The following is a 41,303-nucleotide window of genomic DNA, read 5'->3' on the forward strand; positions in this document are numbered from 1 at the left end:
ACTTTAAAAAGTAATAAATAGAAAAAGGCTGCCATAATCTTTAAGTTTAAGGCAGCCTTTTTTATATAAGCACTTTAGTTTATACTTTTTCCTGTTCTTCCTCAATTGGTTTACGGATAAAGAGTTTCTTCCTTTTTATTATTTCCGCAATACCCTCTGGAAGCACAGATTCCCAGCCATCTTCGCCATTAATTATTTTTTTGAGAACATCCCTAGAGAAAACATGTAAAATTTCTGGATCGTAATCAATTATATCCATCACCTTTCCATTGTATTTAAAGAATTTGTACAATTCTTTCATTCTGGGATGTACCTTAATGGTATTACTGGTCATGATTTGACCAGTTTCCTCATTACGCATGGGGTATAGGTAGACTTTAAGGTCTTTAAAGAATAACTTGCCAAAAGCTTCTAGGATGCCGCCGCTTAAGTGACGGTAATATTTTTCATCAAAAATATCGACCAAATTGTTTACCCCCATGGTAAGACCAATCTTAGACTTGGTATAATTGCTAAAATATTCAACTAGTTTAAAGTACTCTTGGAACTTCGAGATCATTACGGTATGGCCTAAAGAACATAAAAGTTCTGCACGGTCCATAAAATCCTGTTCATCTATTTCACCTGAAGCCCGCAGGTTGGAGAGCGTAATTTCAAAAATAACAATGGTATTTTCTTCCTCAACACTAGGTTCCCTGATGAATATTTCATAGGATTTTTTAAACATATCCATATTCACATTGGTCACTGGTCTAAAGCTTCCACGTAGGGCCAAAATATTCTTTTTGTAAAGTAAGGTCGCCGGTAAAAGATTATTACCATCGGGTCCAAACATTACAGCGTCAGTCATATCATTTTTAACAAGTTGCAGGCTCATTAATCTATTATCGACATCGGCGAAATTGGGTCCAGAAAAATTAACCATATCTAATTCAACAGTATCCCTGTCGATATGGTCATAAAGATATTTTAATAACTTTCTAGGTTTGTCGTATTTATAAAATGCACCATAAATAAGATTTACGCCTACAATTCCCAAAGTTTCCTGTTGTAGTCTCGCCTCATTCTGTTTAAAACGGATATGAAGGATAATTTCATTTAACTCCTTTTGTTTGGGATCCAGTTGATAACGGATTCCTATCCAACCGTGCCCTTTATATCTCTTGGAAAAATCAATGGTAGCAACTGTATTGGCGTAAGAAAAGAATAATCTGTCCGGGTGTTGTTCACGACTGATTCTGTTGTCCATGTTCTCCATTTCATGGGCCAGCATTTTCTTTAACCTGGATTGGGTTACATATCTTCCATCCTCCTCGATACCATAAATGGCATCGCTAAAATCTTTGTCATAGGCGCTCATTGCCTTGGCAATGGTTCCCGAAGCACCTCCAGATTTAAAAAAATGCCCAGATGTCTCTTGTCCGGCACCAATTTCAGAAAAGGTACCATAAATATCGGGATTTAGGTTTATCCTTAAGGTCTTCGCCTTTATTGACGGTACGTTGGTAAAAGCAATTTCTTTCTTAAAAATAGAGGACATAGTGTCTTTTTTACTTGTAGCAAAGTTAAAAAGTTTGAGCTATCAATTAAATAAATTAGTTATAAATTTGGATTAAATAGACATAGGATTGAAAATAACTTTTTTAGGAACAGGAACATCACAGGGAATCCCAGTAATTGGGAGCAAACACCCTGTGTGTTTAAGCAAAAATCAAAAGGATAAAAGGCTTCGGGTATCCGTAATGGTCTCATGGGATTCCTACAATTATGTAATAGATTGCGGCCCCGATTTTAGACAGCAAATGCTGACCAACAATGTTGAAAAAATTGATGGAATATTGTTTACCCATGAACATTCAGATCATACGGCGGGAATAGATGACATAAGACCATTTTTTTTTAGACAGGGAGATATTCCCATTTATGCCCATGAACGTGTTGTTGAATCAATTAAAGAGCGATTTCATTATATATTTGCTGATGAAAATCGATACCCCGGTGCACCGGCCGTAGAGATCAATACCATTAGAAATAATAAGCCATTCAAAATAGGTGACCTAATGGCTATACCTGTAGAAGCACAACACAATAGATTGCAGGTTTTTGGGTTTAGAATACAGGACTTCGTGTATTTAACCGATGTAAAAAGTATGGAAAAGGAAGAAATGGAAAAAATAAAGGGAGTAAAGACATTAGTGATCAACGCCTTAAGGGTAGAACCACACCATTCACATTTTAACCTAGAGGAAGCCTTGGCGTTTATTGCCATTATTAAGCCTACTAGGGCATATATAACCCATATAAGCCATTTAATGGGGTTCCATGATGAAGTTGAGAAGCAGCTTCCACAAAATGTGCATTTGGCCTATGATAACCTAGTGCTGGATGTGTAAACCACTTTTATAGTCCCGGAAATCAGTTTAACTTTTGAATCATAACCAATAAATCGAAAAATCAAGGCATGAAACATAAAATTTACCTGTATCTATTCATATTTGTAGCTTTAATAGCGCTCTACCAATTTGTGAGTGCCAGCAATATGGTGACGGCAAAAAACACTAAAATAGAATCGCAAGCGGATCAACTTGTTCAATTGGAGGATTCTATACAGAAATTGCATTTAAAGGTGTTGGACAACCAATATTTTTCTTTGGAGAATAATGATGATGCCTTGGCCTATTACGATCACTTAAAACTAAAGGACCCTAGTCGCTATATCTCGGATAAGTTATTGGAAACTAATGAGAGTAAGGGAGACAACCCGTTAGTTCCTTATGAGGGTATGGAAAATGATTTTAAAATAAACAAGATTAAGATTCTAAACCATAAATGGATCCTGGCCGATTTCTCGGATGGCAAATATTGGGGCGAAGTGTTGATCAAATATGAACTGAAAGATGATCTTGGAGTAGATTTTTCATTAATAGACCATCTTTTGTATACCCGTAGTAATTAAATTTTATCTTTCAACCAAGTACTAAAGGAATGAAAATTTTGTGGCGCCACACCATGGCCAACAGGAAATTCTTCATAAATATGATCAATCTTTAAATCTTTAAGGATTCCAGGTATTTTCTGTGCCCAAGAAACGGGGATTACCTGATCTACACTGCCATGAGAAGCGTATATCTTTAAATTTTCATAGTTGTTTTTCTTATAATTTTCAACTAGCATGTTTTCATTGACATAACCACTTAAAGCAATTACATTTTTAATCATAAGCGGATAGGAGAGGGCAAGGGCATAACTTAATATAGTACCTTGGCTAAACCCTAAAATAGTTACATTTTTTTCATCCAGCCCATAGGTTTTGCAGGCTTCCTCTATAAACACCTTTATTTTTTCCCTAGACAAAACGGCTTGTTCCTCGTCGTTCCACTTGCCCTTGTCAGCCTCAAAATTAATGGCATACCATGCATTACCGTATGGTTGCATGGGATAAGGCGCTCTTGCCGATATTACACAAAGTTCCTTTGGCAGTTCAGGGGCAAAGGAAAATAGATCTTCCTCGTTGCTTCCATAGCCATGGAACATAAATAGTACGGGCGGTTTCCCGGAGGTAACGGTGGATGGTCTAATAAGGTGTTCCAGTGATAAGGGGGCTGTAGTCATTTTAAGATATAAAAGTAAACCATTTTTGAAAATAGGGGCCTAATACAGGCACTTCTTGTTTTTTATTGTTTAGGGCAGCAAGAAAGCCATAAAACCACAATACCACATAAAAGACATAAAGGCCATACCAGGCATACTCGTTGTACCAGTTGCTTAAAAAAATAGCAAAGCCTAGAAAAGCAAGATGTAGACCAAATGCCTGTCTTATATGAAATCGGGCAAATTCGTTCTTAGTATCGGAATTCATAGAAATGGCAATAAGAGCCCCAACCATAGTTAAATAGGCCACAATTGCAGTAGTCTTTCCTTCCTTAATAACATTATCCATAGCGGCAAAGTTAGATCAAGTTTAATATGTGTACAAAAAAAGAGGCCTAATTAGACCTCTTTAAATGTTTTTATAATAATTTTTATTCTCCAATAGTGCCTATGATGGGCAATTTTTCCGCTTTACCATTATTGGCATTTATTGCGCCCATTATGGCCAAAATCCATGGCGCCCATTGCAAAATTCTCAGGAAACCCATTCCCATTAAAGTTGCAATAATTCCAAGGACAATAGACAGGGCAATTGCCAATATCCAGACCCTTAAGGATTGGCCAATATGGAATTTCACAAATTCATTTTTTTTATCATTGTTCACGATAAAAGCAATCAGTAGACCAATTACGGTTATGTAACTGATTATTGCCATCGTTTTTCCTTCACTTATAGTTTTCTGGTCCATCTTATATATTTTATTACCCTAAATTTAGTTAATTATTTTGTTGTTGGAAATAATACCGTACACCTTTCCCTTAAGTTTGCTTCCCAAAAAGCAGCTATTTTTGGAATTGGAAATTATATCTTGCTCTTCAAAAGTATATTCTGGGTCCGGATCGAATAAAGTAAGACTAGCAACTTCACCAACTTTCAGGCTTGGTGTCTTAATTTTATACCTTTCCCTTCCTTTGGTCAATAAGGCAATGGTGGTTTCTAGGTCAAAAATTTGACTTAACATTCCAAAAGCGCTTTCCAAGCCAATGGTACCATCGGAGGCGTTGTCAAATTCCACTCTTTTGTGTTCAATATCCATGGGTCTATGGTCCGTAGTAACAAAATCTATAGTACCGTCCTTTAAGCCTTTGATCAAAGCCTTGGAGTCCGATTTGGTTCTAAGTGGTGGCATCAATTTAAAATGGGAATCAAATTCCACCAAAGTCTCATCGGTAAAACACAAGTTGTGTATTGCCACACTGCAAGTAATATCCAACCCCTTCTTCTTGGCCTCAGCAATTAGTTTTACCGCATTGGCGGTAGAAATAGTTGGAATATGCATTTTTTCTCCTGTGTATTCCAATATAAAAAGATCTCTCACAATATTGAGTTCTTCGGCCAGATTGGGTATCCCCTTTAGCCCTAACTTTGTAGAAACCTCCCCCTCATTTACAATACCTTTTCCGGCAATCTGCAAATCCATAGGGAAAGAATGTACAAGTCCATCAAAATTATGGGCATATTGTAGTGCAACTTTTAATAGGTTTGAATTTTTTAAGGGTAATTTGTAATCATAAAACCCAACGGCACCGGCACTCTGCATATCAAAAAGTTCCGCCAAACATTCACCTTCAGATTTTACCGTCAATGTTCCCAATGCGTGTAAAGTTGTAGCGCTATGTTTAGATGCATTCTTTAAAAAAACAATATCGGAGCTACTATCCGGGAGGGGGTTGGTATTGGGGTTTAAGACAATATCGGTAAAGCCACTCTTGGCTGCTGTTAAAAGGCCATTTTCAATGGTTTCCCTTTCTTCATAGCCAGGTTCCCCAAAACTTACACTGGAATCAAACCATCCAATGGATATATGTAAATTTTTGAAACTGAGGACTTTCGTTTTGCCTTGAACATCCAAATTCACTGCAATATTTTCAATCACTCCGTTCTTAATAAAAATATCCCGCTTTTTTAAGTGAAGATCCTTGTTGCCTGGATCTACTATTTTGGCAGATTTTAAGAGTATGTTCATTTTAAAAATTTTTGTATAAGAACTTCAGCAAATATAAAAGCCAATGCTAAAATAACAAACCATTTCCAAAGCTCGATTATGCTGTTGTCTTTTTCTATATTTTCGAATAAAGTTGCGACATTGTTATTTAAACTATAACCGTTGCCTTGATTTAGATCCAGATAATTTAACTGACTTTCCGCTCTGGAAAAATTAAAACTCATGTTTCTAATGGTCTTATCTTGGTCTTTAATTTGAAATATCCCTGCTGTTACAGGGTAATTATCAAAAGTTATGGTTGTTTTATTGGTGAAGGATTGTTGGAAAGGGATAAATTCATCATTTTCATTGGACACTTTTAAAATCCGATCTTTTGTAAGATTAATAGCTATATCAACCATGGTTTTATTACCTATTATTTCATAAATTCTGGGAAATTGAAGGCTACCCATTCCCATATTGTAAAATGTGGGGACTATTAAAGGAGAATTGATGAAGTTGGAATTGTCCTGGGAGATAGAGGCCGTAAATATATATATCCCGTCTCCGCCTACTAAAAATGGATTGCCACTCTGATAGGAGAGGATCTTAGGCATGTTCGATTTAATTGTATAGAAGGCCTTTATGGAGGGGTACTGGAAATTAGTAACCTCATTCTCGAACACATTTGAAAATAAAGGATTGGAAAAGGCTATCCCACTAATTTTTCGTTCTTCCACAACGGTAGAAATCAACGAGGTATTGGACAAACTATTTAGAAATGTATTGTAATTAGGGATATCTACTTCTCTACTTGGAATAACAACCAAACTTCCGCCGGCCTTCTTGAAGGCTGTTAAAGCATTTTGCAAGGCCAGGGGCAGAGTATCTAGTTCATTGATTATAATGAGGTTTTGCGAGTCCAATAGACTGTAATTCAAAGAATTTAAACTAAAATTGGAATATCGGAAACCCTCGCCATTGAAAATACGACTCAAGTAATTACTATTGTCATTACCAATGGATAATACCTTGATTTTCTCCTGCGTATTTATGTTAAAGTAAAGTTGATTATCATAATTAAGCCCTGTGTCTGAGATAAGGATTTTCCCGTTAATGACCTCTTTGGCAGGGATAGTAAATATGACCTCACCTTTTTTATTCTCACCGAATGTAGCAGATGTTTTCGCAATCAATCTTTCTCCATTATATAGCGAAACTGGAACGTTATCTATTTTTTTATTAATGGACAGGATACTTTTTAGTTCTACATTTTCCGAAGAAACAGTGCTTATAAATACGGTGTCAATTGAAACGTTTACAAGAGGATCAGCCAAGGTTTGTACAAAATGTTTTTTTATGTTGGGCAATGAATCTTGGGCAGGTGAATAAATATTTTTCTGAAAATCTGAAATCAGGACTAGGTCATTTAGTGCGGTTTCATTGTCCGTGAACAATGTTTTAGCTTTTAAATAGATTTCATCCAACTGTAGTTGATTGTTGGAATAGGGGAGGGTTAGCAAATCGTTTTTTATATCTTTTATGCGTACATCCTTGAAAACTTTGTCATTGGTAAAAAGGCTAAAAGTATTTTCTTCAGGAACCGATTTTAATATCTCCTGAATTGTGTTTTCCAATAAAGTGCCGGTTCCGGTATTTGCCTGCATACTCAGGGAATTATCAAGATAAACCACTATTTGCTGCCTCTTCATGGCTGATTTTCCTGGAATAAATGGTTGGGTAAAGGCAACGATTAACAAACTTAGGATTAAAAGGCGGGTACATAATAGGAGCCATTTTTTCAGGGTATTGCTCTTCCTGGATTCCGCAACTACCTTTTTCAAGATCTTCACATTGGTGAACGGCGTCTTCTTAAATCTACGAAGTTGAAAAAGGTGAATGAAAATAGGAATAAGTAGAAGAAAAAGGGCCCAAAGGAGTTCCGGATGTTTAAACAGCATTCCTAAATTTAATTTTTCAAATATAAGAAAAGAAATTCGAGGCGGTCTTAATTTTATTGACGATCTAAAGGCTAATTAAGCTCTTGGCGAAAGTCTTGATGTTTTATGGCAAGGCGTTAATATTTATGTCAACAAAAAAAGAAATAATCTTGGACCGGTTTCTTTCCTTTTGCCAATAAATACTCACTTATAAATTCTTGAGCCTCCTTATTGGCCACAGTAATTATGATTTGAGGGTGTTGCAGTTTGTTTACTTCTAAATAGTGAGCCATTTTTTTTTCATAGATGTCCAAACCAATTTTATTGGAGTTATTACATACCCAGGTAAAATCTATGTTGTGTTCAATAAGGTTTTTGGCTAATTTTTTCCCCTTGTTTCCTGCTCCCCAAAGTACGAGCGGTCTTTGATCATCATAGTCGAGTTTTAGAAAATAGGAGCGTTTAATATCCAAGAAATAATTTTGAGCGTAGTGTTCACTGGTTCTGGATGTTCTATAACTATAATCGCGCCAGTGGTGCAGTACTTCATTACACGGAATACATTTTAGACCTTGTTCATAAAAGCGAAAAGCAAGGTCATAATCCTCCGGATAACGATCGGATAAAAAAGCTCCAGCCCTTTCCAAATCGCTTTTATATACCATCCAACATGGAGAGGGTATTACGCATTCTTTATAGATTTCCGAATAATTTGTTCCTTGTTCAGTTAAGCCATTTAACCATTTTTCATAGTTAAGATAGCCACCGCCAAGTCCTTCATTGGAAAAGTATTTCACTTTTCCAAGGGCCACATGTCCTAACCCATGGTTTTCCAGTGCCTTAACCATGGTTGCCAGTTTATCTTCAGTCATTAAGTCATCGGAATCCATCCTGGTTATAAAGGAGCCCTTAGAGCGGGAATAAGCCGTTCTTAACGCTTCTATAATACCTTTTCCTTCATTTTGCAGTACTTTAATTCTGGAATCTTTTTTAGCAAAAGAAAGCATAGTATTAAGGCTATCGTCCGAAGATGAATCATTTACCGCTAGAATTTCCCAGTCGTCATAAGTTTGGTCGATGATAGACTGAATACAGTCCGGTAAAAATATTTCGGTGTCCTTAAAAGGGATAAGAATACTGACACTTCTTTCTTTCATGCGCCTAAATTAGAATTTTATTTCTCCATTGATGCATCCAGCGAGCAGCGATTGAATGAAGTATTGAAAATTTGAGGCTTATTTTAAATGATATGTAGCTGTAAAAGCTAATTTGAATTTTGACTGGTGTTCTCCAACTCTTTTATGGTGGCCAACATGGCCCTAAGGCAGGCTTCTTGGTTACCGGGATTTATTTCTTTAGCTTTTTGGGAATGGTAGCTTTTAATAAATTCACTGGCTGATGACCAAACCGTATGCATAGTGCCCAAAAGGTGTTCCTTTATTTCGGGAGTAGCATTTTTTTTAAAATTATACATCATTTTAACCTGTTCCACGGCAACTTCGGGTTTCCTCCAAGGGCAAGCAATAACATCCAGTCCCTTTAAAGCAAACATGGCAGGTGTTGGTAAGGCCCTTTCGTAATGCCAGTCACATACTACCACAGATTTATCAATAAGATCTACTGCCCTGGCGGTATTGTTCATACTGGCTTCCCACATCCCAATACCAGAGGTTGTTGCATCTATTAATCGATCTCCCCAAATCCAAAGCCGTTTGTTTGTTTGCGCTAAATGCCTACTAATTTTATTAACCTCATTGGCGAACAAGGTAGCGGGGTCTTTACCTTGGCAACGAGGACATTTCTCATCGGCTATGTAGAATACCTCATCCATTCCTGCGTGAAAGGCGTTGGCTTCAAAAACACCCACAATTTCATCTACTAGGTCGAATACCACATCATGTACCTCAGGATGCAATGGACAATAACTTTTGCAGTATAGGCCATCGGCATTTGGCCATTCGTATTTTTTTGGAATTACAACATGGGGTGTTTCGTCAAATTGCGGGTAAACTTCCAGAAGTTTATTGGTTTTATCTGCCCAACTCTGATGGCCCAACAAATTTACCTGGGGGATTAAATTTATGTAGTGTTTTTGGGCAACCGTTACCAATTGCTTTATTTGTGCTTTTGATAAGGGATTATCGCCCCTTAATTCAGGCCTAGATTCATAGGCGTAATTAAAATCCACCCTAAGTACTAAGGTGTTGATGCCATTGGGCCCTAATTCCTCATCTATAAACTTAACAAAATCCGCTACCCCATCGGTATTTGGAGCAGCTATACAAAGGCCTTTCACTTCAAAAATGCTTTGTGCATTACCTATTATGGTCGTTAGGGCCAGCAGCAGTGGAAGTAGTTTGCACATAATTTTTAATGTTTAAGACAGAATTTAATTTTGATGTAGGGCTTGGTTTATGGCAGCTTCGACCATGGGTTCCATGACCGCATATCCTGCCGCGGTTGGATGTACTTCGTCTTTGGCATATTTTTTAGGAAGCCCGTTGCGGTCATCGGCCATAGCCGTAAAATAATCTAAATAAATATGGCCGTTAGCTTCTGAATATTCTTTTAATAGGCTGTTTAATGCGGGTATTTTTTCATTAGGTTTTAGTCCTGGTCTCCAGGGATAATCATAAGCGGGGAGTACTGAGGAGATAATAACTTTAATGCCATTGGCCGTTGCCAGTTCGGCCATAGATTTCATATTGTCCACTATCATTTTCAAGGTAGCGGGTCCAGTGTTGCCGGCAATATCATTGGTGCCAGCCAAAATAACCACTACTTTTGGTTTTAAGTCGATTACATCCGGTCTAAATCGCAACAGCATTTGAGGTGTCGTCTGCCCCCCTATGCCCCTGTTAATATAGGGCTTATCTTTAAAGAATTCCGGTCTGGTGTTTATCCAACCTATGGTAATGGAATTGCCCATAAATACAACACGATTTTCGTTTGCAGTTGGCATCCCTACCTTAGTGTTATCTTCTGCAAAGCGTTCTAGATTTGGCCAATCCTGAGAAAAACTATTGTTCATGGTAAAAACGGTCAGTAGAAAGAGGGCAATGGATATTTTCATGGTTTTCATATTGGTAAAAGTGGTTAAAAAAAATATTAATACTTGGACTAGTCTTGAATTTTTATTGATTTTTTTTCATTTGTAATCAATCGCGCTTTTCTCAATTTTATTTTTTGTTGAATATCTGTTGGATAGGCGGAATCGTCTTCAGCCTCAAAGATTCTGATATTTTGTAATTCATCTGGTTTTATTAAATCCTGTTGCCTGCAATTTAAAATGGTAGCCGCTGTCTGAACCCCGGAATAACTAGCACCTGCCACTCCATGTGATTGAATGCTGGCCCCGCACATGTATAGGTTTTCTATTTCGCTCTTTGCCCTAAACGCAAAGGGGCCTATCTGCCTAAAAGTCTTTTCTGTACCATATACACTTCCATTGGTGGAATTTATATAATATTTGTTTGTTATGGGTGTCCCCAATTCTTTATGAACAATATTTTTACTTATTCCTGGTAGGGCCAGTTCCAATGTATTGATCATTTTATGGGTCAATATTTCTTTGAATTTCATGTATTCCTTAGATCGCTTTTCGTTTTCCTTGTTAAATTGGGCGAAAGATTCGGGATTAATGTAAGTAATAACTTCTAGGGAATGATGTTTACCGTCATAGCTTGTGGGGTCCTTTAGCGTGGTACAGCTTATGAATATGCCAGGAAACACTTCGCCACTGGTAATATCCACATCTGTCATCTCCTCATATATCTTATCCATGTCCTTGTTATCCATCATCCATATATTTCCTGAGTCCATTCCTAATTTTCGAACATCTATGTCAACCGTTAGGAAAAGCATTAGGGAACTACAGGAATACTTTGTTTTATTCAGTTTTTTAAGAAGTTTAGCACTTAGGTTTTGTTCTTTCACTAATTTTAAATAGGTAACCCCTGGATCGGCATTGGAAATGATTCTGGAAGCGTAGATTTTCTCACCATTCTCCAGTTCTACTCCAATGGCTTTCTTTCTCTTTTCCCCCTCCAAAAGAATACTCTTAACTGCTGTGCCGGTACGTATTGTTCCACCATTCCTCTGTACGGTCTTTGTCATCGACTTTACAATGGCAGCTCCGCCGCCCATGGGGTAGTACCCCCCGCTAAAATAATGATCCATAACAGCACAGTGCAAGGGGAAACTGGCCCTGTCAGGGGCTAAACCGTGGTCGCCCCATTGAATATTTAGCACTTTCTGCAGTAGTGGGTCTTTTATATGCCAGTTGATGACTCGCTTTAGGCTGAACAATGCAAATTTTCCCATATGCTTTGTTCTAAAGGGGATGGTAATATTGTCCCAAAAACCGCTCATCTTCGGAATCAGCTGAATTTGACGAGAAACATTTCTGACCAACTTTAAATAGTGATTTAAACGTTTTTTTTCCTTAGGAAACCTTTGTCCTAGAGAAGCGTTTAAATCATCGAAATTTCCGGGCAGATCAATTCTTTCCTCTCCAATAAAACAACGCTCATAACCTTCTGGATTCATTCTAAAAAAAACCAAATCGTTAGCTACCCCCAAACCTTCATATAAGGTCCTGGTTGATTCGCCTTCCCCTAGTAAGCCAATATAATGTACTCCTGGAGAAAAACGGTGACCGTTTAGGTAAAAGCTATGGCACCAGCCACCAGGAACATCATGTTGCTCCAATACCAAAACCCGCTGTCCTGCTTTGGATAGGCAAATGGCTGCCGACAATCCACCTGCACCTGAACCGATAATGATGGTATCTATATCTTGAAGCGTTTTTTTTTTGATGTGCATTGAATAGGGATTAAGTATGTCTGGTTGTATTTTATGGGCAATATTATTCTATTCAGGCCCCCCGTTCTCTATTTGGAAATACTGCTGTTCTTCCAGACTGAGACTTAAATGGTCCATTACCTTTTTCTTTGTAGGCCTAAGCTTAAAAAGATAAAGAATTAAAAGTACGGAAATCACCAGATAAAAGATGTTTTTGTGCAGCATGAAAGCAATAGTACTTAAAAATGCAGCACCTTCCAAGATAGCAAAACGTATAACGGAGGCTTTTTGGTACAGCATTAATCTTTCCATTAATGAATTGCTTTTTAGTATGCTGGCCAATTGTTTATTGAATAAGTAATTGCTTCCAAAGTAAGCTATAATAGCAACAATGGGTACTAGGTAAATAAACACATTTTCCCCAGCTTTAAATCCAAGTATAAGGCCATCGCTCATGACAAAAATGACGATTGTAAATAATAAAATACCAAAAGTTAATCCGGCATGGATGATAGAAAGCGAAAAAAGATAGCTTTTGGGGGTTAAGGTTTTGGAATTGGTCATAAAATACTTTTACATATAGTTGTGCTTGGCAATGATATCTAAATGATTTGGTGTTAACCAAAGCATTTGCTTATAAAGGTAAAAAACCTTTCTGTTTTCGTGCAAGGAAGTTATGCCAAAAAGAATTGTAAATCTAGGCAAGGTCTCTCATTGGCAGGTAATTTAAATCTAATGAATATAACCATTTCACCTAATCTGACCACTAATTTTATAAGCAAGTCTTTTTGTTTATTTTTATGTCACATAAAATGGATAAATTATAATTTTAGGACCTCAAAGGTTAAGAAATGACAAACAACGATTTTCATATACTTCTCGCCGATGATGATGAGGACGATTGCATGTTTTTTAAAGATGCCTTGGAGGAGCTTACAATAACGGCATCTTTGATTACGGTAAGCAATGGGGTTGAATTAATGGATTTTCTTAAAGATAATTTGTCCAACCTTCCCCAAGTTCTTTTTTTGGATTTGAATATGCGTTGTAAATCCGGTACGGAGTGCTTATCTGAAATAAAGGAAAGTGAAATATTTAGGGGATTGCCAGTAATAATTTATTCCACCTCTTCTAATCTTGAGGTAATGGATGTACTTTATGGTAAAGGTGCGCAGTATTATATTAGGAAACCAGCAGATTTTACTGATTTGAAATTTGTTATAAACAAGGCTATTTCATTCATAAAAGAAAAGAATGTACAACAACCAGCCAGGGAAAAATTTGTAATACAACCTTAAATGGAACAAAATTGAAGACTACTCATAAAACTAATGACCTTTTGTTCCTTGAAGGCGGAGGCCAAATGAGCGAGCTCATAAGGGCATGGGATTGGGATAATTCACCCCTTGGTAATATAAAAGATTGGCCCGTAAGTTTACGCACTACTCTTGCGATAATCTTGCATTCGGCCCATCCCATGTTTCTCTTTTGGGGTGAGGAACTTATCTGCTTTTATAATGATGCGTATAGGCCAAGTCTAGGGATAGATGGAAAACATCCAGCTATTGGTAAAAAGGGTAAAGAAGTTTGGCCAGAGATATGGGAGTTTATCTGCCCTTTGATAAATCAAGTAGTCACTACGGCTAAACCTGTTTCATATAGTGATCACTTGGTACCATTTTACCGAAACGGCAGAATGGAGGACATATATTGGACATTCTGTTACAGTGCCGCTTATGATGATGATGGCAATGTAAATGGTGTAATTGTTACCTGTTCAGAGACTACGGAAACGGTATTGACAAAAAAAGAACTACAAGAAAGTGAACGCAGGCTTCGGTCAATGATTGCTCAGGCACCAGTTTCCATAGCTATTTTTCAGGGAAAGGAGTATGTTACTGAAATGGCCAATTCATTGGCACTTGATATGTGGGGAAGAAAAGAAGACGAAGTTTTGAACAAACCAATTTTGGATGCAATGCCTGAACTAAAATTACAAGGGATTAAGGGGTTGTTAGACGATGTATATAGCACTGGTAAAACTTTTTCTACTTCAGAATTTCCGTTGCAATTAAAGAGGAACGGAAAATTGGAAACGGCTTATATCAATTTTAGTTACGAGCCGCTTTTAAATGCCAAGGGTGAAATTGATGGAATAATGACTTTGGGCATTGAAGTTACTGATCAGGTAATTGCGCGGAAAAAAATAGAGGAAAGTGAAAAGAAATTCAGACTCCTGGCCGACTCACTCCCTCAGTTTGTTTGGACCGCAGACCCACAGGGTAATTTGAATTATTTTAACGAATCGGTTTTTGAATTTTCCGGATTGTCGCAGGATCAATTACTAAATCAAGGATGGTTACAGATGGTACATCCGGACGACAGGGAAAAGAATTTTAAAACCTGGGAGGATTCCATAGCAATAGGAAAGGATTTTTTATTGGAGCACCGTTTCCGAAGACATGATGGCGAATATCGTTGGCAGTTGAGTAGAGCAAAACCACAACGGAATGATAGTGGGAATATACAAATGTGGGTAGGCAGTAGTACCGATATACAAGAACTAAAAATTTTCCGAAACGAATTGGAAAAACAGGTTAAGGAACGTACTGTTGAGCTAGTTGAATTGAACAATTCGCTAAAAAAGAGCGAACAGCGCTACCATTTAATGGTAGAGGAGGTGCAGGACTACGCTATACTTTATTTGAATAAAGAAGGTATAGTGGAGAACTGGAATACGGGAGCAGAAAAAATAAAAGGATATAAAGCCGAAGAAATAATAGGTAGAAGTTTTTCCAATTTTTATACCGAAGATGATAGGAAAAGTGGACTTCCCCAAAGGTTATTAGGTTTGGCCGCCAGAAACAATAAAGCTGTGCAAGAGGGTTGGCGAGTAAAGAAAGACAACACCTTATTTTGGGCAAATGTGGTAATTACAGCAGTGCATAATGAAAAAAACGAAGTAATAGGATATTCAAAGGTAACACATGATTTAACGGCAAAAAAAGCATCGGACGATGTGCTAAGAGAAAAAAAGATGGAACTTGAGCAAAAAAATATTGAGCTTCAGAAAATGAACAAGGAGCTGCAATCATTTGCCTACATTTCAAGCCATGATTTGCAAGAGCCTTTAAGGAAAATTCAAACCTTTGCTTCCCGCATAATCGAAAAAGATAAAGATACTCTTTCCGAAAATGGAAAATATCTATTTAAACGTATGCAACTTTCTGCCGAACGGATGCAGTTGTTGATTGACGATTTGTTGGCCTATTCCCGTACGCACCATTTGGAGGGTGATTTTGAGAAAACCGATCTGAATATTATAATTGAGCAAGTAAAACATGAACTTGGTGAAGAGCTCCTGCAAAAAAACGCAATAATCAATGCGGACAAAACTTGCGAGGTCAATATCATCCCATTTCAATTTAAACAACTCTTTTATAATCTAATAAGTAATTCTTTAAAGTTTTCAAAACCAGGTAAACCTGTAGCCATAACAATAAAAAATGAGTATGTTAATGGAAAAGCATTAGAAGGGGAAAATTTTAAAGACGACAATACATATTGCCATATTACTTACTCGGACAACGGAATAGGTTTTGATCAACAATACAGTGAAAAGATATTTGAATTATTTCAACGTCTTCATGGTAGGTCAGAATATCCCGGAACTGGAATTGGACTGGCTATAATAAAACGAATTGTAGAAAATCACCGTGGTATTATTACGGCCAAGGGTGAATTAGGTATGGGTGCAACATTCAATATATATCTTCCGGTAGAAGCTTATAAAGTATAAGTGATGCGTAGTAGAGGGGTGTTCTACAGAGTTTTATGATTTAAGGATAAATCACCTCAGGCTAGTTTCATTTTCTTTGACCCAAAATCGATTGTGCTATAAGAAAGTAACTACGATATTCATTTTTAACTATTAAATTATATAATCACCGAGAAATTTAAGGCGTCGTTAGATTTGGCAGATACATTTTGAAAAGGACCTATAGATTTATATAATATCGTTTTTAATTGATTATAGGAGTTGGGTTTTTTTATATATTGATTTGCTCCTCCTTCTTTCAATTGGTCTACCTCATTTTGATGATAAGAGGTGGAATAGATAATTATGGTAATTTCTGAGAAATCAGGGATGTTACGGATATCGGAAAGGCATTCGAATCCGTCCATAAGGGGCATATAAAGATCTAAAAATATAATTTTGGGCAAGGGATTGTCAGAATGCAATTCCGCCATCAAATCCACACCATTCTCGAACTGTTTAACCGATGTTTCAATGGGTAATTCTGTCAAAGCGTCCATAAAAATTTCGCGATCATCTTGATCATCATCTGCTAAAAAAATGCTTATACGATTCATTGCTATATAAATTAATTGATGTTTGCCGACTAAAAACCATTATACTTAATTTCTGATCTTGTCAGTTAGTAATGTTTGTTTCCATTTTTGGTACATACTTTTAGTCTTGTTAGACCCTAGTTTGTTTACTTTCATAAATTAAGGCGAAGTTTTAAAGAAGAATGCATCTATTGAATAGAAAATTAACTCAATTGATTTTATAGGCATACAAATTCAAATCCAGTCTTCAACTGTAGAGGAAATCCTCTATTTAATACGTGCCCTGATAGATCTAGCCTTTTAAAAAGCTTTTTTAACTATAGCATTCCATAATCAAATTGAACTAAAATATATTTTCAAAATAGGACAAATCCTTTACGGCCTTAGAAGAGTGCTTTAGGGGTTATTAGTTTGTTCTTGTTTAATTATTTTTTTCTTAATGTTTGTAGGCTTGGCTTTTATTCCAAGTCCATAACGATTGGCATATACCCAAGTAAACTCGGCCCCAAAAAACAATATCAAACATGAATAGGAAACCCATAATAGAATTAAAACCACGGTACCTGCTGCGCCATAGGTAGAACCAGGGTCCGCTTCCCCAAAATACAGTCCTAATAAAAATTTTCCAAGAACAAATAGTATAGCGGTAATTAGGGCCCCGATCCAAACGGTCTTCCACCGAATTTTGGTATCGGGCAAGTATCTAAAAATGAGGGCGAAAAGTAGGGTGACGATTCCTATGGAAACCGTAAAATCTAGAATATAGGCAAGATAAAGGATAAAATCAGGCAATACACTACGAATGTAATCGTTGAGTGCCGAAATCCCGGCAGTCACCAAAAAACTAATCAATAATAGAAATCCGATCACCAATATGAAGGCAAAACTCCGGGCTCTATCAATAAGCATTTTTACGAGGTTTGAGTTGGGGTCTGGTTTAATTTGCCAAATTTGATTAAGGGAAAGCTGTAAGTGGTAAAATACACCTGTTGCTCCGAATATCAAGGTGCCAAAGCCTAAAATACTCGCCACCCTGCTTCTGTTGCCACTCTGTGTCTCTATCATCATTGTTTGAATAGATTCTGCCGCATCTTGGCCCAAGGCCTTGGATATCTCAGCTGTGAGTTCACCTTGAACAATGTCAATACCCCAAATGGATCCCACCAGATTAATGATGATGACCAAAAGGCCAGGTAGGGAAAGGATTGCATAATAGGCAACAACCGCACTCAGCCGAAATGGGTCATCAGCATTCCAAGCTTTAAAGGTGTCAACTACCAAAGTAGGTAGATGTTGTAACTTGAATTTATCGCTATTTTTCTCCTTGGTCATAATCTATAGCATGCTTTTTATATCGTTCGCCCAAGAAGGAAAGGTGAAAATCATATCTTTCAAGGCTTCGGTGGTCACTTGTAAGTTTATCGCCATTGCGAACATATTGATCGTTTCAGCTGCGTGGGGTGACAAGAGATGGGCACCAACAATTTGTTTTGTCCGCTCGTTTATGATAATTTTATAAGCATAGGATGGTGTATTTATTCTTTTGGCGTTATACCAGTCCGGAACAGATTTATAATTGATCGTTACCGTCTTATATCTTCTTTTGGCTTCGTCTTCCGACAAACCCACAGTTGCCAAATTTGGCAAGGTAAAAACGGCTGACGGAATTACGGGGCTTTCTATTTTTCTTTTATTGCCATGAAGAATATTTTCCGACACAATAGCACCTTCTATTCCCGATAATGGAGTAAGGGGCAGGCCATGTGCGGATACGTCACCACAAGCGTATACATTTGGATTGACTGTATTTTGCAAGAATTCATTTACTTGAATGCCTTTATTGGAATAAGACACATTGCTCTTTTCCAAATTCAAGGAATTGATTGCGGGCACCCTTCCTGCAGTATTGAATACTGAACGTGCTTTCAGCGATTTTTCTTCTCCGTCCTTTTTATATTGGATACGAAAGTTTTTATTCAGTTTCTCTAGTTGCGATATCTCTGCATTAAATATAAATTCTATACCCAGATCTTCGGAAACTTTCTTTAGCTGGGATACCATGTCCTTGTCAAATGCTTGAAGTATGTTTTCTCCATGCTCAATGATGGTTATTTTACTTCCTGCCCTTGCGGCCATATGGGCAAATTCCATTGCAATATAACCTCCGCCAATAAAGACCATATTTTTTGGCAGTTTCTGCAACCGCAGAAAATCGTCACTATTCTTAAGGAATTCAGCTCCCTTGAATTCAAGTTTTCTAGCTATTTGTCCTGTAGCAATAACAATTTTATCAGCTTTAATGGATTTTCCCTCAACGGACAAGGTCTGTTCATCCAAGAAAATAGGTGATTGGTGGTACAATTGAATTCCCAATTCCTTCAATTCTATTTCAGTGGCCATAGGAATCGGATTGGTAAATTGCCGTTTAAACCTTTGCAGCGCTTTCCAATCCAGGGCTGGTTTGGAGGCAATACCTTTGTCCATTAAATTAGTGGCCAATTCATAAGTTTCGAGCGGCGCTAAAAGTATTTTTTTGGGAATACAGCCTCGGTTGCCACAGGTGCCTCCATATTCACGATTATCCGCTATGGCCACCTTTAAACCACCCTTGGCACAGGTTACGGCGACCTTACGGCCTGCACCGCCACTGCCAATTACGAAAACATCAAATTTCTTCATAGCCATGAAGGTATTCAGTTTTGAATTTGCAGGTTGATTTATTTGCTTAATATTTTAATCCGATAGGCACGAGATTTATTAAAAGCCAAACTACGAGTAGGCGAGAAACGCTATGAGCGTGTTGGTGAATCGATTCTGATTATAGGTTGAAGTGTGAAATAGGAGTGAAGCATAAAATAAAAGAACCGCTCTTTGGGAGCGGTTCTTCATTTTGCTTCTAAACGAAGCTCGAGCTTGAGTTAGCTAATCTTTACTAAAAACAATACTTGTTTTCAGCCTTAAGTTTTTCTGCAATAGAAGTGCGAAGTTCAACTACATTGGGCTGATTTGCATATTTTGTAAATCGTTTAAGTCCCATAAGCATCATACGTTGCTCATCACCTTCAGACATGGAAACAATTGCTTCCTTGCCATTTTTTATAACAATATCTACCGCATTGTACAAATATAATTTGGACATGGATATTTGTTCTTTTTGAGCCGCTTCTCCAAATCGCAGTACATTTTTCTCTGTTCTGAGGATTGCAGATTCGGCCAAATAAATTTCTATTAAAATATCGGACGCAGCCATGAGTAACATTTGATGCTCATCTAAAGCAGGGCCATATTTCTGTACTGCCGATCCGGCAACCATTAAGAATACTTTCTTAAGTTTTGCGATCATTTCTTTCTCTTCAGAAAACAGTTTGGAATAATCCACCGTATCAAATGAGGGGATACCCATTAATTCGTTTCCTACAGCCGTTGCCGGACCCAATAGGTCTACATGTCCCTTCATGGCCTTCTTTACCAACAGACCAACAGATAACATTCTATTAATCTCATTAGTTCCCTCGTAAATACGGGCAATACGCGCATCTCTCCATGCGGCTTCCATAGGCGTTTCTTCAGAGAAACCCATTCCGCCAAAAATCTGGATACCCTCGTCAGCACAATTTTGCACATCTTCCGAAACGGCAACTTTTAGAATGGAGCATTCAATAGCATATTCCTCAACTCCTTTAAGCTCGGCTTCCTGATGGGTATTCCCTGCAGCTAAGCGCATGGCAATACGATCTTCAATATTCTTGGCAGCTCTATAAGAGGCTGACTCACCAGCATATAAATTCGTCGCCATTTCTGCTAATTTGGACTTTATAGCTCCAAAATCGGCAATGGGGGTTTTAAATTGTTTGCGTTCCACAGCATATTTTAGGGCGTTGGTGGTAATTCGCCTTTGGGAATCCAAACAGGCGGCTGCCAATTTGATTCGTCCAATATTTAAGGCGTTCATGGCAATTTTAAAACCATTTCCTCTGTCGGAAAGCATGTTTTCCACTGGAACAACGGTATCATTAAAGAAAACTTGCCTTGTAGATGAGGCGCGAATTCCCAACTTATGCTCTTCCTCTCCTAATGTAATACCATTTTTTGGGTCGTTTTCAACAATAAATCCAGTAATATTCTTGTCGCTTTCTATTCTTGCAAAAACTATAAATAATTTACAGAACCCAGCATTGGAAATCCACATTTTCTGCCCATTGATTTTGTAAGTTTTGCCATCAGCGGATAAAGTAGCAGTGGTTTTACCAGAATTGGCATCACTACCGGCACCCGGTTCTGTTAAACAATAGGCACCAAACCATTCACCTGTAGCCAATTTAGGAACGTATTTTTGTTTCTGGGCCTCATTGCCATATAAGGTAATCGGCATAGTTCCAATACCGGTGTGGGCACCAAAAGCTGTACTTAATGAACCACTTCCACTAGAAATATATTCGCAAACGATCATGGTAGAAACAAATCCCATTCCCAACCCACCGTAGGCTTCAGGAACCGCGACTCCTAAAAACCCCATTTCTCCGGCCTTGGTCATTACCTCTTCTGTTAGGGCATAGTCCTTAGCTTCGAACCGATCCCTGTTGGCAATAATTTCACGATCGTTAAATTCGATGACGGAATCACGCATCATTTTCTGCTCTTCGGAAAAATCCTCCGGCGTAAAAACATCTTCGCAATGGGTTTCCTTTACAAGGAATTGTCCGCCCCTAATTATTTCTTTATTTTTTATTTCTGTGCTCATTGTTAGTTTAATTAAGTTTTAATAGTAAGAATGGAGATGAAATTTGGAAAAAGTACCGTTTCAATAAGTACGTCTTGTGCTGTTTTAATTTAAAAATTCAAATATTCCTGCAGCACCTTGCCCAGTACCTACACACATAGTTACCATTCCATATTTGCCTTGCATATTTCTCTTTCTCATCTCATCAAACAATTGAACGGATAATTTGGCACCCGTACAGCCCAATGGGTGACCAAGGGCAATTGCACCCCCATTTACATTGACTATATCACTATTCAATTTAAGTTCGCGTATTACAGCTAAGGACTGTGATGCGAAAGCTTCGTTCAATTCGATCAATTCAATTTCATCTTGTTTAAGACCGGCTTGTTTTAAGGCTTTTGGAATCGCTTTTACAGGGCCAATACCCATGATTCGCGGTTCTACCCCTGCTGCTGCATAATTTACTAATCTGGCAATAGGTTCCAATTTTAATTCTTTTACCATGTCCTCGCTCATAACCAAAACAAATGCTGCACCATCACTCATTTGGGAGGAATTACCTGCCGTTACACTTCCACCTGCCGCGAAAACTGGTCGCAATCCGGCCAAAGCTTCCTTAGTTGTTCCTTTTCTAGGTCCCTCATCTTTGGTTACCGTATATTTTTTACTAGCTTTCTTTCCATTGTCGTCAACATATATTTGTTCTACTTCAATAGGTACGATCTGACTTTGAAAACGATCTTCTGCCTGGGCCCTAAGTGCTTTCATGTGCGAATTATAGGCAAATTCGTCTTGGTCTTCACGGGAAACATTAAATTGATTGGCTACTGCTTCGGCTGTGTTTCCCATGCCCCAGTAATAATCCTCATGCCCTGACTTTGCCAAATCATAATTGAGTTCTGTTTTGTAACCCGTCATAGGAACAGCACTCATGCTCTCTGCACCACCAGCAATTATACAATCTGCCATCCCAGCCTGAATTTTTGCAGTAGCAATACCTATGGTTTCTATTCCGGAGGAACAAAATCTATTGACCGTAACCCCGGGGACATCAACAATATTAAGGCCCATTAGGGATATTAAACGTGCCATGTTTAGTCCTTGAGATCCTTCGGGCATTGCATTTCCAACAATTACGTCATCTATGCGTGTTTTGTCCAGTTGAGGCAATTCATTTATCATATAGGCTATTGTTTCCGCAGCCAATTCGTCTGTTCTTTTAAAACGGAATACGCCTTTAGGGGCTTTGCCTACTGCTGTCCTATATGCCTTAACGATATATGCTTGTTTCATTTTATTTTTAGTATTTAGTATTGAGTTTTATAATTTCTGTTGAAATGAATAGTTCATTTTTTGGATTTCAATACATGTTTCAATAACTGGTTATACTTTTTCTCTTGTAATTATTTTTAAGTTTATTAATAATACTAATTGTGTTTAGAGTACATAATTGGAACCCTTTACATAGATCATTAATTCCGCAACGGTTTTCCTGTTTTCAGCATATGCTGTATCCGCTCCAAAGTTTTCCTTTCCGTGCATAAGGATAAGAACGCTTCCCTTTCCAGGTCCAAAAGATATTGTTCCGTAACCAACGTTGGCTCCGACAAGTCGCCCCCAGCCATTACATAGGCTAATTTGTTGGCAATTTTATGGTCGTGCTCACTTATATAATTACTGTCTTCCATTGCATCTGTACCAACCATGAACATACCCAAAGCTTGTTTCCCTAAAACCCTGACGTCTTTACGTTTAGGGGGTTGGGTATAACCTTGTTCCGCCATTAGTTTCGCATAGCCTTTTGCGGTAGCGATCTGTCTATCTTTATTTACCACGACTATATCCTTTCCTTTTTCAAGTACCCCCATATCAAAGGCTTCATAAGCGGAAGTAGATACTTTGGCCATCCCAATGGTCAAGAAGTATTCTTGTAGAACATTAAGCTCCACATCATTCTTTCTAAAAGTATCCGAAGCTCTTAATGTCATTTCTTTGGAACCACCACCTCCTGGTATAACCCCAACTCCAAATTCCACCAATCCCATATAGGTTTCGGCGGCGGCAACCACCATATCTGCGTGCAAGGACAATTCGCAACCTCCGCCCAAGGCCATGCCGTGTGGAGCAGAAATTGTAGGAATTGCAGAATAGCGCATACGCATCATGGTATCTTGGAACATCTTAATCGCCATATTAAGCTCATCGTATTCCTGTTCCACAGCCATCATAAAAATCATTCCAATATTGGCGCCAACAGAAAAATTTGGAGCCTGATTGCCTACTACCAAACCTTGAAAATCTTTTTCGGCCAAATCAATGGCTTTGTTCAAGCCAGCCAAAACATCACCTCCAATGGTGTTCATTTTGGATTGAAATTCTACATTTAATATACCGTCTCCCAAATCCTCTACAACAACTCCAGAGTTTTTCCATACCTCATTGGATTTTCTAATATTATCCAAAATAATAAAGGAATCCTGGCCAGGTATTTTGACCATGGTCTTTTTGGGGATATCATAATAGTATGTTGCCCCATCTTTAATCTTATAAAACGATTTATTGCCTGAAGCCAGCATTTCGGTAACCCAAGTGGCTGGTATAAAGCCTTCGGCCTTCATCATTTCAATACCCTTCTCAAGCCCTATGGCATCCCATATTTGAAAAGGTCCATGACCCCAAGCAAAACCTGCTTTCATGGCGTCATCTATTTTATATAAATCGTCGGTTATTTCGGGAATCCTATTGGAGGCATATTCAAATAATGATGAAAAGCTCTTTCGGTAAAAGGCGCCAGCTTTATCTTTGCCAGTAACCAACACTTTAAATCGGTCTATTACATTTTCTATGGACTTGGTAAGTTCTAGAGTGGCGAAACTGGCCTTTTTGCTAGGCCTATATTCCATGGTGTTTAGGTCCAACGCCAATATTTCCCGACCTTCTTTCTTATAAAATCCTTGTCCGGTCTTACTTCCAAACCATTTATTATCCATCATTTTTCCAATAAAATCAGGAAGTATAAATTGCTCCTTTCTTTCATCGTCAGTACAGTTTTCCGCAATACCATTGGCTACATGAACCAGTGTGTCCAAGCCCACTACGTCTACGGTGCGGAAGGTAGCCGATTTTGGCCTGCCTATTACTGGTCCGGAAAGTTTATCTATTTCCTCTACGGTAAGGCCCATATCCTTTACGGTATGAAACAGGCTCATTATACTGAAGGTACCTATTCTATTTCCAATAAACGCAGGGGTATCTTTGGCAATCACTGAAGTCTTGCCTAAAAATTGTTCGCCATATCCATTTAAAAAGTCCAATACTTCTGGAGAAGTTTTTGGTCCCGGGATTATTTCAAAAAGTTTTAAATATCGTGCAGGGTTAAAAAAGTGGGTACCGCAGAAATGTTTTTGGAAATCCTCACTTCTACCTTCACTCATAAACTTTATGGGAATTCCGGAAGTGTTGGAGGTAATTAAAGTACCTGGTTTTCTATGCTTATCAAGATTTTCGAATACTATTTTCTTTATATCCAAACGCTCAACGACCACCTCAATGATCCAATCTACTTGTCCTACTTTAGCAATATCGTCCTCAAGATTTCCTGTTGAAATTCTTTGAGCGAATTTTTGATGGTAAATAGGGGAGGGCTTTGATTTTAAAGCTGCTGCCAAAGAATCGTTCACCATTCTATTTCTAACAATTTTATCCTCAAGAGAAAGTCCTTTTGCTTTTTCTTTGTCGTTTAGCTCCCGTGGTACAATATCCAAAAGCAATACTTCCACTCCAATATTGGCAAAATGACAAGCGATACCACTTCCCATAATACCAGAACCAATAACTGCTACTTTTTTAATGTGTTTGTTCATCAATAAAATCGTGTTAACTAGTTTTTTATTCTTAGGTATAAATTTTCTTTTCCGAAATCAATTTGTTGATCACCTCAGCTACCTCAAAAAAGGTGTCTAATTTTTCCAGGGATACATGATTTCTTACTACATCGTTAAAACGCAGTACAGCATCTTTGGAGTCTTTTCTTTTTTCTAGGCCAAAAGCCGTTAAATGGATTAATACACCTCTCCCGTCGTTAGGATTGGGTCTACGTTCTATTAATCCCTTTTCCTCCATACTTTTTAGTATTCGCGATAAACTGGTTGCTTCCATGCCCATTTTTGGGCCAAGAGCTGTTGAGGGAGAACCCGATTTTGGGTCTATGCTTAACAAAGTAAATCCCACAGCCATTGTGCTTTCAAACTTTCTGGCCTCTTCATTGTACATTTTTGTTACCGCTTGCCAAGTAGCTCGTAGCGCGTAATCTATTGTTATGTCGGTCATGCTATTCTGTTGGTTCGTCCAAATATACAAAAATATATTATGCATGCATAGTAAATTTGAAAAAATATATCAGTAGTAAATAAAAACAGCTTCTTGTTACGGAAGCTGTTTACAGATTAAGGGTTAGGATTCCGATTAATGCTCATAGATGTCATTATATAGATTGATATATTTTTCCTTGACAATTTTGCGCTTTAATTTCATAGTAGGAGTAAGGTGTCCTTCATCAATACTCCAGACATCTGGTGTAAGTCTGAATTGTTTTACTTTTTCCCATTTGGCAAAACTTTCATTGGCAGAATCCACTTCCTCCTGGAATCTGGCAATTACTTTTTCGTTTTTAACCATTTTTTGGTTATCACCTACTTCCACATCATGAATTTTCGCCCAGTTACGCACAAATTCGAAATCGGGTTGAATTAAGGCTGCCGGCATTTTCTCCCCTTCACCGACGACCATTATTTGTTCTATAAATCTTGATTGCTTAAATCTGTTCTCCAATAACTGGGGGGCAACGTATTTACCTCCAGAGGTTTTGAACATTTCTTTCTTCCTGTCCGTAATCTTGAGAAATCCATCGGCATCAATCTCGCCTATATCGCCGGTATGAAAATATCCATCCTTAATGACCTCGGCTGTTTTTTCAGCATCCTTGTAATAACCTAACATTACTTGTGGTCCTTTAACACATATCTCACCGTCTTCTGCGATTTTCACTTCGGTACGTTCCAAAAGTTTTCCAACCGTGCCAATTCTAAATCCACCATCCCTCATATCGTTAACCGAAACTACTGGGGAGGTTTCCGTAAGGCCATAACCCTCCATGACGCCAAATTCGGCCGCATTGAAAATTCGTGCCAAGCGTGGCTGCAACGCAGCGCTACCTGAAGCTATTAATGAAAGATTTCCTCCCAGACCTGCTTTCCACTTGCTGAAAATTAATTTTCTGGCTAGGGCTAATTTCTTTTCGTACCACCAACCATTTTGTCCATAAGGTTCGTATTGTAAACCAACTTCAACGGCCCAGAAAAATAATTTCTTTTTTATACCGGTCAATTCTGTTCCCTTGGCGATTATTTTGTCATATACTTTTTCCAACAATCTGGGTACAGCGGTCATTACATGGGGAGAACACTCCTTTAGATTATCACTTATTTTATCCATTGACTCGGCAAAATAGATGGTGACACCGGCGTATTGATACAAATACATCATCATTCTTTCATAAATATGACATACTGGCAAAAAGCTTAAGCAAATAGTATTGCCATAATCTATGGGTAAACGTTTAGTACTTGCAATGGCATTACTAACCACGTTGTCATGCGTTAGCATAACCCCTTTTGGTCGGCCCGTGGTACCGGAAGTATATATTAATGTGGCCAAGTCATGTGGCTTTACCATCTCCTTTAGCTTTTCAACCTCCTTTTGGTTGGAAGTATCTGCGCCCAATTCAAGAATTTCACTCCAATTCTTACAATTACTTAGAACATCAAAAGAGTATACATCTTTTAAATGCGGGGTATTTGCCTTTACCGCATTAACCTTATTAAAAACCTCATCACAAGAAACAAAGACATATTTGGCCTCTGAATGGTTTAGGACATATTCATAATCTTCTTCCGATATGGTAGGGTATATAGGAACGTTTTGTGCCCCTAATTGCAGAATACCTATGTCCATAATATTCCATTCCGTTCTATTGGCCATGGAAATTAGGGCAATTTTATCGTTTGGTTTTACACCAAGCCTCAACAAAGCCCTGCTTACAGCATTAGCCTTGTCTATATATTCTTGGGTGGATGTAGCCACCCACTCTCCATTGTATTTAGTAACCAGTGATTTTTTTAAGTTGAATTTCTCTAATTGGTAGTAAGGAAAATCAAAAAGGCGGGTGATGTCTTGCATATTTTATTTGCTGTTCGTAATCGCAAATTAAGAAAAGGGAACCGTATTTTAAAATCAGATTCGTATAAAACATGTAAAATAATTATTGAGTCCGCATATTCTTTCTTAAATGTGGTAGGCCTAATACTTGGTTTATATGGTTCAAATACCTATTGTATAGATGTTTTAAAATAGTTTTATTTAGAATGGAATTTTTAGATTTATTAAGGATTATTGTTCAATCCTAAGAGCTATACAGTAAATTTTATTAAAATCATATGCCTATGCAAGTTGTCCTTTGCTGAATTATTTCTAAGGTATAATTATGTTGTTTATATTATTTCCGAGGTTACTTAGCTAAGATTTATAGGTTGGAATTTGCAAAATGATTAAGTTCAATCCTTAATACAAATATTAGAAAATTTGTATTTAAGCATTTTTGATATTAAGTAAAGTGTTTAAATATGAATTACATTTAATTTTTAATAACAAATAAACTAAACCAATGAAAAAGCTTTTTGTAACGGCAGTAGTTATTTTTACCATGATTTCCTGTGCCGAAAAAACAAAGATTCCTGTGTATGCATGGACGGGTGGTCCTGGAGAAGCCACAGATCAAGAACTTATGGCAACCTTTAAGAATTATAAGGAGAAAGGGATTGATGGGTTAATGTATAACGGCGGACATAATCCGGAAACGTATAAGCGGGTAGGTAAATTGGTGAAAGACGCAGGAATGGAATTCCATACTTGGGTACCTACTATGGTACAGGGCGATAATCCTAAATTACCAGAAGATTTGTATGCCATAAATAGAAATGGGGAATCAGCTTTTGATAAACCGGCCTATGTACCCTATTACAAGTTTCTTTGCCCTAACAAGGAGGGGTCATTCACTTTTTTGTCGGAACTATATGGGAATATTGCGGCTGTAGAAGAAGTTGATGGAATACACTTGGACTATATTCGTTTCCCCGATGTTATTTTGGCTGAGGGACTTTGGGATAAATATGGACTGGTGATGGACGAGGAATACCCAGTGGCCGATTACTGCTATTGTGATAAATGTGTAGCGGATTTTAAGGAGAAATCAGGAATAGATATAAAGGAGGTAGAAGATCCATCCAAAGTTCAGGAATGGAAGCAGTTTAGATATGATTTAATAACAACTATGGTCAATCGTTTAGCGAAAGTGGTCCATGAAAAAGGTAAAAAGATAAATGCCGCGGTATTTCCTGGTCCCAGCAATGCTATGAAAATGGTGAGACAGGAATGGAATAAATGGGACTTGGACGCCTTCTATCCAATGAATTATAACGATTTCTATTTGAAGAGTCCGGAATGGGTAGGAGAAATAACCAAGGAAGAAGTAGCATCCGTTAATGGCAAAAAGCCTATTTACAGTGGACTTTTTATATGTCCAAACCCAGAGAATAAAACAAAGGAAAATGATCCCGAAAATCACGGGTTGTTACCTTCCGAAATTGAAACGGCAATTAGAGCCTCTATGGAGAACGGTGCCACAGGGATATGTCTTTTTACGCCTGAAAGAATGAAGCCCGAGCATTGGGAAGCTTTTGATAAGGCGATTAATGCGGATTATTCTAAAAAATAAAGAGGTATTTTAGGATACCTTGGCGGTGTCACCATTGCCTTTACATATAAAATCCCTTGGAAGGGAGTTGAGGTCTAAAATGCGTTTAAAGCCATTTTATCCAACTTCTTTCCAAGGGATTTTTGTTGTGCTCTTATAGATGTAGTTTAAACCCTTCATGGGTAGCTTTGAACCCAAAGCTTTCGTAAAATCGAATGGCATCCGGTCTTAGTTTGTTCGAAGTTAATTGCACCATATGAACTCCTTTTTCCTTGGCCCTATGAATAATCCATTGAAACATTTGTTTGCCAATGCCCTTTCCTGTTTCATCTTCATGAACATGGACATTTTCTACAAGACAACGAATACCCCCTTTATAGGTGAGGTATTGGAGGAAACTCAATTGAAAGGAAGCTACAACCTCCCTTTCGGGATTTACTATAACGTAAAGTTCCTGATTTTTATCCTCTTCTATACGGTCAAAAGCATTATAATATTGCTTGGGAAGTGGCTCCTCGTACTTCTCACGTAAGTGGCCCAAGGTATCATTAGCAATCATTTTTATTATAGCTGGAAGGTCTTCCTTGGTAGCTCGTCTAAAAGTCATAATTAGTCATTATTCGTTTCTAGCCATTTGCGGGCATTTACAAATGCCTCCAACCATGGTGAAACCTCATCTTTTCTACCTTCTGGATAATGTGCCCAATTCCATTGGAAAATAGAACGCTCTATATGCGGCATAGTCACCAAATGTCTCCCTGTGGTATCACATAACATGGCGGTATTAAAATCACTGCCGTTAGGATTTGCCGGATACCCTTCATAGCCATAGTTGGCCACTATATTATAATTGTCCTGCGAAAGAGGTAAGTTAAATTTCCCTTCCCCATGGGATATCCAAACACCTAAATTGACGCCTTCCAAGCTTGAAAGCATTACGGATTTGTTCTTTTGAATAACAACAGAGGTAAATCCACTTTCGTGTTTGTGGGAATCATTATAGGTCATTTTTCCGTGTTTCTCATGCTCGGGATTAATCAATTCCAATTCCATAAACAATTGGCAACCGTTACAAATACCAATGGAAAGGGTATCTGGCCTTGCAAAGAAATTCTTCAGTGCTGTATTTGCTTTTTCGTTATATTTAAAAGCTCCAGCCCAACCTTTGGCACTGCCCAATACATCCGAGTTGGAGAAACCACCAACAGCTCCTATAAACTGAATATCCTCCAAGGTCTCTCTACCAGAGATTAAGTCGGTCATATGTACATCCTTAACATCAAAACCGGCAAGGTACATGGCATTGGCCATTTCGCGCTCGGAATTACTACCTTTTTCACGTAGGATTGCCGCTTTTGGACGTGTTGTTGGCTTAGTGGGCAACTTGCCATCAAAATGTGCAGGGAATGTGTAGGCTAAGGGTTGATTTTTATAATTGCTGTACCTTTCTTGGGCCAAGTTGTTGGCAGTTTGCCTTTTGTCAAGAAGGTAGGAAGTTTTAAACCAGGTATCGCGTAGGGAGTTAATGTTCAATCCCATTTCCATACCCTGATTTTTAATGGTCAGCGTAGCAGTTGGGTTTACAGAACCAATTTTGTAAAAATCAATTCCAGCATCGGCCAAAACCTTTTCTACCGAACTGTCCTTGGCCTGAAAAACAATTCCAGCGTTTTCGGAAAACAATAATTTTATAGTATCGGTCTCACCAATGGAAGTCAGGTCCAAAGTGGCACCTAACTCGGTGTCGGCAAAACAAAGTTCTAAAAGGGTCGTAATCAGTCCACCGGAAGCTACATCATGGCCAGCCAGAATCTTCCCGTCAAGGATCAGACCTTGGAACGAATTGAATACAGTCCTAAAATTAACAGCATCATTAATTGTGGGGGCCTCATCACCAATGGTATTCAAGATTTGTGCAAATGAAGATCCTCCTAATTTATAAGTGTCTTTGGAAAGATTAATGTAATATATATCGCCTCCATTTTTTTGTAAAACCGGTTCTACCACCTTGGTGATATCGGAACAGTTACCTGCGGCGGAAATGATAACGGTTCCAGGAGCTATAACCTCAGCATCTTTATAACGTTGTTTCATGGAAAGGGAATCCTTACCTGTTGGGACATTGATTCCCAATGCAATGGCGAAATCCGAAATAGCCTCAACAGCCTCATACAGTCTAGCGTCTTCTCCAGGGTTTTTACATGGCCACATCCAGTTGGCGGAAAGGGATACTGAATCCAAACCGTCCTTTAAGGGAGCCCATACAATATTGGTCAAGGCTTCCGCTATACTGTTTTTGCTACCAGCGGCAGGGTCTATTAATCCAGAAACAGGGGAGTGGCCTATAGAAGTGGCAATTCCTTCCTTTCCTTTATAATCCAGGGCCATGACACCACAATTGTTTAAAGGTAACTGCAGGGGTCCTGCACATTGCTGCTTGGCCACCTTGCCCCCTACACAGCGGTCTACCTTATTGGTAAGCCAGTCTTTGGAAGCCACAGCTTCCAATTGTAAAACTTGGTCCAAATAATCATGGAAGTGTTCTAGGGAATAGGATGGCGCTAAATATTTTCTTGATATTGTGGAATCGTTCATTACAGTTTTTGGAGAACTACCAAACATATCCGATAGTTCAAGATCCATAGGACTTTCTCCTGTAGTGGAAGATTTGAAGGTAAACCGATTATCTCCTGTAACATCACCAACCTCATACATGGGTGATCGTTCCCGATCTGCAATTCGATGCAGCATATCAACATCCTTTTTGCCGATGACCAATCCCATACGCTCTTGGGATTCGTTTCCAATAGTTTCCTTTGCTGATAGCGTAGGGTCCCCAATAGGCAGTTTATCCAAATCTATTTTTCCTCCGGTTTCCTCCACCAATTCCGATAGACAATTCAAATGTCCGCCTGCACCGTGATCGTGTATGGAAACAATAGGGTTATGATCACTTTCTACCATACCCCGAATGGCGTTGGCAGCTCTTTTTTGCATTTCTGGATTAGATCGCTGAATGGCATTGAGTTCTATAGTGGCCCCAAATTCGCCTGTATCGGCACTGGATACTGCGGCACCTCCCATTCCGATTCGATAGTTGTCGCCACCAAGGATTACAATTTTATCACCGGTTTTTGGAGTGTCTTTCAAAGCCTGTTCCGCCTTGCCATAGCCAATTCCTCCGGCCTGCATAATTACCTTGTCATAACCCAATTTTCTACCTTGTCCATTTGCTGAAGATTCAGCCGCTTCATCATGTTCAAAAGTAAGTACTGAACCAGCAATTAAGGGTTGGCCAAATTTGTTACCAAAGTCAGAAGCACCATTGGATGCTTTTATTAAAATATCCATTGGAGTCTGGTACAACCAATTCCTTTCTTTCATGCCCTTTTCCCAAGGTCTGTTCTCTTCCAATCGAGAATAGGCGGTCATATAAACGGCAGTTCCCGCCAAGGGCAATGAACCCTTTCCTCCAGCCAAACGGTCCCTGATTTCACCACCAGCTCCTGTAGCCGCACCATTAAAGGGCTCTACAGTAGTTGGAAAATTATGGGTTTCTGCCTTTAAGGAAATAACGGATTCGAATGATTTTTCCTCGTAATAATCCGGTTTGTCTGCACTTTTAGGGGCAAATTGAATCACTTTAGGACCTTTAACAAAGGCCACGTTGTCCTTATAGGCTGAGACTATTCCTCCAGGGTGTTCTTGTGATGTTTTTTTAATAAGTTTAAAAAGCGATGAAGGCTTTTCAATTCCATCGATTACAAAAGTGCCGTTAAAAATTTTATGTCTGCAGTGTTCGGAGTTTACCTGGCTAAAACCAAATACTTCGGAATCTGTAAGTTTGCGCCCAATTTTTTGGGAAATTTGCTGTAGATAAGTTACCTCTTCTTCATTTAAGGCCAAGCCTTCCTGTTCGTTGTATTTGGCAATATCTTCTATGTCCAAAATAGGAGCTGGCATCACATCAACCTTAAAAATATCTTGTGATAAGCCATTGTATTTTTGTGAAAGCATGGGGTCAAAGTCTTTATCCTCTTTGTCCACCCTTATAAACTCTTCAATTCTTATAATTCCAGAAATACCCATATTTTGGGTTATTTCTGTTGCATTTGTGCTCCATGGAGTAATCATGGCCGCCCTGGGACCAACAAAAAAGGCGTCCAATGACGCCACGTTTAACCTAGGTTGGTTGCCAAACAACCACGTAAGTTTCACACTATCTTCTTGAGATAGGTCGCTTTTGGTCTGTACCGCAAATATCTTAGTGCTAAGGTCTCCAAAGAAATGAATCATCTAATATGTAAATTGTATGGATTATAAAGCTGCAAATTTACGGTTTTAATGTGTAATTTTTAAGTAGAATAGTTAACAGTTTTAGAGGACAATTGTTAATTTCTAGAGGAAGACTATACAGTATGGCCGGTTGGCTTAATTATTATTTGGGTTCTATGTGGATCAATACGTGTCCAATATTGGGAATATCGGAGCGGAGTCTATCTTTGAGTTTATGGGACAGGTCATGTCCTTCCTTTACAGTAATACTTCCGTTTACCAAGGCATGTAGATCTACGTGATATTTTGTGCCCGCTTTTCTAACAAAACATTTTTCAGTTCCTGAAATACCGTCCACTTTTAAGGAAACTTCGCGAATTTCTGCAATGAGTTCGTCATATAGATGTTCGTCCATTATTTCACCAAGTGCAGGTCTAAAGATGAGATAGCCATTATAGAAAATAAATATGGAGGCGGCCAATGCAGCCCAGTCGTCCGCGGTTTCATAACCTTTGCCAAAAATCAACGCAATGGAAATACCAATAAAAGCCATTACCGATGTGATGGCATCACTTCTATGATGCCAGGCATCCGCCTTAAGTGAGGAACTATTGGTTTCTATACTTTTCTTTAATACTACCCGATACGAAATTTCCTTCCATAGAATAATGGCCCCCAAGACTAGTAAGGTCCAGGATTTTGGTGTTTTGTGAGGTGTTAGAATATTTATAATACTCTCATAGGCTATTATGGTAGCTGAGGTAATTAAAAAACCCACCACTAAAAAAGTTATAAGTGGTTCAATCTTACCATGACCGTATGGATGGTTATCATCTGCCGGTCTTTTTGCATATTTAAGTCCAAATAAAACTAGAAGCGAGGAAAAAATATCGGTAGTGGACTCAATGGCATCTGCGATTAAAGCATAGGAATTGCCAAAAAAACCTGCTAGGGCTTTAATTATGGCCAAAACAATATTTCCAACTATGCTAAAATATGTTGTTTTTATGGCCGACTGCTCATTGTTCATGGTATTCCAAAACTGGATAAAAATTTAAAGGTAGTAAACTTATATTGCTTTTTTGGGACGGGAATCTATTATTGTATTTTTCTATTTTTTCGACTAAGCCTTATATATCCTAATACTTTCACCTTTTTTGGTAGCATTATTTAGTATAGTTAATTGTATATTACGTATTGTAATATGTACTAATCAATTATTTATTTTACAATGGCAAAGGAATATGTAGATCTCGCAACTTTAAAATTCTTATTATATCAGGTTCACGAGGTGGAAGAACTGCTTTCAACTGAACGTTATAAGGATTATGACAAAAATTCATTAGATCTTTTTTTAAATTCTATTAAGGAATTTTCCGATCGCGAATTGTTCCCTTTTATCAAGGAGATGGATGAAACACCGGCAAAGTTCAAGAATGGCACTGTAATGGTCCATAAGCAAGTGGATGTAATGATGAAAAAAGGAGGGGAAATGGGTATTATTGCTGGTCCTTTTGATTATGGTGTTGGAGGCATGCAATTACCGTTTGTCATACATACGGCCTCAGCCTATATTCAAGAGGCAGCAAACAATCATTTACCAGGATATACTGGTTTAACCCAAGGAGCAGCGGAGCTAATAGTGCATTTTGCCAATGATGAACTTAAAGAAACGTTTGTCCCAAAAATGCTTTCGGGTGCTTGGGGTGGAACTATGTGCCTTACCGAACCACAAGCAGGAAGTTCCTTATCAGATATAACTACCAAAGCAACTCCAACAGAAGAAGGCTATTTTAAGATATCAGGACAAAAAATATTTATTTCAGGTGGGGATCATCAATATGCCGAAAACATCGTGCATTTGTTGCTGGCCAGAATTGAAGGAGCGCCGTCCGGTACTAAGGGTATATCTTTATTTGTTGTTCCAAAATTTAGGGTAGAGGCTGATGGTAGTTTAAAAAAGAACGATGTTATGACCGTGGCCGATTTTCAAAAAATGGGACAACGTGGATACTCCACTACACATCTAGGATTTGGTGATAAGGACGATTGTCATGGCTGGTTGGTAGGTAAGGCTCATAAGGGATTAAAATATATGTTCTTAATGATGAACAGTGCCCGGATTAGTGTCGGGCGTGGCGGTGCCGCTATAAGCATGGCCGCTTATCAAGCCTCATTGGAATATGCCAATGAACGGCCCCAAGGACGAAAACTTTCCAGTGATGGAAAAAAGGATCCCGATGAAAAACCCTGCTTAATTATTGAACATCCAGATGTAAGGCGCATGCTATTATTGCAAAAAGCGATTGCCGAAGGTTCATTGAGTTTGGTCCTATTGGCCGCCAAATATTATGATATTATACAATCTACCAAGGACCCTGAAGTTAAGGAAAAGTATGGTCTATTATTGGAAATGGTTATTCCGATGGTAAAAACTTATCCTACTGAGGCAGGGTCTGAGGCTGTGAGCAATGGTTTACAGGTATTGGGGGGATATGGATTCTGTACCGATTTTATACTACAGCAATATTATAGGGATATTAGGATATTTAGTATTTATGAAGGTACTACGGGTATACAGTCCCAAGACCTTTTGGGAAGAAAAGTTCCTATGGAGAATGGTAAGGCTTTAGAATTGTTATTAACGGAAGTATTGAATACCATAACCAAGGCAATGGAATTTGAGGAATTGAATCCATCGGCCAGAATATTGGGAGACAAGATTAAGTTGACGAGAGAAGTTTTGGACTTTTTGATGCCTTTTGCCAAAAAAGGGAATTACGAGCGTTATTTGTCCGATGCAAATTTATTTATGGAATTTTTAAGTCACTTGGTAATAGGCTGGTTATGGCTAGATATGGCTTTACATGCACAACGAAACCTCCAGGAGGGGGGGCAAGCCCATTCAAAAACCTTTTACGAAAGCAAGGTCCATACTATGAAATTCTATTTTAAGTACGAGTTGCCTAAAACGAGTAGCTTGGCAGAATCGTTGATGCATCCAGATGTGCTGACCATAAATTCAAGGAAAGAGGTCTTTTAAAAATTAATTTATTGCACAATGGAGTAGGGTTATTGTGGGTTTGATTGTTCTATATACAAACAGTGTTAAAAATCACGGTTCAAATAAAACAATTAAATTATGAAAAGATTACAATTTTTAAGTTTGGCAGTTCTGCTTTTAACCGCTACCGGAACAATAGCCCAGGAATTAGAATCTACGGAGCAGGAAAAGATTTCCTATTATGAACAAAGGGCCAAGGAAGATGCGCAATTTGAGCAATCACAGGAATTGGCAGAACAAGAGGAAGAGGAATTCTGGGAATCACAAAAGGAATATGAAAGTCGATTAAAGAAAAGAAATAAGAGAGCATATAGGGCTTATATGAAGGGTAAGAAGGATGCCTATGCAGAACATCGAGGTCATTGTGATACCCATTGTCACCACAGTGAACAGTATCATGCCCATGCCAGTTTCTACTATTACAACAACGATCCCTATCGGTATAGAAATTACAATCGGGGAACTACAATTCGCACAGGAATAGGGGTTCGTGCCCCTAGTGTTAGAATAGGATTATAGGTTAAAATGTAAAGAGGCTGCCCAATGCTATGGGCAGCCTCTTTTTTGTGGTGTTTTTTTGGTAAACTAAGCTGGACTTTTCTCCAATAGAGCCATGTAAAAACCGTCAAAACCAGTTTTACAAGCATAAATATTGTCATCCTTGATCAAAGTGAAATCTTTACCAGCTTCCGAACCTAAGAATTTCTTTACTTGCTGAATATTCTCCTGTGGCAATATGGAACATGTGGCATAAACCAATTTCCCACCAGGTTTTACAATGCGACTGTAATCTTGAAGGATTTCTTGTTGGGTGACCATAATTTTATCTAAAAAATCAGGTTGTAATTTCCATTTGGCATCCGGGTTTCTTTTTAGAACGCCCAATCCTGTGCATGGGGCATCTATTAGAACTCTATCCGCGGAGTCGTATAGTTTTTTGATGACTTTGGTAGATTCTATAACTCTTGTTTCCACGTTATGGGCACCATCGCGTTTGGCTCTTCGCTTTAATTCTTTGAGTTTGTTTCCATATATATCCAAGGCGATCAGCTGGCCTTTATTTTCCATAAGTGCTGCTAAATGCAAAGATTTACCGCCAGCACCGGCACAGGTATCAACCACACGTTGGCCCGGTTTAATGTCTAAATAAGGTGCTACCAGTTGTGAAGAGGCATCCTGTACCTCGAACCAGCCTTTCTTAAAGGGCTCGGTTATAAATACATTTGAACGTTCCTTCAGGCGCAAGGCATCTGGATATCCTTTTATGGATTCTGTTTCCACTCCTGCCTCATTCAGGGCACTGCTTAGATTATCCTTAGTTGTTTTTAAAGTATTCGTCCTAAGGATAACTTCGGCCTGTTCATTAAGAGCATGAATTTCCTTGGTCCAGAGCGCTTCACCCAATGACTTGGCACATAGTTCGTCTATCCAATCCGGAATAGATTCCTTGTATTTACGAATTTTGGAGAGTTCATCAAATTTCCCTTTGATCCTTCTTTCAGGAGTAGGTTCTAACTGTTTCCAATCTGGTAGTTTAATACCCTTAAGAACGGCCCAAACGGCAAACATTCTAAATAGGTTGGGTCTACTATATGGTGCTTTTACTTCGGCTATCTCAGAATACAATCGCTTCCAACGGACCATTTCATAAGTGGTTTCCGCAATAAAACCTCTATCCCTAGCACCCCATCGCTTGTCATATTTTAATACTTTCTCTACTACTTTATCCGCGTATTCACCTTCATTAAATATAAAATTTAACGCATCAACAACCGCAAACACTAGATTTCTATGTAATCGCATTTTTAAAAATTAAGATTGCAAAGGTATTGTATTAGAACCTATTCCTATTATTTTTGGTGAAAATTATAAACATGCGAAACTATTTGGTGATCCTTGTGCTATTTCTCTTAGGTTCCTGTTCTGAAAAGGAAGGGTCAAGGAAGATTAATACCGTGGAAATAGAGACTATTTATACTGATTCATTGAGTTTTAGGGCTATCCAAATTATGGATGGCGGTAATATGGCATTCGCAGCGGACAGGGGAGCTTTTGGATTGGTGGACCTTAGGACGAATAAAGTGCGAGTGAATACCCAAAAATATGATAGTATTTTTCCTGAATTCAGGGCAATTGCGCAAAACGCTGCCGATTTCTTTATGCTTTCCGTGGGTAATCCTGCCTTATTATATAAGACGGGGGATACCGGTGAAATGGTATTGGTGTACAAAGAAGAGGATGAAAAGGTATTCTATGATGCCATGACCTTTTGGAACAATAAGGAAGGAATCGCCGTAGGGGACAGTATGAATGGGTGTCTTTCAATAATAATTACTAGGGATGGAGGTAATACATGGAATAAATTGCCTTGTTCTTCCTTACCTAAATCGGAAGATGGGGAAGGCGCTTTTGCGGCAAGTAATACTAATATAAAGGTGCTGGGCAATAAAGCATGGATAGCCACTACAAATGGAAATGTTTATTACTCGCATGACAAAGGATTTACCTGGGCGGTGATAAAAACTCCAATTGAAAGTTCGGAACCAACTCAAGGAATATACTCCATTGATTTTTATGACGAAAATTTAGGTGTTGTCTTCGGTGGAGACTATACCAAGCCAAAAATTAAGTCGGCCAACAAAGCAATAACAGTAGATGGTGGAAAAACATGGAAGTTGGTCGCCAATGGCGAACTTCCTGATTATAGAAGCTGTGTGCAATTTGTGCCAAATTCAAAAGGCAAATCCCTTATAGCCCTAGGCTTTAATGGTATAGCCTATTCCCATGATACAGGTCAGACATGGGAACAACTTTCAAATGAGTCTTTTTATACCTTGAGGTTTCTGAACGATTCCATTGCCTATGCGGCGGGCAAGGACAGAATTGCAAAACTAATTTTTCATTAGTTGCAGACATGGCCATTTTTGAACGTACAAGCAATTCCATTGACCTAAAGGCACATTTATTTATCCCCTCTTTTCTGACGATATTGCCTTATTAAATGTCGTTTGAACTCTTCTTCTGACCGCATCAGCAATATGGTCTTTTTTGCCGAAATGGTCTTGGATATTTTTTCGATATAAGATTTTTCCGCCCTGTATTTTTCTTCCTCCAACTTCTGCATACGAATAAGGAGTTCACTAGCCTGTGAATCCGAAAGGGCATCCAGTTTTTTAATATCGGACCCTATTTCAAAACGTTCTACTCTATAAAAACCCTCTTTTTTAGACTGGTGTTCGTTGTATAGGGGCCAAAAACTTTGGGCTTCCTTGGGCGTAAGTTCCAATTTTTCCGTAATGAACGCTACTTTCAGGGATTTTATCTTTTCCCAATCCTGTTTTTCTTGGGAACTTACTGATATGGTAGCCATCAGGAATAAAAGTGGCGCTAGTATTTTTAATTTTTTATTCATCATTGTGCAAATTTAATTCTTCAAAATCTTCCACATGGGAATTCAAGTAGTCTATAATATTATCATTATCCAATCTATTTTCCAAGATATCGTTGAGGTCCAAATCATTTAAAGGAAGTATTTCGGCCAAATCATAGGAGGATAGCTCCATGTCATTATATTCGAAATATTCTTCTATATCCGAATTAGCCAAATCCGAATAGGACAGTACTTTGCTGCCATTGAATTGAATTCCAATGAATAGAAGAACTATTGCTGCAACGGACGCAACTGCATAAAAATGCTTTTTATAGGACTTGAGTGAAATTATTTTTGTCTCCACTGGTTCGTTTTCCAGTTTCTGAAATATTTTAGTGTTTAGATTCTCAAAATAACCTTCAGGAACTTTAAATCCTGGACTGGTAGACATAGTGGATTTCTCCTTGTGAATCTTATCCATGATATTGCCAGAAAGGGTATCGAAATAGCCATCCGGGACTTTAAAACTGTTATTCTTATTTATTTTATTCATTTCAATAGTTTGACCTTGAACATTATGAAAGGTTTAATTTTCTTTTAAAAAAGCTTCAATTTTTTTTGAAGCCAAGTGATAGGAAGCTTTTAACCCACCAACAGTAGTCTCAAGAATCTCTGAAATTTCTTCATACTTCAATTCCTGAAAATACTTCATATTGAAGATTAATTTTTGTTTTTCAGGTAAGGTTGCAATTGCCGATTGTAATTTAAGTTGAAACTCATCGCCTTCAAAATAGACATCCGCCCGTAAATCCGCAACGGTTTTATTGTATAATTGCTCGTTGCTTACCTTAAGTTTTTGCGATTTGGATTTTAAAAAGGATAAGGCTTCATTAGTAGCTATTCTGTACATCCAAGAATAAAGTTTGCTATCCCCTTTAAAGCCATCAATATTGCGGAACACCTTTATAAAAGTATTTTGCACAACATCATCTGTATCTTCATGGTTTAAAACAATTCTTCTAATATGCCAATAAAGTCTTTCCTTGTAGGTGTTTACCAACACCTCAAAAGCCTTCGCCTGATGGTCTTTATGTTTTAATTGTATTACTAGAGTTTCTTCCGCAATCAACATGTTGTACTTAAGTTCAAACATTGGACTATAAAAATTGCATAAGGTTTATTTGCAACTTCATTAATTTTCTGTATCTGATAACTAAGGTAATTAAGTTTATTCACTATTCTAATTTTCTTAATCGAGGGAAATATACACTACTCCCCATCTGTAAGACAGCTTAAAGGTATTCCTTAGTTTATCATGATGCCATTTTTTTAGCATTATAAATTTGATCGGGCGGCACTTTTCCTATTTCGGTATGCCTTCTTTTGGTA

At 38.2% G+C, this 41,303-nt stretch carries 35 protein-coding genes (1 of these 35 cut by a window edge); 9 read left to right on the top strand and 26 right to left on the bottom strand.

The annotated features are described in order from the left end of the window. On the top strand, nt 1-7 hold the final stretch of the coding sequence (bcp, locus tag CWD90_RS09405; protein WP_103475701.1) for a thioredoxin-dependent thiol peroxidase. The gene continues 443 nt to the left of window position 1, outside the view; the window shows 7 of its 450 coding nt (coding positions 444-450); its start codon lies off the left edge, out of view; the stop codon is at nt 5-7. A 72-nt stretch (nt 8-79) separates the two neighbouring features. Here the strand turns inward: bcp and CWD90_RS09410 are convergent, their stop codons facing one another. Next, nucleotides 80-1,540 (bottom strand): nicotinate-nucleotide adenylyltransferase, encoded by a 1,461-nt coding sequence (locus CWD90_RS09410; protein ID WP_103475702.1) that lies wholly within the window; start codon nt 1,538-1,540, stop codon nt 80-82. Between the two features lie 88 nt (nt 1,541-1,628). Here CWD90_RS09410 and CWD90_RS09415 point away from each other — a divergent pair, with 88 nt between their 5' ends. Both CWD90_RS09415 and CWD90_RS09420 read left to right on the top strand, forming a co-directional pair. Next, on the top strand, nt 1,629-2,393 hold the full coding sequence (locus CWD90_RS09415) for an MBL fold metallo-hydrolase (RefSeq protein WP_103475703.1): 765 nt from the start codon (nt 1,629-1,631) through the stop codon (nt 2,391-2,393). 68 nt (nt 2,394-2,461) lie between these two features. Beyond that, entirely contained in the window at nt 2,462-2,956 is a 495-nt protein-coding gene (locus CWD90_RS09420) for a hydrolase (RefSeq protein ID WP_103475704.1), read from the top strand. Here the strand turns inward: CWD90_RS09420 and CWD90_RS09425 are convergent. The 10 genes from CWD90_RS09425 to CWD90_RS09470 form a co-directional block, all read right to left on the bottom strand. Continuing rightward, nucleotides 2,953-3,612 carry an alpha/beta hydrolase gene (locus CWD90_RS09425; protein WP_103475705.1) on the bottom strand — a complete coding sequence of 220 codons (660 nt, stop codon included), beginning with the start codon at nt 3,610-3,612 and terminating at the stop codon, nt 2,953-2,955. The genes CWD90_RS09420 and CWD90_RS09425 overlap by 4 nt on opposite strands. A 1-nt stretch (nt 3,613) precedes the next feature. Next, nucleotides 3,614-3,940: a hypothetical protein gene (locus CWD90_RS09430; protein ID WP_103475706.1), complete on the bottom strand. Its 327-nt coding sequence runs from the start codon at nt 3,938-3,940 to the stop codon at nt 3,614-3,616. An 82-nt stretch (nt 3,941-4,022) separates the two neighbouring features. Next, on the bottom strand, nt 4,023-4,340 hold the full coding sequence (locus tag CWD90_RS09435) for a DUF4870 domain-containing protein (RefSeq protein ID WP_103475707.1): 318 nt from the start codon (nt 4,338-4,340) through the stop codon (nt 4,023-4,025). Between the two features lie 24 nt (nt 4,341-4,364). Beyond that, the gene (locus CWD90_RS09440) at nt 4,365-5,618 is read right to left on the bottom strand and encodes a dihydroorotase (RefSeq protein WP_103475708.1); all 1,254 of its coding nucleotides are present in this window, start codon (nt 5,616-5,618) and stop codon (nt 4,365-4,367) included. After that, complete coding sequence (locus CWD90_RS09445; protein ID WP_103475709.1) at nt 5,615-7,537, bottom strand: BatA domain-containing protein; 1,923 nt, start codon at nt 7,535-7,537, stop codon at nt 5,615-5,617. The genes CWD90_RS09440 and CWD90_RS09445 overlap by 4 nt, the downstream gene beginning before the upstream one ends. Nucleotides 7,538-7,665: 128 nt before the next feature. Next, nucleotides 7,666-8,673, bottom strand: coding sequence for a glycosyltransferase family 2 protein (locus CWD90_RS09450; protein WP_103475710.1), 1,008 nt, complete (start codon nt 8,671-8,673; stop codon nt 7,666-7,668). 107 nt (nt 8,674-8,780) lie between these two features. Continuing rightward, a complete protein-coding gene (locus tag CWD90_RS09455; protein ID WP_103475711.1) occupies nt 8,781-9,881 on the bottom strand; it encodes a family 20 glycosylhydrolase in 1,101 nt (366 codons plus the stop codon). Between the two features lie 24 nt (nt 9,882-9,905). Beyond that, nucleotides 9,906-10,589 carry an SGNH/GDSL hydrolase family protein gene (locus CWD90_RS09460; protein WP_103475735.1) on the bottom strand — a complete coding sequence of 228 codons (684 nt, stop codon included), beginning with the start codon at nt 10,587-10,589 and terminating at the stop codon, nt 9,906-9,908. Between the two features lie 47 nt (nt 10,590-10,636). After that, nucleotides 10,637-12,340: a phytoene desaturase family protein gene (locus tag CWD90_RS09465; RefSeq protein ID WP_103475712.1), complete on the bottom strand. Its 1,704-nt coding sequence runs from the start codon at nt 12,338-12,340 to the stop codon at nt 10,637-10,639. 48 nt (nt 12,341-12,388) lie between these two features. Then, complete coding sequence (locus CWD90_RS09470; RefSeq protein ID WP_103475713.1) at nt 12,389-12,883, bottom strand: hypothetical protein; 495 nt, start codon at nt 12,881-12,883, stop codon at nt 12,389-12,391. 287 nt (nt 12,884-13,170) lie between these two features. Between CWD90_RS09470 and CWD90_RS09475 the strand changes: the two genes are divergently transcribed. Further along, complete coding sequence (locus CWD90_RS09475; protein ID WP_103475714.1) at nt 13,171-13,617, top strand: response regulator; 447 nt, start codon at nt 13,171-13,173, stop codon at nt 13,615-13,617. 11 nt (nt 13,618-13,628) lie between these two features. Next, nucleotides 13,629-16,118: a PAS domain S-box protein gene (locus CWD90_RS09480; protein ID WP_239986496.1), complete on the top strand. Its 2,490-nt coding sequence runs from the start codon at nt 13,629-13,631 to the stop codon at nt 16,116-16,118. Between the two features lie 137 nt (nt 16,119-16,255). Here CWD90_RS09480 and CWD90_RS09485 read toward each other — a convergent pair whose 3' ends face one another. The 8 genes from CWD90_RS09485 to CWD90_RS09520 form a co-directional block, all read right to left on the bottom strand. Continuing rightward, the gene (locus CWD90_RS09485) at nt 16,256-16,693 is read right to left on the bottom strand and encodes a response regulator (protein WP_103475715.1); all 438 of its coding nucleotides are present in this window, start codon (nt 16,691-16,693) and stop codon (nt 16,256-16,258) included. A gap of 375 nt (nt 16,694-17,068) precedes the next feature. Beyond that, on the bottom strand, nt 17,069-18,004 hold the full coding sequence (locus tag CWD90_RS09490; protein ID WP_103475716.1) for a YihY/virulence factor BrkB family protein: 936 nt from the start codon (nt 18,002-18,004) through the stop codon (nt 17,069-17,071). 3 nt (nt 18,005-18,007) lie between these two features. Further along, nucleotides 18,008-19,351 carry a dihydrolipoyl dehydrogenase family protein gene (locus tag CWD90_RS09495; RefSeq protein WP_317045717.1) on the bottom strand — a complete coding sequence of 448 codons (1,344 nt, stop codon included), beginning with the start codon at nt 19,349-19,351 and terminating at the stop codon, nt 18,008-18,010. Nucleotides 19,352-19,604: 253 nt separating this feature from the next. Further along, nucleotides 19,605-21,413 (bottom strand): acyl-CoA dehydrogenase family protein, encoded by a 1,809-nt coding sequence (locus CWD90_RS09500; protein WP_103475718.1) that lies wholly within the window; start codon nt 21,411-21,413, stop codon nt 19,605-19,607. Between the two features lie 84 nt (nt 21,414-21,497). Continuing rightward, a complete protein-coding gene (locus CWD90_RS09505) occupies nt 21,498-22,688 on the bottom strand; it encodes an acetyl-CoA C-acyltransferase (protein ID WP_103475719.1) in 1,191 nt (396 codons plus the stop codon). A gap of 179 nt (nt 22,689-22,867) precedes the next feature. Beyond that, nucleotides 22,868-25,258, bottom strand: a complete 2,391-nt coding sequence (locus tag CWD90_RS09510; RefSeq protein ID WP_103475720.1) for a 3-hydroxyacyl-CoA dehydrogenase/enoyl-CoA hydratase family protein — start codon at nt 25,256-25,258, stop codon at nt 22,868-22,870. Between the two features lie 31 nt (nt 25,259-25,289). After that, nucleotides 25,290-25,724 (bottom strand): MarR family winged helix-turn-helix transcriptional regulator, encoded by a 435-nt coding sequence (locus tag CWD90_RS09515; protein ID WP_103475721.1) that lies wholly within the window; start codon nt 25,722-25,724, stop codon nt 25,290-25,292. A 135-nt stretch (nt 25,725-25,859) separates the two neighbouring features. Further along, complete coding sequence (locus tag CWD90_RS09520; protein WP_103475722.1) at nt 25,860-27,632, bottom strand: AMP-dependent synthetase/ligase; 1,773 nt, start codon at nt 27,630-27,632, stop codon at nt 25,860-25,862. 484 nt (nt 27,633-28,116) lie between these two features. Here CWD90_RS09520 and CWD90_RS09525 point away from each other — a divergent pair, with 484 nt between their 5' ends. Then, a complete protein-coding gene (locus tag CWD90_RS09525; RefSeq protein ID WP_103475723.1) occupies nt 28,117-29,226 on the top strand; it encodes a glycoside hydrolase family 10 protein in 1,110 nt (369 codons plus the stop codon). Between the two features lie 133 nt (nt 29,227-29,359). Here CWD90_RS09525 and CWD90_RS09530 read toward each other — a convergent pair whose 3' ends face one another. The 3 genes from CWD90_RS09530 to CWD90_RS09540 all read right to left on the bottom strand — a co-directional run bounded on the left by CWD90_RS09530 (nt 29,360) and on the right by CWD90_RS09540 (nt 34,510). Then, nucleotides 29,360-29,812 carry a GNAT family N-acetyltransferase gene (locus CWD90_RS09530; RefSeq protein WP_103475724.1) on the bottom strand — a complete coding sequence of 151 codons (453 nt, stop codon included), beginning with the start codon at nt 29,810-29,812 and terminating at the stop codon, nt 29,360-29,362. A gap of 2 nt (nt 29,813-29,814) precedes the next feature. Continuing rightward, on the bottom strand, nt 29,815-33,501 hold the full coding sequence (purL, locus tag CWD90_RS09535; RefSeq protein WP_103475725.1) for a phosphoribosylformylglycinamidine synthase: 3,687 nt from the start codon (nt 33,499-33,501) through the stop codon (nt 29,815-29,817). Between the two features lie 142 nt (nt 33,502-33,643). Then, nucleotides 33,644-34,510, bottom strand: a complete 867-nt coding sequence (locus CWD90_RS09540) for a cation diffusion facilitator family transporter (RefSeq protein ID WP_103475726.1) — start codon at nt 34,508-34,510, stop codon at nt 33,644-33,646. Between the two features lie 201 nt (nt 34,511-34,711). On the opposite strand from CWD90_RS09540, the gene CWD90_RS09545 reads away from it, so the two are divergent. Both CWD90_RS09545 and CWD90_RS09550 read left to right on the top strand, forming a co-directional pair. After that, the gene (locus tag CWD90_RS09545) at nt 34,712-36,523 is read left to right on the top strand and encodes an acyl-CoA dehydrogenase (protein WP_103475727.1); all 1,812 of its coding nucleotides are present in this window, start codon (nt 34,712-34,714) and stop codon (nt 36,521-36,523) included. A gap of 99 nt (nt 36,524-36,622) precedes the next feature. After that, complete coding sequence (locus CWD90_RS09550; RefSeq protein WP_103475728.1) at nt 36,623-37,063, top strand: hypothetical protein; 441 nt, start codon at nt 36,623-36,625, stop codon at nt 37,061-37,063. A gap of 66 nt (nt 37,064-37,129) precedes the next feature. Here the strand turns inward: CWD90_RS09550 and CWD90_RS09555 are convergent, their stop codons facing one another. Next, nucleotides 37,130-38,347, bottom strand: coding sequence for an RsmB/NOP family class I SAM-dependent RNA methyltransferase (locus CWD90_RS09555; RefSeq protein WP_103475729.1), 1,218 nt, complete (start codon nt 38,345-38,347; stop codon nt 37,130-37,132). A gap of 71 nt (nt 38,348-38,418) precedes the next feature. On the opposite strand from CWD90_RS09555, the gene CWD90_RS09560 reads away from it, so the two are divergent. Beyond that, nucleotides 38,419-39,450, top strand: coding sequence for a WD40/YVTN/BNR-like repeat-containing protein (locus CWD90_RS09560; RefSeq protein WP_103475730.1), 1,032 nt, complete (start codon nt 38,419-38,421; stop codon nt 39,448-39,450). A 56-nt stretch (nt 39,451-39,506) separates the two neighbouring features. On the opposite strand, the gene CWD90_RS09565 is transcribed toward CWD90_RS09560, so the two are convergent. From CWD90_RS09565 to CWD90_RS09575, 3 genes are read right to left on the bottom strand one after another with little or no spacing between them, the layout of a single operon-like run. Continuing rightward, nucleotides 39,507-39,959, bottom strand: coding sequence for a hypothetical protein (locus CWD90_RS09565; RefSeq protein WP_157941186.1), 453 nt, complete (start codon nt 39,957-39,959; stop codon nt 39,507-39,509). Continuing rightward, the gene (locus tag CWD90_RS09570) at nt 39,949-40,467 is read right to left on the bottom strand and encodes a hypothetical protein (RefSeq protein WP_103475732.1); all 519 of its coding nucleotides are present in this window, start codon (nt 40,465-40,467) and stop codon (nt 39,949-39,951) included. The genes CWD90_RS09565 and CWD90_RS09570 overlap by 11 nt, the downstream gene beginning before the upstream one ends. Nucleotides 40,468-40,500: 33 nt before the next feature. Continuing rightward, nucleotides 40,501-41,043 carry an RNA polymerase sigma factor gene (locus CWD90_RS09575; protein ID WP_103475737.1) on the bottom strand — a complete coding sequence of 181 codons (543 nt, stop codon included), beginning with the start codon at nt 41,041-41,043 and terminating at the stop codon, nt 40,501-40,503. Nucleotides 41,044-41,303 lie beyond the last annotated feature (260 nt).

The sequence above is a fragment of the Arenibacter catalasegens genome, from assembly GCF_002909235.1.
Lineage (GTDB): Bacteria > Bacteroidota > Bacteroidia > Flavobacteriales > Flavobacteriaceae > Arenibacter > Arenibacter catalasegens.

Excerpts from the sequence above, each read along its gene's own strand:
- CWD90_RS09450 (WP_103475710.1), bottom strand. The coding sequence starts at position 8,673 with ATGAAAGAAAGAAGTGTCAGTATTCTTATCCCTTTTAAGGACACCGAA.
- CWD90_RS09515 (WP_103475721.1), bottom strand. The coding sequence starts at position 25,724 with ATGACCGACATAACAATAGATTACGCGCTACGAGCTACTTGGCAAGCG.
- CWD90_RS09520 (WP_103475722.1), bottom strand. The coding sequence starts at position 27,632 with ATGCAAGACATCACCCGCCTTTTTGATTTTCCTTACTACCAATTAGAG.
- CWD90_RS09425 (WP_103475705.1), bottom strand. The coding sequence starts at position 3,612 with ATGACTACAGCCCCCTTATCACTGGAACACCTTATTAGACCATCCACC.
- CWD90_RS09510 (WP_103475720.1), bottom strand. The coding sequence starts at position 25,258 with ATGAACAAACACATTAAAAAAGTAGCAGTTATTGGTTCTGGTATTATG.
- CWD90_RS09555 (WP_103475729.1), bottom strand. The coding sequence starts at position 38,347 with ATGCGATTACATAGAAATCTAGTGTTTGCGGTTGTTGATGCGTTAAAT.
- CWD90_RS09525 (WP_103475723.1), top strand. The coding sequence starts at position 28,117 with ATGAAAAAGCTTTTTGTAACGGCAGTAGTTATTTTTACCATGATTTCC.
- CWD90_RS09470 (WP_103475713.1), bottom strand. The coding sequence starts at position 12,883 with ATGACCAATTCCAAAACCTTAACCCCCAAAAGCTATCTTTTTTCGCTT.
- CWD90_RS09475 (WP_103475714.1), top strand. The coding sequence starts at position 13,171 with ATGACAAACAACGATTTTCATATACTTCTCGCCGATGATGATGAGGAC.
- CWD90_RS09560 (WP_103475730.1), top strand. The coding sequence starts at position 38,419 with ATGCGAAACTATTTGGTGATCCTTGTGCTATTTCTCTTAGGTTCCTGT.
- CWD90_RS09505 (WP_103475719.1), bottom strand. The coding sequence starts at position 22,688 with ATGAAACAAGCATATATCGTTAAGGCATATAGGACAGCAGTAGGCAAA.
- CWD90_RS09545 (WP_103475727.1), top strand. The coding sequence starts at position 34,712 with ATGGCAAAGGAATATGTAGATCTCGCAACTTTAAAATTCTTATTATAT.
- CWD90_RS09500 (WP_103475718.1), bottom strand. The coding sequence starts at position 21,413 with ATGAGCACAGAAATAAAAAATAAAGAAATAATTAGGGGCGGACAATTC.
- CWD90_RS09460 (WP_103475735.1), bottom strand. The coding sequence starts at position 10,589 with ATGAAAATATCCATTGCCCTCTTTCTACTGACCGTTTTTACCATGAAC.
- CWD90_RS09420 (WP_103475704.1), top strand. The coding sequence starts at position 2,462 with ATGAAACATAAAATTTACCTGTATCTATTCATATTTGTAGCTTTAATA.
- CWD90_RS09570 (WP_103475732.1), bottom strand. The coding sequence starts at position 40,467 with ATGAATAAAATAAATAAGAATAACAGTTTTAAAGTCCCGGATGGCTAT.
- CWD90_RS09550 (WP_103475728.1), top strand. The coding sequence starts at position 36,623 with ATGAAAAGATTACAATTTTTAAGTTTGGCAGTTCTGCTTTTAACCGCT.
- CWD90_RS09495 (WP_317045717.1), bottom strand. The coding sequence starts at position 19,351 with ATGAAGAAATTTGATGTTTTCGTAATTGGCAGTGGCGGTGCAGGCCGT.
- CWD90_RS09445 (WP_103475709.1), bottom strand. The coding sequence starts at position 7,537 with ATGCTGTTTAAACATCCGGAACTCCTTTGGGCCCTTTTTCTTCTACTT.
- CWD90_RS09465 (WP_103475712.1), bottom strand. The coding sequence starts at position 12,340 with ATGCACATCAAAAAAAAAACGCTTCAAGATATAGATACCATCATTATC.
- CWD90_RS09490 (WP_103475716.1), bottom strand. The coding sequence starts at position 18,004 with ATGACCAAGGAGAAAAATAGCGATAAATTCAAGTTACAACATCTACCT.
- purL (WP_103475725.1), bottom strand. The coding sequence starts at position 33,501 with ATGATTCATTTCTTTGGAGACCTTAGCACTAAGATATTTGCGGTACAG.
- CWD90_RS09410 (WP_103475702.1), bottom strand. The coding sequence starts at position 1,540 with ATGTCCTCTATTTTTAAGAAAGAAATTGCTTTTACCAACGTACCGTCA.
- CWD90_RS09440 (WP_103475708.1), bottom strand. The coding sequence starts at position 5,618 with ATGAACATACTCTTAAAATCTGCCAAAATAGTAGATCCAGGCAACAAG.
- CWD90_RS09540 (WP_103475726.1), bottom strand. The coding sequence starts at position 34,510 with ATGAACAATGAGCAGTCGGCCATAAAAACAACATATTTTAGCATAGTT.
- CWD90_RS09530 (WP_103475724.1), bottom strand. The coding sequence starts at position 29,812 with ATGACTTTTAGACGAGCTACCAAGGAAGACCTTCCAGCTATAATAAAA.
- CWD90_RS09565 (WP_157941186.1), bottom strand. The coding sequence starts at position 39,959 with ATGATGAATAAAAAATTAAAAATACTAGCGCCACTTTTATTCCTGATG.
- CWD90_RS09430 (WP_103475706.1), bottom strand. The coding sequence starts at position 3,940 with ATGGATAATGTTATTAAGGAAGGAAAGACTACTGCAATTGTGGCCTAT.
- CWD90_RS09435 (WP_103475707.1), bottom strand. The coding sequence starts at position 4,340 with ATGGACCAGAAAACTATAAGTGAAGGAAAAACGATGGCAATAATCAGT.
- CWD90_RS09485 (WP_103475715.1), bottom strand. The coding sequence starts at position 16,693 with ATGAATCGTATAAGCATTTTTTTAGCAGATGATGATCAAGATGATCGC.
- CWD90_RS09455 (WP_103475711.1), bottom strand. The coding sequence starts at position 9,881 with ATGTGCAAACTACTTCCACTGCTGCTGGCCCTAACGACCATAATAGGT.